This is a genomic window from Mycoplasmopsis caviae, from assembly GCF_024498215.1.
Classification (GTDB): Bacteria; Bacillota_I; Bacilli_A; order Mycoplasmatales; family Metamycoplasmataceae; genus Mycoplasmopsis; species Mycoplasmopsis caviae.
Genome location: NZ_CP101806.1, coordinates 57672 through 115342 on the forward strand (window position 1 = coordinate 57672; position 57671 = coordinate 115342).

Annotated in this window: 55 protein-coding genes, 1 tRNA gene and 1 pseudogene (1 of these 57 only partly in view); 25 read left to right on the plus strand and 32 right to left on the minus strand. The window is 27.8% G+C overall.

Translation table 4 applies throughout. From position 1 onward, the window contains the following. The 5 genes from NPA07_RS00255 to trmB all read right to left on the minus strand — a co-directional run. Window positions 1-72 carry the beginning of a hypothetical protein gene (locus NPA07_RS00255; RefSeq protein WP_256553213.1) on the minus strand. 732 nt of this gene lie to the left of the window's left edge, so the window shows 72 of its 804 coding nt (coding positions 1-72); the start codon lies at window positions 70-72; the stop codon falls past the left edge of the window. 29 nt (window positions 73-101) lie between these two features. After that, entirely contained in the window at window positions 102-1760 is a 1659-nt protein-coding gene (locus NPA07_RS00260) for a DEAD/DEAH box helicase family protein (protein WP_256553214.1), read from the minus strand. Continuing rightward, window positions 1747-3165, minus strand: a complete 1419-nt coding sequence (locus NPA07_RS00265; RefSeq protein WP_318032797.1) for a site-specific DNA-methyltransferase — start codon at window positions 3163-3165, stop codon at window positions 1747-1749. The genes NPA07_RS00260 and NPA07_RS00265 overlap by 14 nt, the downstream gene beginning before the upstream one ends. Then, window positions 3048-3434: a type III restriction endonuclease subunit M gene (locus NPA07_RS00270; protein WP_218017468.1), complete on the minus strand. Its 387-nt coding sequence runs from the start codon at window positions 3432-3434 to the stop codon at window positions 3048-3050. The genes NPA07_RS00265 and NPA07_RS00270 overlap by 118 nt, the downstream gene beginning before the upstream one ends. Window positions 3435-3737: 303 nt before the next feature. Next, window positions 3738-4358, minus strand: a complete 621-nt coding sequence (gene trmB, locus NPA07_RS00275) for a tRNA (guanosine(46)-N7)-methyltransferase TrmB (protein ID WP_126118168.1) — start codon at window positions 4356-4358, stop codon at window positions 3738-3740. Window positions 4359-4589: 231 nt separating this feature from the next. On the opposite strand from trmB, the gene NPA07_RS00280 reads away from it, so the two are divergent. After that, window positions 4590-6743: an ATP-dependent Clp protease ATP-binding subunit gene (locus NPA07_RS00280; RefSeq protein WP_126118167.1), complete on the plus strand. Its 2154-nt coding sequence runs from the start codon at window positions 4590-4592 to the stop codon at window positions 6741-6743. Between the two features lie 109 nt (window positions 6744-6852). Here NPA07_RS00280 and rplS read toward each other — a convergent pair whose 3' ends face one another. From rplS to NPA07_RS00310, 6 genes and pseudogenes are all read right to left on the minus strand, one after another. Next, complete coding sequence (gene rplS / locus NPA07_RS00285; protein WP_126118166.1) at window positions 6853-7209, minus strand: 50S ribosomal protein L19; 357 nt, start codon at window positions 7207-7209, stop codon at window positions 6853-6855. Beyond that, window positions 7199-7900, minus strand: a complete 702-nt coding sequence (gene trmD, locus NPA07_RS00290; protein WP_126118165.1) for a tRNA (guanosine(37)-N1)-methyltransferase TrmD — start codon at window positions 7898-7900, stop codon at window positions 7199-7201. Before trmD ends, rplS begins: the two co-directional genes overlap by 11 nt. Window positions 7901-8087: 187 nt before the next feature. Then, window positions 8088-8375 (minus strand): annotated as a pseudogene (gene rpsP, locus NPA07_RS05680) (30S ribosomal protein S16); the annotation flags it as partial. A gap of 174 nt (window positions 8376-8549) precedes the next feature. Continuing rightward, the gene (locus NPA07_RS00300) at window positions 8550-9407 is read right to left on the minus strand and encodes a DpnII family type II restriction endonuclease (RefSeq protein WP_126118163.1); all 858 of its coding nucleotides are present in this window, start codon (window positions 9405-9407) and stop codon (window positions 8550-8552) included. A 1-nt stretch (window position 9408) separates the two neighbouring features. After that, window positions 9409-10458, minus strand: coding sequence for a Dam family site-specific DNA-(adenine-N6)-methyltransferase (locus NPA07_RS00305; RefSeq protein WP_126118162.1), 1050 nt, complete (start codon window positions 10456-10458; stop codon window positions 9409-9411). A 589-nt stretch (window positions 10459-11047) separates the two neighbouring features. Then, window positions 11048-12637 carry a hypothetical protein gene (locus NPA07_RS00310; RefSeq protein ID WP_126118161.1) on the minus strand — a complete coding sequence of 530 codons (1590 nt, stop codon included), beginning with the start codon at window positions 12635-12637 and terminating at the stop codon, window positions 11048-11050. Window positions 12638-13327: 690 nt separating this feature from the next. Here NPA07_RS00310 and NPA07_RS00315 point away from each other — a divergent pair. The 4 genes from NPA07_RS00315 (at window position 13328) to NPA07_RS00325 (ending at window position 15075) form a co-directional block, all read left to right on the plus strand. Continuing rightward, window positions 13328-13654 carry a hypothetical protein gene (locus tag NPA07_RS00315; RefSeq protein WP_256553215.1) on the plus strand — a complete coding sequence of 109 codons (327 nt, stop codon included), beginning with the start codon at window positions 13328-13330 and terminating at the stop codon, window positions 13652-13654. A 227-nt stretch (window positions 13655-13881) separates the two neighbouring features. After that, a complete protein-coding gene (locus NPA07_RS00320) occupies window positions 13882-14187 on the plus strand; it encodes a hypothetical protein (protein ID WP_256553216.1) in 306 nt (101 codons plus the stop codon). Beyond that, a complete protein-coding gene (locus tag NPA07_RS05705; RefSeq protein WP_408634432.1) occupies window positions 14163-14330 on the plus strand; it encodes a hypothetical protein in 168 nt (55 codons plus the stop codon). Before NPA07_RS00320 ends, NPA07_RS05705 begins: the two co-directional genes overlap by 25 nt. A 331-nt stretch (window positions 14331-14661) precedes the next feature. Then, the gene (locus NPA07_RS00325; RefSeq protein ID WP_256553217.1) at window positions 14662-15075 is read left to right on the plus strand and encodes a transposase; all 414 of its coding nucleotides are present in this window, start codon (window positions 14662-14664) and stop codon (window positions 15073-15075) included. Window positions 15076-15124: 49 nt separating this feature from the next. On the opposite strand, the gene NPA07_RS00330 is transcribed toward NPA07_RS00325, so the two are convergent. The 3 genes from NPA07_RS00330 to NPA07_RS00340 form a co-directional block, all read right to left on the minus strand. Then, complete coding sequence (locus NPA07_RS00330; RefSeq protein ID WP_318032798.1) at window positions 15125-15562, minus strand: DNA adenine methylase; 438 nt, start codon at window positions 15560-15562, stop codon at window positions 15125-15127. After that, window positions 15492-16121, minus strand: coding sequence for a DNA methyltransferase (locus NPA07_RS00335; RefSeq protein WP_218017467.1), 630 nt, complete (start codon window positions 16119-16121; stop codon window positions 15492-15494). The genes NPA07_RS00330 and NPA07_RS00335 overlap by 71 nt, the downstream gene beginning before the upstream one ends. Window positions 16122-16243: 122 nt before the next feature. After that, window positions 16244-16459 carry a hypothetical protein gene (locus tag NPA07_RS00340; RefSeq protein ID WP_218017466.1) on the minus strand — a complete coding sequence of 72 codons (216 nt, stop codon included), beginning with the start codon at window positions 16457-16459 and terminating at the stop codon, window positions 16244-16246. A gap of 133 nt (window positions 16460-16592) precedes the next feature. On the opposite strand from NPA07_RS00340, the gene NPA07_RS00345 reads away from it, so the two are divergent. The 3 genes from NPA07_RS00345 (at window position 16593) to NPA07_RS00355 (ending at window position 19909) form a co-directional block, all read left to right on the plus strand. Beyond that, entirely contained in the window at window positions 16593-18419 is a 1827-nt protein-coding gene (locus NPA07_RS00345; RefSeq protein ID WP_126118157.1) for a M3 family oligoendopeptidase, read from the plus strand. 66 nt (window positions 18420-18485) lie between these two features. Further along, window positions 18486-19493 carry a hypothetical protein gene (locus NPA07_RS00350; RefSeq protein WP_126118156.1) on the plus strand — a complete coding sequence of 336 codons (1008 nt, stop codon included), beginning with the start codon at window positions 18486-18488 and terminating at the stop codon, window positions 19491-19493. Next, window positions 19448-19909: a hypothetical protein gene (locus NPA07_RS00355; protein ID WP_126118155.1), complete on the plus strand. Its 462-nt coding sequence runs from the start codon at window positions 19448-19450 to the stop codon at window positions 19907-19909. Before NPA07_RS00350 ends, NPA07_RS00355 begins: the two co-directional genes overlap by 46 nt. A gap of 109 nt (window positions 19910-20018) precedes the next feature. Here NPA07_RS00355 and NPA07_RS00360 read toward each other — a convergent pair whose 3' ends face one another. The 3 genes from NPA07_RS00360 to mnmG all read right to left on the minus strand — a co-directional run bounded on the left by NPA07_RS00360 (window position 20019) and on the right by mnmG (window position 23810). After that, window positions 20019-21362, minus strand: coding sequence for a hypothetical protein (locus NPA07_RS00360; RefSeq protein ID WP_256553218.1), 1344 nt, complete (start codon window positions 21360-21362; stop codon window positions 20019-20021). A gap of 158 nt (window positions 21363-21520) precedes the next feature. Further along, window positions 21521-21967 (minus strand): 23S rRNA (pseudouridine(1915)-N(3))-methyltransferase RlmH, encoded by a 447-nt coding sequence (locus NPA07_RS00365; RefSeq protein ID WP_126118152.1) that lies wholly within the window; start codon window positions 21965-21967, stop codon window positions 21521-21523. Further along, window positions 21954-23810, minus strand: a complete 1857-nt coding sequence (gene mnmG / locus NPA07_RS00370; RefSeq protein ID WP_126118151.1) for a tRNA uridine-5-carboxymethylaminomethyl(34) synthesis enzyme MnmG — start codon at window positions 23808-23810, stop codon at window positions 21954-21956. The genes NPA07_RS00365 and mnmG overlap by 14 nt, the downstream gene beginning before the upstream one ends. 61 nt (window positions 23811-23871) lie before the next feature. Here mnmG and NPA07_RS00375 point away from each other — a divergent pair. The 3 genes from NPA07_RS00375 (at window position 23872) to NPA07_RS00385 (ending at window position 26094) form a co-directional block, all read left to right on the plus strand. Next, window positions 23872-23947: transfer RNA gene (locus NPA07_RS00375), tRNA-His, on the plus strand. Between the two features lie 183 nt (window positions 23948-24130). Continuing rightward, window positions 24131-25099: a DHH family phosphoesterase gene (locus NPA07_RS00380; protein WP_126118150.1), complete on the plus strand. Its 969-nt coding sequence runs from the start codon at window positions 24131-24133 to the stop codon at window positions 25097-25099. 8 nt (window positions 25100-25107) lie between these two features. Next, window positions 25108-26094 carry a DHH family phosphoesterase gene (locus tag NPA07_RS00385; RefSeq protein WP_126118149.1) on the plus strand — a complete coding sequence of 329 codons (987 nt, stop codon included), beginning with the start codon at window positions 25108-25110 and terminating at the stop codon, window positions 26092-26094. Window positions 26095-26728: 634 nt separating this feature from the next. Here the strand turns inward: NPA07_RS00385 and NPA07_RS00390 are convergent. Genes NPA07_RS00390 through NPA07_RS00400 form a run of 3 tightly spaced genes read right to left on the minus strand, consistent with a single transcriptional unit; the run spans window position 26729 to window position 28322 of the window. Then, on the minus strand, window positions 26729-26947 hold the full coding sequence (locus NPA07_RS00390) for a hypothetical protein (protein ID WP_256553219.1): 219 nt from the start codon (window positions 26945-26947) through the stop codon (window positions 26729-26731). Further along, entirely contained in the window at window positions 26898-27380 is a 483-nt protein-coding gene (locus tag NPA07_RS00395) for a hypothetical protein (RefSeq protein WP_256553220.1), read from the minus strand. The genes NPA07_RS00390 and NPA07_RS00395 overlap by 50 nt, the downstream gene beginning before the upstream one ends. 57 nt (window positions 27381-27437) lie before the next feature. Next, window positions 27438-28322 carry a hypothetical protein gene (locus tag NPA07_RS00400; protein WP_126118005.1) on the minus strand — a complete coding sequence of 295 codons (885 nt, stop codon included), beginning with the start codon at window positions 28320-28322 and terminating at the stop codon, window positions 27438-27440. 278 nt (window positions 28323-28600) lie between these two features. Here NPA07_RS00400 and NPA07_RS00405 point away from each other — a divergent pair, with 278 nt between their 5' ends. Genes NPA07_RS00405 through NPA07_RS00425 form a run of 5 tightly spaced genes read left to right on the plus strand, consistent with a single transcriptional unit; the run spans window position 28601 to window position 33285 of the window. Next, window positions 28601-29035 (plus strand): LSm family protein, encoded by a 435-nt coding sequence (locus NPA07_RS00405; protein ID WP_126118148.1) that lies wholly within the window; start codon window positions 28601-28603, stop codon window positions 29033-29035. A gap of 9 nt (window positions 29036-29044) precedes the next feature. Beyond that, window positions 29045-30661, plus strand: coding sequence for a NusA N-terminal domain-containing protein (locus tag NPA07_RS00410; RefSeq protein WP_126118147.1), 1617 nt, complete (start codon window positions 29045-29047; stop codon window positions 30659-30661). Continuing rightward, complete coding sequence (locus NPA07_RS00415) at window positions 30642-30956, plus strand: YlxR family protein (protein WP_126118146.1); 315 nt, start codon at window positions 30642-30644, stop codon at window positions 30954-30956. Before NPA07_RS00410 ends, NPA07_RS00415 begins: the two co-directional genes overlap by 20 nt. Beyond that, window positions 30935-32740 carry a translation initiation factor IF-2 gene (gene infB, locus NPA07_RS00420; protein ID WP_126118145.1) on the plus strand — a complete coding sequence of 602 codons (1806 nt, stop codon included), beginning with the start codon at window positions 30935-30937 and terminating at the stop codon, window positions 32738-32740. The genes NPA07_RS00415 and infB overlap by 22 nt, the downstream gene beginning before the upstream one ends. A gap of 29 nt (window positions 32741-32769) precedes the next feature. Beyond that, window positions 32770-33285 carry an adenine phosphoribosyltransferase gene (locus NPA07_RS00425; RefSeq protein ID WP_126118144.1) on the plus strand — a complete coding sequence of 172 codons (516 nt, stop codon included), beginning with the start codon at window positions 32770-32772 and terminating at the stop codon, window positions 33283-33285. A gap of 75 nt (window positions 33286-33360) precedes the next feature. Here NPA07_RS00425 and NPA07_RS00430 read toward each other — a convergent pair whose 3' ends face one another. From NPA07_RS00430 to NPA07_RS00455, 6 genes are all read right to left on the minus strand, one after another. Beyond that, window positions 33361-34245, minus strand: coding sequence for an ATP-binding protein (locus NPA07_RS00430; RefSeq protein WP_256553221.1), 885 nt, complete (start codon window positions 34243-34245; stop codon window positions 33361-33363). A 10-nt stretch (window positions 34246-34255) separates the two neighbouring features. Beyond that, on the minus strand, window positions 34256-35224 hold the full coding sequence (locus NPA07_RS00435; RefSeq protein ID WP_126118143.1) for a replication initiation and membrane attachment family protein: 969 nt from the start codon (window positions 35222-35224) through the stop codon (window positions 34256-34258). 48 nt (window positions 35225-35272) lie between these two features. After that, window positions 35273-35845 carry a dephospho-CoA kinase gene (gene coaE, locus NPA07_RS00440; protein WP_126118142.1) on the minus strand — a complete coding sequence of 191 codons (573 nt, stop codon included), beginning with the start codon at window positions 35843-35845 and terminating at the stop codon, window positions 35273-35275. Beyond that, on the minus strand, window positions 35846-36217 hold the full coding sequence (locus NPA07_RS00445; protein WP_126118141.1) for a YigZ family protein: 372 nt from the start codon (window positions 36215-36217) through the stop codon (window positions 35846-35848). A gap of 184 nt (window positions 36218-36401) precedes the next feature. Next, window positions 36402-37268 carry a hypothetical protein gene (locus tag NPA07_RS00450; protein ID WP_126118140.1) on the minus strand — a complete coding sequence of 289 codons (867 nt, stop codon included), beginning with the start codon at window positions 37266-37268 and terminating at the stop codon, window positions 36402-36404. Between the two features lie 474 nt (window positions 37269-37742). Continuing rightward, window positions 37743-38189: an RpiB/LacA/LacB family sugar-phosphate isomerase gene (locus tag NPA07_RS00455; protein ID WP_126118139.1), complete on the minus strand. Its 447-nt coding sequence runs from the start codon at window positions 38187-38189 to the stop codon at window positions 37743-37745. A gap of 130 nt (window positions 38190-38319) precedes the next feature. Here NPA07_RS00455 and NPA07_RS00460 point away from each other — a divergent pair, with 130 nt between their 5' ends. The 8 genes from NPA07_RS00460 (at window position 38320) to NPA07_RS00495 (ending at window position 46138) form a co-directional block, all read left to right on the plus strand. Continuing rightward, window positions 38320-40383 carry an Mbov_0121 family peptidase domain-containing ABC transporter gene (locus NPA07_RS00460; protein ID WP_256553222.1) on the plus strand — a complete coding sequence of 688 codons (2064 nt, stop codon included), beginning with the start codon at window positions 38320-38322 and terminating at the stop codon, window positions 40381-40383. Beyond that, window positions 40358-40744, plus strand: coding sequence for an MAG1140 family protein (locus NPA07_RS00465; protein ID WP_126118138.1), 387 nt, complete (start codon window positions 40358-40360; stop codon window positions 40742-40744). The genes NPA07_RS00460 and NPA07_RS00465 overlap by 26 nt, the downstream gene beginning before the upstream one ends. Window positions 40745-40764: 20 nt before the next feature. Continuing rightward, complete coding sequence (gene ybeY, locus NPA07_RS00470) at window positions 40765-41220, plus strand: rRNA maturation RNase YbeY (RefSeq protein WP_126118137.1); 456 nt, start codon at window positions 40765-40767, stop codon at window positions 41218-41220. A 5-nt stretch (window positions 41221-41225) separates the two neighbouring features. After that, window positions 41226-41618, plus strand: a complete 393-nt coding sequence (gene cdd, locus NPA07_RS00475; RefSeq protein ID WP_126118136.1) for a cytidine deaminase — start codon at window positions 41226-41228, stop codon at window positions 41616-41618. Beyond that, a complete protein-coding gene (gene era / locus NPA07_RS00480; RefSeq protein ID WP_126118135.1) occupies window positions 41618-42487 on the plus strand; it encodes a GTPase Era in 870 nt (289 codons plus the stop codon). Before cdd ends, era begins: the two co-directional genes overlap by 1 nt. A 30-nt stretch (window positions 42488-42517) precedes the next feature. Continuing rightward, window positions 42518-43567, plus strand: a complete 1050-nt coding sequence (locus tag NPA07_RS00485) for an aminopeptidase P family protein (RefSeq protein ID WP_126118134.1) — start codon at window positions 42518-42520, stop codon at window positions 43565-43567. A 71-nt stretch (window positions 43568-43638) separates the two neighbouring features. Beyond that, entirely contained in the window at window positions 43639-44952 is a 1314-nt protein-coding gene (rlmD, locus tag NPA07_RS00490; RefSeq protein WP_126118133.1) for a 23S rRNA (uracil(1939)-C(5))-methyltransferase RlmD, read from the plus strand. Window positions 44953-45046: 94 nt separating this feature from the next. Further along, entirely contained in the window at window positions 45047-46138 is a 1092-nt protein-coding gene (locus tag NPA07_RS00495) for a DUF3137 domain-containing protein (protein ID WP_126118132.1), read from the plus strand. Between the two features lie 184 nt (window positions 46139-46322). On the opposite strand, the gene NPA07_RS00500 is transcribed toward NPA07_RS00495, so the two are convergent. From NPA07_RS00500 to NPA07_RS00525, 6 genes are all read right to left on the minus strand, one after another. Beyond that, complete coding sequence (locus tag NPA07_RS00500) at window positions 46323-50687, minus strand: PolC-type DNA polymerase III (protein WP_126118131.1); 4365 nt, start codon at window positions 50685-50687, stop codon at window positions 46323-46325. Window positions 50688-50816: 129 nt separating this feature from the next. Beyond that, window positions 50817-51194, minus strand: a complete 378-nt coding sequence (locus NPA07_RS00505) for an MG284/MPN403 family protein (protein WP_126118130.1) — start codon at window positions 51192-51194, stop codon at window positions 50817-50819. 37 nt (window positions 51195-51231) lie between these two features. After that, complete coding sequence (gene proS / locus NPA07_RS00510) at window positions 51232-52668, minus strand: proline--tRNA ligase (protein WP_126118129.1); 1437 nt, start codon at window positions 52666-52668, stop codon at window positions 51232-51234. Between the two features lie 270 nt (window positions 52669-52938). After that, window positions 52939-53676, minus strand: a complete 738-nt coding sequence (rnhC, locus tag NPA07_RS00515) for a ribonuclease HIII (protein ID WP_126118128.1) — start codon at window positions 53674-53676, stop codon at window positions 52939-52941. Between the two features lie 2 nt (window positions 53677-53678). Further along, on the minus strand, window positions 53679-54611 hold the full coding sequence (locus NPA07_RS00520) for a Cof-type HAD-IIB family hydrolase (RefSeq protein ID WP_126118127.1): 933 nt from the start codon (window positions 54609-54611) through the stop codon (window positions 53679-53681). A gap of 69 nt (window positions 54612-54680) precedes the next feature. Then, on the minus strand, window positions 54681-55205 hold the full coding sequence (locus tag NPA07_RS00525; RefSeq protein ID WP_235659534.1) for a metallophosphoesterase family protein: 525 nt from the start codon (window positions 55203-55205) through the stop codon (window positions 54681-54683). A 382-nt stretch (window positions 55206-55587) separates the two neighbouring features. Here NPA07_RS00525 and NPA07_RS00530 point away from each other — a divergent pair, with 382 nt between their 5' ends. Next, complete coding sequence (locus NPA07_RS00530) at window positions 55588-57582, plus strand: coiled-coil domain-containing protein (protein WP_126118126.1); 1995 nt, start codon at window positions 55588-55590, stop codon at window positions 57580-57582. Window positions 57583-57671: the final 89 nt, after the last annotated feature.

Below are 57671 nucleotides of genomic sequence, written 5' to 3' on the forward strand. Positions count from 1 at the left end.
GGATATAACAAACCAAACCTGATTAGTTGAAAGCAAATTAATATAATTTGCATATTCATCATTATTTCGCAATTCATTGATTCAATTATTTATTTGATCAATTATATTTTGATTAAAAAAGAATCATTTGAATACTGAAATTTTTTAACATAAAGTTCCAACTCTATACAATTTGTTATCTTTTCAATTATTCTTGGAATATAGTTATTAAGATTATCATTTATTGTTTCTTCTTTTGAAACAATAAATTTTTCTCTATCATTTTTACCTGAAATTGTTCATTTGACTTGAAGTTCTTTCAGATTATTAATTATTTCTTTAGCATCAAGTAACTCCATTATTTTTTCGCTATATTCTTTATCACTAATAGCTAATTGTCACAAGTTTCTATTTATTTTTCCTTGATAAAAACTTGTTTGGTTCATTTTGACAGAATTACTTTTCTTGAAATTATCTTGCAAAACATAATAACTTCATTCTTTTCTTGAATTTTCTGCTCATGATGAATAAATTCAGTAATTATTCGAAATTGATTCAACAGAATTATTTATAAATGTTGGGTTCGGGTTTCTTTTAATTCTTCCAATTGTCTGGATATTTAAATTTTCAGATGAAACACAACGAAGTTGGACAAGCATACAAGCACGTGGAATATTTCAACCCACAGCAGGCCCAACCTTAATTATTACACAATCAACAAGTGAGGTATTTTTTGATATTTCCTTTAAATTTACTTTTTGCTTTATATTTGATGAATTAAAACTTATTTTTTCGTTGCTAAAATACTTAGCTCATGTTAAGTTATTTTCTTCGATAATTTCAATAACTTTTTTTATGTCATCTTCAAAACAAAAATCATTGCTCGTTTCATCTCTAACCTGGATAATCATTGCAGGATTAATGTTGATTAAACCTGGTTCTTTTTCAGGGTTATCATATATTTTTTTAATTTCTTTAAATTTTTTACAGGCCACTTGTAAAAGTCTAAAATCATCTATTGGTTCATTATTAGCCTGTTTAATACCTTCATTTTTTATAAGATTAGTCTTCAAGAGTTTTACATTATCTGAAAGCAAATCATTTTCAGTAATTTCAATTTGTTTTACTTTTACATTATTTGGTGTAGCAGTCATTTTTATAGTAAAATGAGCAATTTTTTGCATTTTTGCCTCAAATCTTGATTCTATCCTTTTAATATTTTCGTCATTAATGTCAAGATTTTTTATTTTGTCTATTGAGTAATCTTTATAAATTGATTTTATTGTTGATGATTCACTCCCATAATGTGCCTCATCTCTAATGTAAACTAATTTGAAGTTTTCATTAGTAATTTGATTTAAAAGTGAATCTAATGTACCCCGTTCAGTAAATAGTCTTCCTTTTCCAAAAGATGATGTCCCCAAAATCATTATTTTATTTTTTCTTGCAATAAGTGTCAAATCTTTATCATTCCTAACTTTTTCATTAACACTTGGTGATTCAACTTTTTCAATTTCAAGATGCTGGCCACCGATAAACTGAAAATATTCATGTAAATTTGACTCCATTTGATTAGGCAATTTCGCAGATGAAAGTGTAGCAATAATGAAAAACAGTTTCTCGTCACTATATATTTTAGAAAGCTCGTTAATTACATTTGCAATCATAAATGTTTTACCACTACCAGTTGGGGCTTTAAAATAAACCTCATTTTTTTCTAATAAATTAAATGAATTCACTAATTCATTAACTGCATTTTGTTGTGTTTTAGTTAATTTCATCTTTTTCCTTTTTTTGTGGCATTAATGAAAGCAAATCATAATAAATATTAGTGTCGTCCTTATCAATATTTTGAATATTTATTCCATTATCAACGAGTGAATTAAAGAAAGATTGTTTGATATTTTGCATATCATTTTCAGAATTAAATAATTCAGTACCAAAATATTCTACATTAAATACCTTCAAATTTTGACTAAAATGTTTATTCTTTTTAATCCAATCAAAATATTCATTATTTGTACCAATGCCATTGTTAATTCTGTATAGTCGCTCATAACAAATTTTTGTTGCTATATCATTTTCATTATTAGTTACAAGTGTAAAAGTTCTATTTCCACCATCTTCTCTATTCAATTCTAAAATTGCATGGCCTGTTGTACCTGAACCGGCAAAAAAATCAAGAACTCTTATATTTTTTTCAGGTATTAAATTAATTAAGAATTTAATTAAATTTGTTGGTTTTGGATGATCAAAAACTTTTGTACCGAAGATATCTTTTTGTTCTTGTGTTCCTATTGAATTGTGCATATTTAAAATTAAATTTGAAAACTTTTTAGTTCTATTAATTTTTTCATTTTTGTTATTTACATATTGATATTGCTTTGAATAAACTTTTCCATTTTTAAAAACTAAAAAATTGTTTTTTATACCTCATTCAACACTTTTTTTGCTTCATCTTCACCGCCAATCTTTTTCAGCATGTTCCCCTTTCATTCTTCTTTCTCATTTAGATTTTGACCCACCTGCATAATATGTTTCACCCTCATAAGTAATAGGATAGTCCAAACTTTGTCCCCATGTAAGAGAAGCCCCATCCAATTGTTTTAATAAAAATTTTCCTCTTTCATTTATGTACTCATCTTCATATTTATAATTACCTAATTCAGTATCAATAAGTTCATCATTAGTACTTAATTCATCAATGTTTTTTGCATACATTAAAACATATTCAACTAAATTTTTAATAAATTTAGAATCTGATGCTGAACCTTCATTTTTCTTTTGTCAAACAAAGTTGCAAACAAAATTTTCTTCCCCAAAAATTTCATCCATTAAAACTCTTAGATATGCATGTTCGTTATCGTCAATTGAAACAAAAATAACCCCATTATCTTTTAATAGGTTTTTTGCTATTTTTAATCTTTCGTTCATTATGTTTAGTCAACCTGTTCGACTAAATTTGTCGCGATAAATGAATTTTTGTTTCTTTGATTCTGTATCATTATTATTAAATGAAACGGAATCTGTCTTTGCTGATTCTGTGTTGTAAGGTGGGTCAATGTAAATTAAATCGTAAAAGCTCGAAGAGCTAAGCGATCTCTCTCTCTCTCTCTCTCATTCTCTATTACTAGTAGATTTTTTAGTGCGTCATAATTTTCACCAATAATTAGTGTATTTTCATATGGAGACTCAGTATTTTCATTATTAACAAAAGACTTTCTGTCATCAAATTTTAGTAACGATATTGTTGTTTTATTTGTGTTTAGAGCCTCATCAAAAGTAAAACCAACTTTTATTCTTCTTAATAAAAGTTGCATAACATTGTGTAGGTCTTCTTTATCAGATTTTTTTAAAATATTTATTATCAAATTTTTTTGGTCATCGTTAATTTCGTTTTTAGACCAATCATTAATAGTCTGTATGAAACTATTTAAAACTTCGTTTTTATTCATTTTTCCACCTTATTATGTAAATTTGTAATCATAGAAAAAGATTTTAAGCAGAAAACTTTGTAAAGAAATCAAAACCAAATGTTGAGAAGCAAAAAGTTATAAAAATTCTTTATGCAAAAGCAAACAAAGTTTAATCAAACTAATTTATCTTTTTTCATAATTATTTTATTACACTTTTAGGCAGAATGTATTCTTTTGAAATAATTGCAATCTTTCTATTTATTAAGTATGTCATGCTTTAAAAAAGCATATATTGGTTTGCCAATATACTTGCCTTTTAGCCTATTTCAATAATTAACACATTTATTTATTTTTAAGCTTTGTAAAAATAAAGTTAATATTCTTACCAGCATTACTTCATTTAACTTCATAACCAGTCATTACATTATCCTTAGCATACTTACTGGCATGTAAATCTTTGCCGTGATCGATAATTTCTCAGTCATTTTCCTTAAAACTCTCTAATGAAAATTCATATAATTTATCATTATCACTTTTAAATTTCAATATTGTGTCTTTGTTCATTATTAACTTATATTTTTCTAAGAAATCTTTATATGTTAATCTTCTTTTAAAATGTCGAACTTTAGGTCAAGGGTCGCTAAAAGTTAATCAAATTGTTCCGCATGTTCCTTTAAAAATATTTTCAATTTCTTTTGCATCTTCAAGAATAATTTTAAAATTTTTAAGTTCATATTCTTTTGCTTTTTTAATACATTTGGCAGCAACTGTTGCAAATTTTTCAAGACCATAATAATTAATATCTTGATTTGCTTGTGCAAGTTGAGTAATCATTTCGCCTTTACCCATCCCAATTTCAACAACATCAGTAGGTTTTAAAATAATTGGATATTGATTTTTTGTAATTAATAAGTTAGAATCTTCAAGTTTATTTGGTGCTTCTTTGTCATTTCTTAATCTCATATTTAAAGTATATATTAAATTAAAATTTAATTTATTAAATAATTTCAATACCCAATTTTACTAATTTGCAATAAATATTCATTTTTTTGAATTTGTCCAAAAGTGCTGTTTTATAGCATTTTTGGACATTTAGAAGAGAAAAACAAAAAAAATTATTTAATTATTTTTGGCACTCTTACCCTTTAAGTGCTAAAATAGTATTATGGAATTTGTGATAAATGGAGGTACAAAATGGATTTTAATTTAGATGATTTATTTGGAGCAAACGAAAACAATAATAACAAATCTAGCGACCCATTAAAAATCTATGGAAGAAATCTCACTGATTTAGCTGCAAGAAATGAACTTGATCCTGTTATTAACAGAGATGATGAAATCAGAAGAATGATTCGAATATTAAGTAGAAAAACAAAAAATAACCCTGTTTTAGTTGGTGAACCTGGTGTTGGTAAAACTGCTATTGTTGAAGGGCTAGCTCGCAAAATTGTCGAGGGTCAAGTGCCAGAAAATTTAAAAGGAAAAGATATTTTCGAACTTGATTTAGCAGCACTAATTGCCGGCGCATCATACCAAGGACAATTTGAAAAAAGGCTTAAAGATGTACTAAAGAGAATTGAAGAATCTAATGGTGACATTATAGTTTTTATTGATGAAATTCATATGCTTATTGGAACTGGCAGAAATGCTGGTGGTGGTATGGATGCTGCAAATATTATTAAACCACTGATGGCAAGAGGAAAAATGCACTTAATTGGTGCAACAACTTTTGATGAATATAGAAAATATATTGAAAAAGATGCTGCACTCGAGCGAAGAATGCAAAGAGTTGACGTTTTAGAGCCATCTATCGATGACACAATAACTATTTTGCGTGGTATAAAAGCACGTTTTGAAAATTATCATAATGTTAAAATTCAAGATGATGCATTAGTTTCAGCTGCCCGACTTTCATCAAGATATATTTCAGATAGATTTCTACCTGACAAGGCAATTGACTTAGTTGATGAAGCAGCTGCAACAATTAAAACAGAAATTAATTTTGAACCCGAAGCACTAGAAAAAGCTAAGCAAAAATTGGCAAAACTTAAAATGGAAAAAATTGCTATTACTAGTGAAGACAAGAAAAAACATACTACAAGAATTAAAGAGATAGATATTGAAATTAAGGATGTAGAAGCAGAAATTAAATTATTAAAAGACAAATGAAATTCTGAAAAGAAAAAACTCGAAGATCTTTCAAAATTGAAGAGCAAACTAGACGATGCAAGACATAGACTTAATATTTATCAAAAAGAAACCGATTATGAAAAAGCATCAAAAATTCTTTATGATGAAATTCCAACCATTAAAAAGATGATTGAAGCTACTGAGAAGGAAATATCTCAATCAGGCAATTCAATTGTAAAGGATAGTGTTACAAGTGAAGAAATAGCAAATATTGTTTCGAAGTGAACTAAAATACCAATTTCAAAACTCTTGGAGAGCGATAAAGAAAAATTATTAAACCTTGAAGCAGATTTAAAGAAAAGAATTAAAGGTCAAAATAATGCGATTAGATTAGTTTCACAGGCTGTATTAAGAGCAAAAGCTAACATTAATGATCCTAATAGGCCGCTTGCTAGTTTTCTTTTCACTGGACCAACAGGTGTTGGTAAAACTGAATTAGCAAGAACACTTGCTTATTCTCTATTTGACAGTGAAAAACAAATGATTAGGCTTGATATGTCTGAGTACATGGAAAAACACAGCGTGTCTAAGATTCTTGGAGCTCCTCCAGGTTATGTTGGATATGATAGTGGTGGTTCATTAGCTGAAAAAATTAGAAAGAACCCATATACAATTTTACTTTTTGATGAAATAGAAAAGGCTGACCGCGACGTTTTAAATATTTTGCTTCAAATGATGGATAACGGGGCAATTACTGATTCAAATGGACGTGTTATCAATTGTCGCAATTTAATTATTATTATGACAAGTAACCTTGGCTCACAGGAAATATTGAAACATCTTGATCAGATGCCAAGTATTAAAGCAGAATTACTTAAATTTTTAACACCAGAATTTGTTAATAGAATTGATGAAATTATTAAATTTGATCCGTTAAGCAATGATGTAATTAATGAAATCGTTGAACTTGAACTCCAAAAACTCTCAGAGAGAATGAGAGATGTAAAAGATGTCAAGATTTCATTTACTAATAAAGCGATTGAATTTGTTGGTAGTTCAGCATATGATGAAAATTTTGGTGCTAGACCAATTAAAAGATTTATACAAAACAAAATTGAAAGTTTACTTGCTTACAAAATTATTGATGGATCAATTAGAAGTGGTAAGAGCTACAAAATAGATATTTTTGCAGGTAATTTTGTTATCAAAGAAGCATAATAATTTAGTTTATTCCTAGTGTAGGAATAAACTTTTATTTTTGACCAAAACACCTATAAAACAATAAAAAAAGTAGCAATTGGCTACTTGATTATTAATAAAAATTAAATTACTTTGTACGTTTAATTTCTTTAAGACGTGCGCTTTTACCACTTCTATTCTTCATGTAGTAAAGTTTTGCACGACGTACTTTGTTTGAACGAACAACTTCAATTGAAGCAATCATTGGTGAGTGTAATGGAAATGTTCTATTAACACCAATACCAAAAGAAATTTTTCTAACTGTAAATGTGTTACGAGTACCTGATTCTTTTTTGCTAATTACTAAACCTTCAAAAATTTGGATACGTTCTTTTTCGCCTTCACGAATACGAACGTGAACCTTAACATTATCTCCAACTCTAAATTCAGGAAAATCAGTACGTAATTGACTTGATTCAACTAATTCGATTAATTTATTTCTCATTTTTAATCCTTTCAATTATATCTGGACGATTCTTCATTGTTTTATTCAATTGAGCATCTCTTTTTCATTTTTCAATTTCTGCATGATTTCCATTAAGTAATACTTCCGGAACAATAAGAGATTTGTTGTTTGATTTACTAACATACACTCTTGGCCTTGTATATTGCGGATAATCCAATAAACCATCATTTTGAAATGAATCGTTTGCAAAACTTTCTTCTCTAATTACGCCAGGAACTAATCTTATGATACTATCAGCCATTACCATTGAAGGTAATTCGCCACCAGTTAAGACATAGTCACCAATTGAAATCTCTTCATCAACTAAATCAACAATTCTTTCATCAAAACCTTCATAACGACCAGAAATAAATGTTATTTCTTTATGTTTTGATAATTCATTTGCTATTTTTTGATCAAATTTCTTACCTTGAGGGGTTACAAGAATTTTATATCCGCCTCTTCCTTTAAGAGAATCAAGTGCAAGGTCAATAGGTTCTATTTGCAAAAGCATTCCATGACCGCCACCAAAGATTTCATCATCAACCTTGTGGTGTTTATCTCTACTGAACAACCTAAAGTCAACAACGTTAATTTCAATTAACTTTTTTTCAATTGCTCTTGAAATAATTGATTCTTCTACAAAAGGTTTGTAGTAATTTGGAAAAAGAGTTAAAAAGTTTATTTTCATAATCTAGATATAACTATTTTTTTGTAGTTTTACGAACTGTTTTAGCTGTTGGTTTAGCGGCTGCTTTTGTTGTTTTAACATTTGCTGCCTTTGTTGCGACTTTTTTATCAGCAACAATTTTTTTAGTAGTTGTTGTCTTTGATGCAGGCTTTACAGTTGATTTAGCAGTTTCTTTTTTAACAGGTTTTTTAGTAACTTCTTCTGTTTTTGTTGCTTCTTTGTTTGTGTTGTTCATAAACTTAGCATTTAACTTGTGTTTTCTAAATAAGTTGAAAACTGTTTGAGTTAATTGAGCACCGTTGTTAATTCATTTTTGTGTTGCTTCTTCATTTAAAACAAACTCTTTTGAGTGTGGATTATATTGGCCTAATGCTTCAATAAATTTTCCATCTCTAGGAGCACGTGAGTCAGCAACCACAATTTTGTAGCAAGCATTAAATTTGCTTCCTAATCTTTTTAATCTAATTTTAACCATTGTGGTTTCTCCTTGTTTTTTTATTAATAATTTAATATTCGCTGTCAAGTAAAAGTGCTTGACACCAAACATATTGCTTTATTATTTTAATATAAAATAAAGATATTCAAAGTAAAAAAATAAGACTTGATTTACTTTACAGTGTCCGCACTCAAGGTTATCTAAATTTCGTCTTTATTTTAAGGACCTTAAAACATCATTATTCAAGTCGTTTATATTAAATATTTTTAGGTTTTGTTCAAATATTTGTCGTAAATTATTCTTACATGTTTTTCAACCATTAATACCATCCGTTATTCACACAAACTCAAAATTCTCAATATCTTTTGTGGAAAAATATAATTTTTCATAACTTCTTATTATTTCGTTTAGTTTTGAACCACCTGACATATAAAAATTAACTTCAATAGCATAAACTTTATTTTCTTTAAGAATTATAAAATCAAATTTTTTATTAAAATTAATTGCAAAAGCATTAGCAATATGTAGACTTGTTAACTCATCGATTTTATTAAATTTAACTTGTTTAAAATATGTTTTACCTTCTATAAATCCAGCTTCCTTTATAAATTTTTCAACAAGTAATTCCATGGCAGAACCTGTTCTGTTTTTTCTAGCATTTGAATTAATGCCTACTTGTACACCATCAAAATATCCCAGCACATAGTCGTTACTTTTATTATTCAATCACTTTTTTAAACCGGATTTCTCAAAAAATTCAGCATAGTCTATAAACTTGTTAGTCATTCTTTCAAAATCTAATTCCTTTATTTTTTGATCTTCATAAATTTGAAGATAACTATTTCTAATTGCAAGTAAACTAGGAAGAATCTTTAATACATTTTTATCATTGTCATATAGTCGTTTAAATTCCAAGGATATATCTTCACATTGTCCAATACTGCAAAATTTTTCTAGTTCCCTTTTATACTTAAGTAAGTCATTATTTATCTTTGCAAAATCTACATAATAGTCATAACCAACAATTGTAGGTGTTAATGTTTTAAATCATTGCTCAAAATCTCTTATCATTTTACCCCCTATAATTTGTAATGATTACTTCCTCAACATCGCCACGACCATCCCCGTTTGAATTAATCATTCTTTTTGCCTTAACAACATTGATGTTAAATTCCTTATAAAGTTCATTAACAAGTTTTGTATTATGATTGCTTAACATAAGTTTTATGCCCTTTTTATCTAATTTTTTAAAAACGTTTGCTAATCGTATTTGCTCATCTTTTCCAAAAATTTCTGCATTGTATGAAATAAATGTATTCTTGTTTTCTATTACATCATATGGCGGGTCAAAATAAATAAAATCATTTTTATTTGCCTTTTCACAAAAAGTTTCAAAATCTTCACAAGAAATTTGATTTTGTGTGTTATTAAAAAAGTTTTTTAATCTATCAAAATTGTTTCTATCAAAACAGTTAACTGATGTTCTTTTTCCAGAAGGAACATTAAAAAAACCTTTTGAATTTACTCTGTAAAGCCCATTGAAACATGTTTTGTTCAAGTAGATTGTTCTTGCTGCCTTTATGTAATTTGGCAGATTATTATAGTTATTGTTTTTGTCCAAATCCCTTATTTTATAGTAATATTCTTCATTATGATTATTCTCATGTTTTACTAATTCGGTCTTTAATTTAATAAATTCATCATCATTTTTTAAGCATCTATACACATTAATTAATTCTCTATTTGAATCATTAATTAAAAAACTTTTTGGCTTGAGATTTAATAATAATGCTCCCCCACCAACAAAAGGTTCAAAATAATTATTATAAGATTTAGGCAAAAATGTTTTGAGTTTATCAATTAATTGTGTCTTTCCACCAGCTCACTTAACAAATGGCAAAAGTCTTTCTTCTTTATTTCCAATGTGAATATTTTCGAGGCCTATAGCCTTATATAATTTAATTATTGTTTCAAAACTAACACCCAAAACTTTTCCGTTCTCAATTCTTGTTAATTGAGTTCTTTCAACGCCACTTAATTTTGCAAGCTCAAGTTGTGTCATATTTTTTAGTTTTCTTTCTTGCTTAATCGTGTTGCCAACATTTTTTAATATTGAGTTCATACCAGTCGCCTCCATTTAAGAACTACATTTCCATATTTTCATTATATCAAATGTATAAAATCATATACATATTTTATTTATTTTATGAGTGTGAATTCCAAAACAAATTGAACACTTTATGGTAATTTTTCATTAAATGATTTTATGAATAAAGACACAAAAAAATAGGCATCAAAAAGATTAATTTTATAATTTAGTGTCTTATTTTTTTATATTTGAAAATATCTGTATGAAAAAATCATTCTAGATTAAACACAGTGATTCATCTGAATATGAACTAACAAATAATATTGAAAGAATTGTTTTTGTAAGCGATAACTATAAATTATTGCTAGATTCAGTTGAAAAAAACAGCCAGAAGTAACTAACTGTTTATAAAAAAATAAGGCAATAGTGGAGAATTTAATTCTCCATTATTATTTTAAAAAATAATAGTTAATTTCAAAACAAAACGAGAACATATTTTGTTTTGAAATTAAACACAAAAAATAACTCAATTTGTTTAAAACCCAAGAATATTCAAAGTAAAAAAACAAGAAAGACTCGATATTGATCTTTCTCGCAAATATTGTAAAAGTTTCAAAATTAATTAATGTTTTTTAAGTATATTGTTATCACTTGCTAGGTTATAAAATGAAAGTAAATTAACAACATGCATTTTATCAAATTCACTATTTTTTGCAATTTTACTTCAGCCCGCCGTTTTTGTTATTTGTGGTTTTAAATGCCCTGATATACATTCACTTAATAGATGTGTTTCTTTATTCTCATTATTCATAAATGAAATAATAAACAATTTGACCTTATCAAGTGAATCTGTGTCATATTGTTCCTCAACGGCTTCGTAATATTCAAAATCGTTAAGATAAGCACTTATATGTCTGTTCACTCTGGTTGTTTCATGATCGTCAATATCTTTCAACGTCTTGTGAATAGTGGTTTCAACAGATCATATTCTATCATTACTGTAATAAATGAAGTCACTTCCTCCTCCTGGAGCTGTATGCTTTGGAAAAAGTTCATAATCCACTTTGGTGTTTGAAAATTTAGTAAAGTCTTGAGGTTTAATATTTAGTATATGGGCAAAAAATAAATTTACAAAATATTCTGCGATTGTATGGTTTTCGACAAAAAATAAGCCATTTTCTGTCTTGATTTTTTCTCAATTACGATCTTGAATTTGTTTTAATATTTTTCTTGTTTTATCTAGATTTCATAAATATTTTGTTGGTTTAATATTTTCATAATTAATCGATGGATAATTATCTATGTCATTAACATAAATTCTGCTTGCGTCAATTACTTTTTCATCTGCATTAATCAGTGTAAAATCACGTAGTCAACGTCTGAATAAGTCAAAATATTCATCAAATAAAAGTGTTTCCAATTTATTTTTTTCAATTAGTTCAATAAATTCAGAAATTGAATTCATTTGCTTAATTCTATTGCAAATTTGTTCCTTCACATTCACAAATTTATTTTTACTTTTAAAATACAAATGGTTATAGTTTTTATCTGTTTTAAAGCCCGTTAAATGTTTTGTTGTTATTTCTTTTTGCTGATTATTTTTTATCATATTGTATATGTTTCTATAAAAAGCAAAATTCTTTGGTGGTTTTCTAAAACCTAAATTTTTTTCATATGATTCAATATTTTTTAAATCTTCATCTTTTTTTAATGAAACTATTTTTCCAATAGAACACTTATTATATAAATCAACAAAAGATTCAGAACCATCAAAACATGCAAAAGCCAAAAAAAGTTTTTTAGTATCAATTTTTCTGTCCTTATTATTTAAAATAAAATTAATTGTTTCTCTAAATGGTTCATAATTTTCAAATATTTTTTTGAATATCAAGTTTTCATTTATTTCAACACCAAGTAAATCATCAGCAAGAAAAAACAAATTTGTTGTTGGGTCCTTTTTAACAAGTTTTCATTTTTCAAGCCTACTACATAACATTTCAAGCCTATTTATTTTTTTATCATCTTTGTATTTGTAAATATTTTCAATTTTTATTCACTTATAAAATAAGTCTTCCTGTTTGTCATGAGAAGACATTTTTTTAAATTCATCCGTATTGTCTTTAATTCAGTAAAGTATTTGACAATAGGAATTAACCTGCTTTTTTGTTCTTAATTCAGTTCCACCTAGTTTATTAAAATCATTAATTTTCATAATTAGTAATTAATACCTCTTCATCTTCATCGTTTGTTTTTGTTCTTTGATAATTGGAATTTTTATAACTCTTATTGAGTTTAAATACATTGTATTTTCTAGACCAATTAAATAATTCTGTATTTTCCTTTCCTTTGGCTTTCAACACATTTGATAGTGCCCACCTAATTTTTTTCTTGTTAATACATCAAGAATCTCAAATAATTTTTTATCATCTTTGTCTGTTCAATCTTTATTATAAGTAGCATCAGTTATTAAATAAGGAGGGTCAAGATATATAAAATCATCTTTGTTTAGTTTCTGATTATCTATTAAATCATTTAGAAAAGTTCAAAACCTGAATTAGAAAAACTGACATTCTTATGTTGAATGTTATTGATAAACTTCTTTAAATTAATTTTTCTCTTAGTGTTAAATTCTTGTTTTCCAACAGGAATATTAAATTTATTATTTGAATTAAATCTTATTTGATTATTGAATCCATAAAAAATAAGTAAAAGCAACTTTATTTGTGCTTGAAATGAATTTTTGTTACTTAGATTGTTTCAATCATCTCTTAATTTAAGAAATGCTTCTTTGTTTTTCCCAAGTTTGACGAATCAAAAATGAAAATGAACACTTCATATACTAAAGTATATGAAATTTTTTCATTTTTTCTTATTTTGCGTTATAATATGTTATAATATAATTATGTATGTAAAAGTTTCAAAAGTAGCAGGCAAAGAATATGTTCAAATTTGCCATTCGGTTAGAATAAAAGGAACAAATAAAACAAAGCAAGTGGTTATTGAAAAACTTGGTCTTTTATCAAAACTGCAAGAAGAAAATCCTAACATTTTAGAGGATTTAAAAAATAAATATCAAGGTTTGAGAAATGAAGCGAGAGATAATGAATTATTGAAGTATAGAGTTCACAAATCTATTGATGCTTTATTTGACACAGAATTCAATGAAAGGAATGAATTCAAAGACAAATTAACATATGAAGAAAAGGCTGAAAAAGTAAAAAATAGTTAGAAAAAATATGGTAATTTACTTTACAAAACGATTTACAAAAAACTAAAACTTGATGAATATTTTGATTTAAAAAGTAAAGAATTTCTTTTCAGATATGATTTAAATAATATTGTTGAGAACCTAACTTTTTAAGAATTTTAAAACCTTCATCAAAACTAAGAACAGTTCAATCTTATGATTCATATTTAATAGAGAATGACGACACGTTGAAATCTCATTACAGAGCATTGGAAATTTTATGCGATGAAAGATTAGATATTATTAAACATTTAAACAATAGATTATCAGAATTAATGGACAGAAATCTAGAAGAGGCTTTCTACGATGTTACAACAGTTTATTTTGAAAGTTTCACAGCAGATGATTTTAGAATCTTTGGTTTTTCAAAGGATTTAAAAGTTAATCAAACACAAGTGGTATTAGGTTTGATGATTGATGCAAATGGAATACCAATAAGTTACAAACTTTTTCCGGAAATACAAGCGATTTTAAGACTTTTATCCTTTTTATACAGGAAGTTAAGGAAAATTTAGGAATCGAAAATGTAACGATAGTTGCTGATAGAGGACTTAATTCTGGGCCTAATTTACAGTCGATAATTGACAATGGTTTTAAATTTATAATGGCAGAAAAATTAGAGCAAAAGGCAAAATTGCCTCTGAAATACTTGACTTAGATTCATATGATAAAATAACTGAAAACTACTTTATTAGAGATCGTAAAGATACAAAATTTGTAAAAAATGAAGATGATGAGAAATATATAATTGATGGTAGACTTGTTCTTTCTTTCAGTGAAAATAGAAGAAAAAAGGATGAGAGCGACCGCAAAGACTTATTGAAAAAGCTTTAAAAGGTGTTCAAAACAATGCTTCAAAAGCTCGCTCAGAATTAAGTAGAGGCGGTAGAAAGTATCTCGATTATAATGTTAAAGAAGTAACGATAAAGACAACAAAAATTGAAGATGATGCAAAATGAGATGGCTTTTATGGAATATTCACAAACGATATGGAAATGAAGACTGATAGAATTATTTCAACATATCGAAAACTTTGAAAGATTGAAGATTCGTTTAGAATGCTAAAAACATCATTTGAGGTTAGACCTGTTTATCTATCAAAAAGGAAGACAATTGAAGGGCATTTTCTTATTTGTTATTTAGCCCTTGTACTCCAAAGATTTCTAGAATTCACTATTGACTCAATAGTTGAAGATGATCACAAATTTACTACTGAAAAAATACTCAACAGTATTAGAGAAGTTGAACTAATAACCTTTAAAGATTATGAGAATGATACAGAGTATTTTATGAGAACTGATGAACCAATTGAATACCTTGAATTAATTGAAAAATTAAATATTGAAAGACTTCCACTGATGGGAAAAGTCGATGAAATTGAGGGTATTATAACACATGGCTAAAATTGTAAAAATGACCAATACACCTATAAATAAGGCGTATTAGTCATTTTTAATACTCCTTTTTAATTGATTCGTCAAACTTGGGAGGGTCAAGATATATAAAATCATCTTTGTTTAGTTTCTGATTATCTATTAAATCATTTAGAAAAAGTTCAAAACCTGAATTAGAAAAACTGACATTCTTATGTTGAATGTTATTGATAAACTTCTTTAAATTAATTTTTCTCTTAGTGTTAAATTCTTGTTTTCCAACAGGAATATTAAATTTATTATTTGAATTAAATCTTATTTGATTATTGAATCCATAAAAAATAAGTAAAAGCAACTTTATTTGTGCTTGAAATGAATTTTTGTTACTTAGATTGTTTCAATCATCTCTTAATTTAAGAAATGCTTCTTTGTTTTTCTTTGATAATTTATAGTCGTCAATAGAGAGAGAGAAGGATTTCGCTCAGCGGATTCGAGTTCATAAATTGCAAGATTTTAACTAGATTTGAATCCTTATCATTATAAAAATAATTTTTTGCTTCAACATTGCTAATCATTGTTCCTCCGCCACCAAAAACATCATAAAAATTGTTAATATTTTTAGGAAATAAAGTTGATAATTCTCGTCACAATTTATATTTGTCCCCTAAATAATATAAAGGACTTCTAGTTACAAAATCATTGCTTGAATTTATGAGATTATAGTATTCATTTCTAATTCTTTCAAATGATTTCTTATAGTAATTTTTATCAATCTCGCACCCTACAAAAAATCTATTATTTCTAACTGCTGCAACTCCTGTTGTGCCACTTCCACAAAAAGGATCAAAAATGCAATCTCCTGGGTTTGTGTGAATTTTAATTATTTCATCTAATAAGTAAAGTGACTTTTGTGTAGGGTGAATTTTATCTTTTGACTTTGGAACAACCGGATATTCAAATGATGGTCTTAAATAAGGCTTACTACATGGTTTGTTAAATGTTCAACCTATTCCTTTTGTTGCTCAGATTGCTATTTCATAATCTGTAACATATCTTCTTGTAGTATTTCTGGGCATTGGGTTATTCTTGATTCATCTTAATAAATCCTTAATTTTAAATCCACACTCTTCTAATGTTTCACAAATTTCCCCTATGTTTTTATAGTCATCAAATATTATTATTGAACCACCGTTTTTAATTAAAGGTGAAACTTCCTTAATTCATTTTTTCTGGTCAAATCCATAATCTCAAACACCAAATTAATACCATTTCTACCTATGGTATTAAAATTATTTTCTCTTGAAATGTTATAAGGTGGATCAGTTATTACTGCATCAAAAATTGGATATGAAAAATTTTGTTTTAATTCTTTGATAAAGTCCAAACAGTCCCTGTTTTTATAAATGAAATTCATATTTTTTGATTATACCATCATTTTTTAATGAGTTATGTTTTTATAGATATGAAAGCACAATACAAAAATGAATAATTGCCTTTTATGTAATGATAAAATTAAAATACTAAACAACCAAGCGAGGATTACAAAAATGAAGCAATATAAAAGTGTTAATGATGTTGATGTTAAGTATACTTTCGATCTTGAAGATATTTTAAAAGGTAAAAAAATAAGGGACCTTTTTGAAGAATATAAAGCACTAGCTAAAATAGCAATTGAAACAAAAGATAGCAAATATGAAAGTATTGAAAAATATATTGAATCAATTGAATTAGGTAAAAATATAGGTATTCTATCAAATAGAATCTACAACTATATTTCAAACCATAATAACCAAAATTTAGTTGATTCAAAATGAACTGAACTAAGCACACAATGAGAAAATCTTATTAATAAAATTGAAGAAGAAATAGGAAGTGAAACAGTTAGATTTTATAAGAATATTGAAAAATTTAAGATATGAAAAGATGATCCAAGACTAGCAAATCAACGTAGAAGTATAATTGATGCAATTGATGCCTATGAACACAAACTCAATGATGAAGTAGAGGAATACATAAATCTTACATCAAGTTCGCAACCCGACTATGAATCAATTTTTAACATCATATCAGATAGTGAACTTGATTACGGCTTTGCCACAGATTCAAAAGGTAAGAAATATAAACTTTCACCAGCAGTAAAAATTAAGTATATGAAAAGCGACGATTTCAAGGTTCGCAAGTCAACCTATGATTCTTTTTTAAAGGCTCATATGAAACATAAAGACTCTATGGCTAATTTACTTTATCAACATTTTAAAGCTATAACCGTTGGTGCAAAAGTGCGAAAATACAAAAATTCAATCGATATGCTGACCTATGGCGACAAAATCGATAAAAACAAACTTCAATTTCTCTTTGATAAAGTTGCTACACTAAAGTATTCAATTAAAAAGAGAAATAAATATTACAAGAAATTTTACGAGGCAAAATTTGGTCAAAAATATCAAGCAAAATATGACTCATATCGTGAATTAGTAAAAGTTAAAAGTACATATACCATAGAACAAATGCAAAACATTGTTTCAGAAGCTCTAAGGCCTTTTGGTTCTGAATATCACACTATGATTAACAAAGCAATAAATGAGAGATGAGTTGACTATATGACAATAGACAACAAACTTTCAGGTGCTTATAGCATCGGCAACACATATGGTGTTGATAAAAAATATATTTTAATGAACTTTGATGGTGAACTTGGTTCTGTTGAAACATTAGCACATGAACTAGGTCACTCAATGCATTCTTATTTTTCAGACAAAAATAATGATATAAACAATGCTTCATATCCAATAATTTTAGCTGAGATAGCTTCAATATTTAATGAACTTATGCTTTATGACTACCTATTAAAAAATAGCAAAAATGACTTATTTAAATTCAAGATTCTTGACAATATGATCGATGGTTTTATAGGCACAGTTTTTAGACAAATTATGTGAGCTAATTATGAATATGATTTATATAGAGCCATTGAAAATGATCAAGCTAGTCCTTCATATGAATCATTAAGTAAAATTTACCATAAAAATTCATTGAAGTATTCAACCAAGCCAAATAAATACAAAAAGGACAAAAATATTATGTCAGTTTATGTGCCACATTATTACTATGGATTTTATGTTTATAAGTATGCTATTGGTCAATTAGTTGCAAACTATTTTTATTCAAGGCTTAAGGCTGAAGGTGATTCATACTTGCAAGTTTATATTAATGATTTTTTAAGTGCAGGAGATAGGGATTATCCTCTCGAAACACTTAAAAAGGTTGGTGCAGATTTAAGTGATCCAAAGTTTTATGAAATAGGTTTTAGTTATTTCAAAGATTTAATTGAAAAATGAATTAAGTTAGGCAAGAAAATTTTTAAAATTAAGTAGTTTTCTAAAAGAACTATAAAACAGGGAAATTAGTAAAACTAATCAATCAATATTAAAGAGGAAAATATGGCGATACCAAAAGAAATATTAAATATTGAAAGACCAAAAGGAACAATTGTAAGGCATAGTTTTGGTGTATATTCAGTTGTTAAAAGAGGTTCCAAATATGTTAATGGAAAAGCTATTCCATACAACATTGCTGTTGTTGGTCGAATTGAAAATGGGCAATATGTGCCATTAAAAGAACCAAAAATTATGAAAAACATTGAGAAGGATTTAACAATAATAAAAGATTATGGAGATGTCGCCATTTTTCATAGTTGTGGCATAAATATATATAAACAATTACAAAAGTACTTTGATGAATTGACAGCCAAAAAGTTGTATTTGATTGCTTTAATTCGCTGTGGTTATCCTAATGCAACTGCCAAAGATTTAGGATTTCATTATAAAACATCTTTTTTATCAGAATTATTTAAGAATGTTAGTTTTAGCGATTCAACACATCATGAATTTTTTGAAAAAGTTGGAAAAAACTATGCAAAAATTGAAAGATTTATGGTTGATAGAATTAGTCAGTTTAATAAATCTATTCAAATTGTAGATGCAACACTAAAATCAAACAATTTTGATGATTCAGCTTTTGTTAATACTATTGGAACAGAAAAGACAAAAGATGACAGCGATTTTACTCTTTTATACACCTATGATTTAGAAACGAAAGAACCTATTTATAGTAGACCATATTTTTGAAATATAATAGATAGCACTATTTTTAGTGATTATCTAGAAAGAATAGCTAATAAAAATGAAATTATTGTAGGTGATAATAACCAGTGAAATTCAGAAATAATAAAAGAAATTGAAAAACAAAAAAAGTCAGGATATTTATTTCCAATTAAACATTCTTCAAAAAATACTTTAGCCAATAATTTAACTGATGATTTAGTTCCTTTAACATTCAAAGATAAAAAAATACTTGGCAAAATAACTATATTGAAAACAAATATTATTACACAATTAAAGATTTGGACATTGAAGCAAAAGAAAGAAAATCACTTTATCAAGCGTTAGTAAAAAGTGGTAATTTTGATTTCGGAAAGTTCAATGAAGAATCAAAAAAATTAGGCATAATTGTCTTCGAATCTAATAGTAGATTGTCATTGGAAAATGTATATACAATTTATTTACAAAGATGAGTAAGTGAAGAAGCATTTAAATTTTACAAAGGTATTTTAGAATTACCAAAAACAGCAAAAAACTATGAATATTGTTTGTATGCAACTGAATTTATAAACTATATTTCATTAATAATTCTAACTCGTGTTAAGAATGAATTTGCAAGATTAGATTTAAGCAAAACTTATTCATTCAATCAAATTATTAACTATCTAAGATCATACAAGAAACAAAGTGATGATGGTTTGAACTGAAGAAATAGTAAATTATTAGACGAAGTTGAAAAAATAGTTGATATTTTGGCTATATAAGTCCATTTATTAATGTAATTCAATTTAACTGCAATTACTGAAAGCAAAATTTAAAAATGTGATGTGCCTTTTGCTGCAATACATCACATTTTTTATTTTCATTTTTAAATTATTTGTTATTCTCAATTTGTGGATATTTATTAAGCAAACATTTTTTAATAGATTCATATAAATTTCATATTTCATCTGTATGTGAATTCGAAAATTTAAAACTGTCTGTTTCAACTCCATCAGTCAAAATAATAATTCTAATAACACCCATAGCAATATCATTCAGTTTAGACTCTGTGAATTTATTTTTGCCTTGTAAACCTAATTCAGAATTAATTATGTAAATTGTATATCTAAGAACCATAAGACTCATAAGACATAGGCAACTATACTTATCAACATGTTCAGCTGAAAGTGAAATCCTTGAAGTAACAAAAAGTTCATTTTTTAAAAAACTTCATGTATTTCTAATTAAGTCTTCTCTTGAATATAATTCGCGTAGTTCACTATCTTTTAAATCCTTTAATTTGGTACTAATTAACCCACTTTGTTTTTTATTTTTAACAACTGCTGTTGTATTATTAATTAATTCTCAACCTATTTGCCTTAAGGCTTCTATATTTTTTTTAGTGCATATTTCATTTTTTGCAACTATTGTAGCCGAATTAATATTGTAAATTTCTTGCAATTCAGTTACAAAAGGTATTAGTGTTGAACTTTTACTTTCTCCAGGTAAAAATAATTTGAAGTTCAATAAAACCCCATTTTTATCGGTCGCAAGTGCAAGAGTAACCTTATCCCTTGTAATTTTTCTTCTTGGTCATTCATCATACTCATCATCTTCATCAAAACAATCGTAAGATTCTAAATAATATGTTGTAGTACTATATCAAATTTCATCAAAATTGAGTTTGTAATTAGTTAACAGGTTGCTATTTGCTTTTTTTAAAAGTTCCATTTTGTTATCAGAAATAAAATCTAATATATTATAAAAATTTTCCAAATTACCATCAACATCGTCTTCATCTACTGGTATTCAATTTTCTCCGTGTTTGTTAAAATCCTTAAATATGAAATTTGTAATAACATCATTTAATTTTATTTTTTCATTAATTTCGATATTTTTAAAAGGATTAAGATATGCAAAAATTTTCTTTAGGAAATCCAAGCCTTCATATTTTTTATAATATTCCTTCTTTGGTTCTTTAATACCTTTAAATTCTCTATCAAGTTTTTTCTTTGCATCTTCAGGTGTCAAAGCAAGACTAAAAGAAGGCAATATTGATTTAATTTTTTCAATAGGATCATCATGATATTTTTTTAAATCTTCCACATAACCATATCCAAACCTGATTGAAAACCCTTTGTTATTATTTTTAGGAATTCCAATTGATATGTATCTTTTACCCTTTGTCATAATGCTTGTGCTAATTCTTCATTGTAAACGTTTATTTTTTTCCATAAAAAAATTATATTTTAAAAATAAAAAAATATTTTTACAAATAATCACACGGCATATTTACACTTTCGGAGTTAAAATGCCATAAAAAATCAAAAACACCTATAAAACAGGTGTTTTAGTAAATTTTAATTATTTGTATTAATAACACTTTTTGGCCCTTACTTATGGTACTTTTTATTGTTAATAATCATAAATGAGCGATAAATTTGTTCTGCAAGCATAACTCTAAACAACTGATGTGGTCAGGTTAATTTTGAAAAATTAATTTTCATATTGCAATTAATTAAGTCTTCATTAACACCATCACTTCCACCAATAATAAAAGTTAAATTTGTATTATTATTAACGATATTACTTAATTCAACAGAATCTAGCGATTTACCATTTAGCGATGCATAAATTACATAAGTATCGTCACTAATGTGCGAGTTGATTAGCTTTGTTTCCTTGTCTTTTTTAACTTCTATGTTTTTTTCTTCGCTGAATTCTTTAATCTCAACAATACTAAGTTGTGCATAATGGCTTATATTTTTTGCATACTGATTAAAAAGGACTTTAAATTCAGGGCTTAATGAACCAACAGCAACAATTTTAATCTTTCTCATTCTTCTTCCTTGTTGTTTCTAAATAAAACATAAGCATTTGAATATCAGCTGGATTAATTCCACTAATTCTACTTGCTTGACCAATTGTTGCTGGCTTAACACTTATTAATTTTTGTTTTGCCTCAGTTGCAATATTATTAATTTTGTTATATTCTAAATCCTCGGGAATTTTATAATTTTCAAGGCGAACTACTTTATTGGCTTCACTTTTTTGTTTCTCGATATAACCATGAAGTCTAACCATTGTTGTTAATTCTTCGAGATATGGGAAATTCGGGATTATGTCATGTGGATCAATGTTAGGGCGAGCCAATGTTTGCAATAGTGATATGCCGGTTGTAATATCATATTTAATTGCAACAGGATCCTTTGAAGAAAGATAAGTAGTATGAAGCCTTTGAATTTCTTGGTCAATTAAATCATATTTTTTAGTAACTTTTTGGTATTGATTTTTGTCTATAAGACCTATTTTATAGCCATATTCGGCCAATCGAATATCAGCATTATCATTTCTTAAAAGTAATCTATATTCAGCCCTTGATGTTAACATTCTATATGGCTCTTTCGTGCCTTTAGTTACTAAATCATCGATTAATACACCAATATATCCATGATTTCTTAGTATAACAATACCGTCTTTTTTTTCTATTCTTAATGCTGCATTAATACCTGCTATTAAACCTTGTGCAGCAGCTTCTTCATAACCGCTTGTGCCGTTAATTTGTCCAGCCGAATAAAGATTTTTAATTTTTTTGGTTTCTAGTGTCGGTTTTAATTGCAAAGGATCAATTGCATCATATTCAATTGCATATGCATATTTTTGAATCTTGCAATTTTTAAGACCTGGAATACTTCTAATCATTAATTCTTGTACTTCAACTGGCATTGAAGTTGATAGTCCATTGACATAAGTTATTGAACCATCAGCAGTTTCTGGTTCAAAGAAAATTTGGTGGCGTTCTTTTGATGGGAACTTAACAATTTTATCTTCAACAGATGGGCAATATCGAGGACCAATTCCTTTAATTATTCCACCATACATTGCACTCTTAGTTAGGTTTTGATCAATTATTCTATGAGTTTCAGGTGTTGTATAAGTTAAATAGCAAGCAATTTGTCGTGGTAATTTAACATTTGATCTCGATGAAAAAGAAAGATTTGTGTCGCTTAATACTTCCTCTTGGACTTGTGAATAATCAATTGAATCTGAATAAATTCTTGGTGGTGTACCTGTTTTAAGTCTTTGAATTTTAAAACCAAGTTCCTTTAGAGAATTGCTCAATTTGTTACTTGTTTTTTCATTATCAGGCCCGCTTATTTTAATAACGTCTCCCCTTAGAATTCTTGAATCCATATAAGTACCTGTTGTAATAACACAGACCTTAGCTTCAATGACATCACCATTTGCAAGTTTGATAGCTTTAAATTCTTTTTTGTTGTTAACTATTATTTCCTCTGCAATATCTTCAATAAGATCTAAATTCGGTTCCTTTAAAACATATTCAAGGGCAATCTTCATATATTTTTCTTTGTCTATTTGAGCTCTTAGTGCACGAACTGCTGGGCCTTTTGACTGATTAAGCATTTTTAATTGAATCATACTTAGGTCAGCTCAAAGACCTTGCATTCCACCAAGTGCATCAATTTCCCTAGTAATAATACCTTTTGCAGGTCCACCGATTGATGGATTACAAGGCATCATACCTAAACGTTGCTTATTTAAAGATACCAAAAGAGTTTTATGATTTTTGTGAGCAAGTGCGAAAGCAGCTTCAAGTCCAGCATGTCCACCACCAATAACAACAGCTTCATATTTATGTACATTTACACTTTTCTTATTCATAGTTCTTATATTTTAGTTTATTTTGTAAAAAATATATTATAATAAATAGGCTAATTATGTGGCGGATGTGGTGAAGCGGTTAACACAGCGGGTTGTGGTCCCGTCATGCGAGGGTTCGAATCCCTTCATCCGCCCCATTTTTTTATTTTGCTTTTTTCATATTTTTTTCCATAATTTAAGTAAGCAACCAAAATTTAGCATTTTAATAATAACACTATAAAACAGTGCTTTTGGTAAATTTAGAATGCCAAAATTTATTTCAAAAATTTAATTTTTTAAAAATTAAATATAATTATTATTCAAATTAAAGGAGAATAAATATGAAAATAGGTACATTCAAAGTTGCATTACAAGCAATTGAAAAATATAAAAACATAATCATTTTTCATCACATTAGACCTGATGGTGACTGTTTAGGTTCACAAGCAGGACTTGCGGAATTAATAAAAACAAACTATCCTGATAAAAAGGTTTTCACAGTTGGTAATAATGTTCACACATTTGATTTTATGAATTATCATTATGACCCAATTGAGACTGTTGACTTTTCTAACTCACTAGGCATTGTTGTTGATGCTTCCAGCAGTGATCGTATTCAAGATGCACACCTTTTAGTAGATAAAAAATTTACTGCTACACTTAGAATTGACCATCATCCAAATGATTCGGATATTAAATATGATTATTTATGAGTTGATGAACATTATGTAGCTGCTGCTGAAATGATTGCAATGTTAGCAAAAGGCTCTAAGTGAAAAATTAGTAAGAAGGCAGCAGAACATGTTTATTTAGGAATTAACACTGATTCAGGACGTTTCCTATATCCAGACACTTCTGCTAGAACATATAAGTTAGTGGCTCACTTAATTGAAAAAGGAGATTTAAATCCACAATGGATTTTAAAAGAACTAAACAAAAGAACCACAAGAGATATTAAATATTCAGGCGAAATTCTTTCAGGTTTTAAACAAAATGGTAGGGTTTTATATTTTGAAGTAACAAGAGAAATTATGGATAAGTATGGAATGAATGATTTAGAGGCTGCAATATTTGTCAATGAATTGGCAAATATTGAAAATAATTCATGTTGAGCTTTCTTTATTCAACTTGAGAATGGCACAATAAGATGTCGTTTACGTTCTAATGGACCTCTAGTTAATAATGTAGCAAGGTTGCATAATGGTGGTGGCCACGATAATGCTGCAGGTTGCACAATAAATTCATGATATGAAGTTAGTACTGTGTTAAAAGAATTAAATGATTGTATCAAGGAATGAGAGGCTAAATAATGTCACATATGAAAATAGGTAGTTTACAAGAAGCAACAAAATTAATTCAAAAATATGACTCAATAGTTATTTTTCATCACATTAGACCTGATGGCGACTGTTTAGGTTCGCAAGCTGGTTTAGCAGAATTAATTAGAGTAAATTTTCCATGCAAAAAAGTTTATACAGTTGGTAATAGTGAAGGTATGTTCGGCTTTCTAAATCTTAAATTTGATAAGTGCCCTAGTGATAGTGTGCTCAAGAAATCACTAGCTATTGTACCTGATGCAAACTTTAAAGATAGAATTCAATGTCGTGAAATTTTGGATAAGAATTTATTTGCAGAAGTCTTAAGAATTGATCACCACCCTAACGATGATGATTTGGATAAGTGTACTAGATGAGTTGAGTCAAATCGTATTGCAGCTGCCGAAATGGTTGCTGACTTAGCATACACAAACAAGTGAAAAGTAACCATTCAAGCAGCAAATTGTATTTTTACAGGAATTGTAACCGATTCAGGTGGCTTTAGATATGGTGATACTAGTTCAAGAACTCACTTTTTGGCTTCATTTTTATATGAATGCGGACTTGAATCTGATAAAGTATTTTTAGGCATGGCTGCTACTCCTTTAGATGATTTAAAAATTAATCAAACATTATTAAATAATTTAAAAACAGTTGGTAAGGTTGCGTATACCACAATTGATTTAGAAACAACTAAAAAGTTGGGCAAAAAACCTAATCAAGTTGTCCGCGTAAATTTAATTGGAAATATAATTGGCTATCCATTTTGAGTTCAATTTAATGAAGAAGAAGACGGCAGAATTAGAGTTGAATTTAGATCAAATGGACCTTGTGTTCGCAATGTTGCAGTTAAATGAGGCGGCGGCGGCCACGAAAGAGCATCAGGTGCTATGATTAAAACCTGAAGTGAGCTCGATGCCGTTATAAAAGATTGCAACAGTGAAGTAGATCGCTGAGAAATTGAGGGTAACGAGAACCAACAAAAATAATGTTAACTTGCTTATAAGCGAGTTTTTTATACCACATATAAATTAAAACATTTTGAGTCATTGCAAAATTTTTTATAATAATAATGGAGAGTAATATTCTCCAGCACTTTATATTTTATTCAAATTTAGTTTTCAAAATTACATAATCTACATACCTTTTTTTAAATTTTTTTGTAAATTGATATAGCATTTTAATTGTCCTTTTCTTATTGCTTGTTAGAATATTTTTAATTCCTTTTTATTGTTCAATAAGTACACTCCTTACTTATACGATTTTTGTTTGCGGAGTCTGTTTCGATATTTTCAAGCTCCTTATTTCTCGCAAGCATATTTCTTGTTTTCTTCATGGGTTGAATTAATTACATCAATTTATGTTATCTATGTCATCATATTCAAAAATAAAAGTGCTTAAAATGATTATAATCAGACAAACTTGCTTATGAGCAAGTTTTTGTTATACCTTGTTGACTTGTGTGTAAGTTTTAAAACAAATTGAGCTCTTTTTTGTGTTTAATTCCAAAACAAAATGAGATCCTATAAGTTCTCCTTTTGTTTTGGAATTAACTATTATTTTTTAAAATAAAAATGGAGAATTAAATTCTCCATTATTGCCTTATTTTTTATAAACAGTTAGTTAGTTGCTGGCTGTTTTTTCAACTGAATCTAGCAATAATTTATAGTTATCGCTTAATGATTTATAAATTAATTCTGCCATATTTAGATTTTCTTTAAGGAGTTCATTTGAGCAATTAGAAGTATTGCTAATGTCATCAATTAACTTTCGTAGGTAAGGTAAAAAATCTTTACTTGCTTTTGTGGCACTGATATAAGCATTCTGATCTTTTGTCATCATAGAACAAATGAAATGTTTTACAAAATTTTTGAAACTCAGTTAACTCATCATCACGTAATATTCTTGCTTTGAATAGTTTATTGTTGATAATGAAGAAATACTCATTATTTGAATTATGAACGAACCTCAATTCCACACCGTTTTGTATAATTTTGTACTTGTTATCATCTGTAACCGGTATATAAAATTTATTTTGAAATTGAATAACACCATTGTTGAATTTTCTATCAATTGATAAATATAACTTTGTATCCATTTCATCTTTTGGTTTTATAAAGAAATTTAATTTATCACCTATTTTTTTATTGAAATGTTCATTATATTTATTAATGATCAAGAGAGCATTTTCATTAATTTGATCAATAGTTTTTATATTATTATCACGTAAAAAAATTATTAACCAAGGTTGTAAAGTTCTGTTTGTTCGCTCCACATCTGGTTTAAATTCGCCGTAACTTGCAGACGATACTTCAGTACCTTTTTTTATGATTTATCGTGCTAATTCAGTATCATTCCCTTTGTAAGAAAAGCACGTTCTTTTATCTGTTCTAACAGACATTGGAATCCCAAAAGCCCTATAAAGAAGTTCAAAAAGTTTCATATAACCTATTGTTGTTTCTTCTTTCTCAGCATATATTGAGACCAACATTTTGGAAGATGTTTCTACAATTGTATATATATGAAAATTGTCTAATTCTTTAATTCACGCTTCATAACAAACATCTGCTTGCACTTGTTCACCAAATTCAAATTTAACTGAATTCATTGTTCTTGGTAACCTTTTAACATTTTCCATATTATCAATTGATTTAATCTTTATATAAGGCTGTTTTTTGTTTATATTTTTATCTTCTGTTTTTGTTAATACAATTAAATAATTTCTAACATTTCTCCTTGTTTTCTTATGTTGTGTAGGTTTAACATAGCCTGTCATATTACATTTATTTATGAATGTTGTGAGGCACATTTTTTCTTTAAGTTTATCTTCGTCTTTATTTTTAAAAAAATGATTAAAAGGTACAGAAAACTTATTTTCATCCCTATCTTTAAAATATTCTTTGTCCTTTAATTTCATATTTGTAATTGCCTTTTCTATTTCATTGTTAAAATCTTTTTCTGCATTTTTGTTGTTTAAATTTCCATGTGAATACATTACAATTGGTGTTGCATTTTCCTTTTCACACACTCTAATTTGTTTAATGTATCTTCTAATAGTTGAATAAGAAATTCCACTCGATCCATCTCCAATCAAAGAATGAATTCTTCTTGCAGTAAAGCCCTTTTTTAAATAGAAAACAATTTTTTCAATATTAATTTTTTTATTTAATTCATATTCAGTTGAATCTTTGTGTTTAGTATTAAATGATTTTTTCATACAGATATTTATAAATATAAAAAAATAAGGCACTAAATTATAAAATTAACTTTTTTGATGCCTTATTTTTTGTGTCTTTATTTATAAAATAATCTAATGAAAAATTACCATAAAGTGTTCAAATTGTTTTAGAATTTAAAGAGCTCAATTTGTTTTGGAATTCACAGCTTATGAGCAAGTTTTTGTTATACCTTGTTGACTTGTGATATAATAAATATATCAAGTGAATATTACAGAGTTGCAACTTGCAACTCTTTGTTATTTTTGACGGAGGTTTTATGAATTGAAAAGATGAATTAGTAAACAAATTTGGAGATGTAATTTTAGATGCAAAAATAATAAATGAAGATGGTTTAAAATTACTTGATGTGAGTGTTAAGTTTAGCGATTTAAACGATGTAGAAAAAATATCAAAAGAAATCAATGAGTACATTGATTTAATGTATTCAAATATTGATGTTGATTCATTATCTGTACATTCCCCAGGTGTCGAATTAGCCTATAAAATAGATGATTTGATAAATCACATCAACGAAATGCTGACTATTTATTTAATTAAAAATGTTGAAAAACAAGATAAATTTAATGCCAAATTATTAGAAGTTCTAGAAGACAAAATTTTAATTCATTGAAACAGTAAAGGCCAATTTAGAAAAATATTTATTGGCAAAAATAACATTAAAAAAGTAGAGAAATACATAAAATTTAACTAAGGAGAATACATGCCAAAAAAAAGTAAAACAAGTGCTCAAGTAACACTTAATGTTAAAAAAGCTTGATATCAAATTCTTAATGGTTATTTTGAAAAAGAAAAACTTCCAATGAATGAGGTTGTTCAAATTTTTTCAGTTGAAACAACAAGAATTATTAATAAGTTAATTGACCCAGATGCAGAAATTGTTTTTGAAATAGATGAAGCAAAACAAGAAGTGTCAATTTACAACAATAATGTTTGTGTTACAAAAGAACCAACAGATCTTGAATCACCAGAAAGTTTAATTAGTTTTGTTGATTATGATGAAGTTCACTCAATTAATTCAAAAATTAAGGAAGGTGATATCATTAAGTGAGAAATCGACTTATCTAATTTAACCAAATCACAAAACTCGGAAGCTAAAAAAGCACTAAAAATTATTAATTCATCAATTGCACAAGCTATCAAAATACTTCAAAAGAAAAAAGTTTTTGAACAATACTCAGGTAAAATTGGCGAAACTGTTAAGGTTGTATTGAACTCAAAAAATTCAAATGGCTCATGAAATGTTCAAATAGTTGATAGTAATGTTAATGCATTCTTACCAGCTGGGCTAATTAGTTCAAAGAGAAAAGCAAACCCTGGTCAATATTTTGATGTTGTTATTGAAAAGGTTTCAGAAGAGTCAAAACTTAGCCAAATTGAAGTTTCATTAGACTCACCAAAAATTGTTTATACCGTCTTAAAAAACAACATACCTGAAATTGCTGAGGGATTGATTGAAATTGTTGGAGTTTATAGACAACCTGGTGAAAGAACAAAGGTTTCAGTTAAACTAGCAGAAGGTGCCAATCCAGATATTGATGCTAGAGGTGCAATAATTGGAGAAAACGGTTCAAGAATAGAAATATTAAGTGAAAAATTAGATGGTGAAAGAATTGATGTTGTTTTATATGATGAAGACATCAGAAAATATATTGCTAATGCTATGAGTCCAATTCCAGTTGTAGATGTTGTACCTAAACCAAAAGAAGAAAACAAATATTATGTTATTGTTGTGCCTGAACATTTAACTCCAGCTATTGGCAAAAAAGGTGTTAATACACTTTTAGCTTCTAATTTAACAAAAGCAAAACTTGACATAATTTCAACAACTGATGCAAAAGCACAAGGAATTGTCTTTGATGAAAGTTTAATTTCTTCTATTACATCAGCAATCAAAAGAGAGGGTACAAAAGTTAAATATCAAAAACCAGCTAACAATAGAAAATCAATTAGGAAACAAGGCCAAAATATTTTTAGCAACTCATTCAATTCGATTGATGTTTCGAATTTTGATCAAGACATAGCAGCTTTTGAATTACATGAACAAGACAAAATGGATTCATTATATGAAGATGATGATAATTTTGAAGAATTAGTAAGAAAAATTGAAAGTGAATTTGCGAGCGAAAAGTCACAGGAAAATGTAAGCGAGGAACAAGTTGTTAAAACACCTAAAAAAGATAATAAAATTTCCACATCAGACTATAAAAAAGCCAAAGAAGTTGCAAAAAATTTTGTTGTTGATGATGATTTGAGTAAGTTTGGACTTGATGATTTTGACTTAGGTGACATTGACTTTGATGAATACGAAGACAAATAATAAAATTAAAAAAAATTCAAATTTCACTCGTAAATGTATCATCACTAATCTAGTGAAGCCAGTTGAAGAATTGGTTAGGTTTGATTTTAATAAAAAAAACAATATAATTACACTAGATATTAACAGGGATAAAAAGGGACGTGGTTGCTATTTTATACCAACTCATGAAAATTGAGAAAAGTTAAAAAAACACAAAGGTCTAAATCGTGCTTTTAGAACTGCTGTTGATAAAGAAGTGTATAACGAAATCGAAAAAGAATTGGAGGAGTCAAAATGCCTAAAAAAAATAGAATAAGCAATGTTGATGAGGTTAAAAGTCAGCTTTCAGAAATTAGAACAGAAGTTAAAAATGGTGTTTTTATTTTTACTAATAAAATGCCATTAGGTGAATTTGCTCAAAAAATCGGTATGAATACCAATGATTTGATAAAGCGTTTTCTAATGAAAGGCAAACTTTATCAAATCAACTACATACTTGATGAAGAAGAAATTGCTGAAGTTTGTATGGAAAGAGGGCTTGACTTTAAGAAAGAACAAAATGTCGATGCTGCAAACTTTCTACATGCAGTTAAATTCGAAGATAATGAAAAACTATTAGTTAAGAGACCTCCAATTATTACAGTTATGGGTCATGTTGACCATGGTAAAACTACATTGATTGATTTTATAAGAAAAACAAAAGTTGCTGAAAGCGAAAGTTCAGGTATTACTCAACACACAGGTGCATATCAAGTAATTCACAATGGAAACAAGATTACATTCATTGATACTCCTGGACATGAAGCATTTACTGAAATGCGTTCACGGGGTGCAAAAATTACTGACATTGTGGTTCTAGTTGTTGCCGCTGATGATGGAGTTATGCCACAAACAAAAGAGGCTATTGATCATGCTAAGGCGGCCAATGTTCCAATTATTGTTTTTGTTAACAAAATGGACAAACCAAACAAAGATCTTGAGAGAATTAAGAGAGAACTTGCAGAGTGCAATGTAATTGTTGAAGAATATGGTGGAGATGTTCAAATGGTAACAGGTTCTGCTATGAAAGGGCAAGGTATTGACAATTTATTTGAAGCAATCAACTTGCTAGCACAATTATTAGATCTTAAAGCAAACCGCTCAAGATATCCAGTTGGTACAGTTATTGAAAGTAAGATCGACAAAGGTGTTGGTGTTGTTTCAACACTAATTGTTGAAAATGGTAGTTTATACAAAGGCGACTTTATTGTTGCTGGTTCAAGTTATGGACGTATTCGTTCACTTCAAGATGCAGTAGGTAAAACATTAGAACATGCTCATCCAGGAACTCCTGTTATTGTTAGTGGTTTAAATACTTCTCCACTTGCTGGCGATAGATTTATTGGTTTTCAAGATGAAAAATTTGCTAAGAAATTAGCAGAAGAAAAAGCACAAATTGATAAAAACAGAGCACTTTATGATAAAAGCCAAACTGCTGAAATTGAAGTAGGTCGCAAAGTATTTAATGTTATTATTAGATCAGATGTTCAAGGTACAGCAGAAGCTATTAAAGGAAAAATTGATGGTATGTGCAATGATGAAGCAATGATTAAGGTTATTGGTGCACAAGCAGGTCAAATTACAAATGCTGACTTATTGTTAGCACAGGCTTCAGATGCTAGAATTATTACCTTCAATGTTAAACCATCGGCAACAATAAAACAAAGTGCAAAGTATTCAGGAATTACAATTGTTAATTATTCAGTTATCTACAAGATTATTGAAGATATGGAAGCTCATCTTAAAGGTCAAAAAGCAGTTATTTATGAAGAAAAGAAAATTGGTTCTGCACACATTATTAAAGTTTTCTTTTATTCAAAACTTGGTTCAATTGCTGGATGTATGATGGACGAGGGTGTGGTAAAAGCTAACTGCAAGGTTAAAGTTTTTAGAGGCAGAAAAATGATTCACGATGGTGTAATTGAAACACTCAAGCGTGAATTAAATGATGCAAAAGAAGTTGAAAAAGGTAAAGATTTTGGTACTCATATCAAGAAGTTTAACGATATCAAAGAAGATGACATTTTAGAATTTTTCGAAGATGTTCCAGTTAATGTATAATACTATAAAAAAGGCAAATAGGTAAAATTATGGATTTAAAAAAATATATAAGAGATGTTGAAAATTTTCCTAAGGCAGGCATTATTTTTAAAGATATTTCTCCTTTATTAGCAAACGGTAGTGCACTAAATTACACAATTAATGAAATGGCAAAATATGCCACTGATGTTGATTTAATTGTAGGACCTGATGCTAGAGGTTTCTTATTTGGGACTCCAACAGCAGCTTTTCTTAAAAAGCCATTTATTATGGTTAGAAAACCAGGTAAGTTACCAGGTGAAGTTGTTTCAAGGAGTTATGATTTAGAATATGGAAACAACGTTTTACAAATTCAAAAAGGTTTCATTAAGAAAGGTCAAACAGTTGCTATTATTGATGATGTATTGGCAACAGGCGGAACAACAAAAGCTATTATTAAACTTCTTGAAGAACAAGGTGCTATAGTTAAGAAAGTTATATTACTCCTTGAACTTGAAGCATTAAATGGAAGAAAAATAATAACCGAAGATAATAATGTTGAAATCATTTCATTAGTTAAATATTAGCAATTAAAATTAGTTTTCTACAAAATACAAAGCAAAAAATCTAGGAATATGTGCTTAGTATTCCTAGATTTTTTGCTAAATTTCATCAATACAATATTCAATTGTGTTATTTAAGATTCTTGAGATAAAGGTTTTAACTTTATATGGTTCTCTCCTAAGTTGATTTTGATAATATGTTTCAAATTCGCTCTTGTTCATACCACTAAAGAAAAAAGTAATTTTATTATTTGCTATTCTGCTTTCAATAATTTCCATTAAAACTTGTAAACGAAACCAGTAATTATTTTTTTCAAGACCAATTTCATCAATAATTAAAGCATTAACTTTTTTAAGTTTATTAATTATGTCATTAATTGAATTTGGACTAGATGAATTACCCATTGCTGTAATTAAATATGAATATAAAGCACTAGTTGTCAAATAAGCTGATGAAATTCCTGCTGAAGCAAAATCGTTAGCTATTGCACTTGCGATATATGACTTGCCAGTATTGTTTGCACCGTAAACATAAACACCTTTAAGTCCTTTTTGTTTTTTTGTTGCAATTGCACTCTTAAGTCTTTTTAAATAGTCGTTAAGTTCTCTTCTTTGTTCAGAAGACAAGCGCACTTTATCAAGTCCAGCGTCAGGGTTAGGCTCACAAATTTTCGTTAATCATAAATTGATATGTCTAGTAACCACGGCATTGTATTCATTTTTTGCAACAGTCTTTTTAAAAACAAGCTTGCCGTTTTTTCTCATGATAGTAAAAATTCAAGGATAAATTTGTGAGTTATCCAATGATTCTTTAATGTTTATAAAAGTAAGCAAGTTGTCCAATATTTCTTCATTTGTAATATTGTTTGCTTGAATTAATGCCTCAAGTTGTGGTTGACTATGCATTATTTCAAGAGCTTTATTTTCAAATTCAGCCTTAGAATTAAAAAATAGCTCTTTTTTAATTTCTTCTTTTGCTGCCATAACTACTCCATTAGTTGTTTTGGTTATCTTCTCTTTGAAGTGATTCTAGATAGGTTGCTTTATATAGATTAATTTTTGAAACAGCAACTTTATTTTTAATTTTTAACATTTCATCTAAGTATCTTTCAATTGCTTCAAATGAAAAAATTGTTTTTTTAATTAGGTCATTAACAATTTTAGTAACATAATTAATATTTATACTACTAACTTCTTTGCTGTTGTACGCGTAAAAGAAAACTAAATTTAAACAAGGATCTCCAAAACCTTTTTCTCTGCTTTCTTTAATTAAATTAAGCACACTCTGTGTAGGTATTTTATGACTAATTTGAGAATAGAAGTATCTTGAGTCTGTTTTTAAGATTGCTTCATAAGGATTTGGATAATCAAATGTATTAAATGACAATTTATCCTTAATTTCTTCTACTATTTCTTGTGTTTTAATCATACTTGAATCCACTTCATGTGAAAACGTAATAGTTAAATCTTCTTCTGATTCTGGAAACACTTCATCAAATGATGCAGAAGCATCCAACAAATGCGAAGCCTTACTTAAATAAATATTTCTTTCACGACCAACTAAACGTTCAAAATTTTTGCTTCCTATAATACTAATCAATTTATTAGCTAAAATTAAATTCTTTTTAAAACCAGTACTGTCCAATGGTTTTTCAATAATAAAAAGCGTCTTACGATTAAATTCATCTAAAAATGTAGAAATTAATGAAACAGATTCAAGTTTAATACGTGCACTATTTAGTGTATCTACATCCATATTTAATAAATAAGTAAGGCTATCATAGTCATAAAAACCTGTCTCATCAGATTGGCTGAATGAAAGATCTCTAAGGTATTCATAGAGCAAGATAGCATCACTACCTAAAATAGGAGCATAAAACTTACGTAAATTTTTTAAATCTTCTCCGCTAACTGACGAAGAATGTTTGATTCTAAAGAATGCATATGGAATATTTCTTAGCATTTTTTACCTCCTATTTTAAAGGCTGTTTTGACCTCTTCTGCTCTTATTTTATGAGATTAAAAATAGAAGTTTTAAAAAATCTAAAATATTTTTGCAATTAGTAAAGTTATTCGCATAGATATCCACAATTGGAATTGACCCAAAAAGTGCATTTTTAATATAAAAAGGGTCATTTTTTGCATCAATTGATTTAATTTTATTTTTATCCACATTACGTTTTTTGAAATTTTTATCTCTATTTTTTCAACTTGTTTCTAAGCATAAAATAGCAGAAAACAAAGAAATAAAATTAATTTTTTTTGGCATTAAATTAGGTATCTCAACTATGGAATAATTACCATCCTTCAACTCATCATAAATTATAGGATAAATTAAATTTTCTAATCTCTCCAAATTATGTGGCTTTTGGTCAATTCAATCCATTATTTTTTGTTTACTAATTCCATCTTTATTGTTCAAAAATGAACCTAATTCATCATTAATTTTGTGGTAAATTTTGCCACCTTTTCGATATTCTTGTGCAATAAAACGGTCACAATTAAAAACCTTTAGACCATTTTTAGCAAAATCGTCAAGAAGAGTACTTTTACCTACAGCAATTTTTCCAATTAATGCAATCATTTAACTACCGTCCTTGATAAATTGCTCTATTGCTAAATTTGCACTTTTAATATAAGTTCTAGCCAACCCACCAGCACCTAATTTTATTCCGCCATAATATCTAACAACAAAGACAACTAGACCATTTATTTTTCGCACAATTAAAAGGTCTCTAATTGGTCGGCCTGCTGTACCATTAGGTTCACCATCGTCACTAAAACCAGCATTAAGAACACCACTATTTAAAAAACTATATCCATAACAAATGTGTGTTGCTTTTTTGTGCTCTATTCTTAAATTTGCTTCTATGTTTTTTATTTCTTCTTTTGAATTAATTTTAAAAACATATGAATAAAATTTAGATTTTTTGATTTCGTATAATTGTGCTTGCATACTATTATTATATAGAAAGCAAAGCAATTAAAGATAAAGTGATTTTATAACAAAAAAATTCGAAAGTTAATCCTTTCGAATTTTGGTGTTTTAGCTTATAGCTTTCAGCAAAACCAATTTGTGTGTTTTCTTGTGAATAAATATCAAATTGTAAATAAGTTTAAATCTTAGTTATATAGTAACATTAGTTAAATTTTACTAGAATAAATTGTCTTTGAGTGCTAACTTTATTTGTAAACTTGTTTTTAATTGATATATAAAATGTATATTGTCATCCATTTTTCTGACCTTTAAAATCAGTTATTTCAAATATTTTTTTATCGTATTTACTAAACACAAAATTTTCTTTAGATATATTATCCTTAGGAATTTTTCCTTTTGCAAAATTTACTGTTATTTTTTTTAATTCTGCTTCAATATCTGGAAATTTTTTTGCATTGATTGTAGTTTCTTTTGTTTCTGATATATTTGTTTCAAAGTTTGAATCAAATACTAAATATGTTACTTTAACCGATTCATGTCCGCTTGTTTCTTCGATTGAAATTATTTTAAAACCAACTTTTGGATCATGTTGAACTTTTTCTAAACCTGCTTCTTTCTTTTCAACAATTTCATAAGCGTAGAGATTACCTTTTGCTTTAATGCTAATTGCATCTCTAAATTTATTAAGTTCTTCTATTTTTAAAGGTTCATGATAATCCTTTTCAACTGTAATTGTGCCAGATTTATTTTCTGGTTTTGTTTTTTGCTTAACATGATAAGAAATAGATATCTTGCCTTCACCAACAAGCGAAACACTCTCAACAACAACCTCAATTAATGGGTCAATATTTTTAATTTCAAGTGCTTCTTTACCTTGTTTAATAATTTGTTCTTTTGTTAATTCTTTTAGTGAAAATTCAACTTTCTTAGCAAGTTCATTAAGTTCTTTCTTGTTTATTTCTTCAACACCAATATTTTTTACTTTTGTACAAGAAGCAGATAAAACAGGCATGCTTGCCAATGAAAGTGCTACTGGTGAAAATAACAGCGATATTTTTTTATTTTTCATAATTGCCTCCTTAGGCTATTAAAAAGTAAATAGATTATATACTAAGCAAACAAATTTCTATGTGAAAAGAGCATAACTTTCTTTTAAGGGATTATTATTGCAAATTTAATACATTATTTTATTTGCAAGCCTAAATAATTTCATCAGTTTGTTTTTTTATTATTTGAAATCTAAACTCCTTTATTTAATTTAAGACACTCATTAAAAATTACACAACGATTGCAAAGAAATACATTACTTTTTAGTTTGACACTTTTTATCTTTGAAATTAACTAATACACTTATAAAACAGCCAAATTAGTAAATTTTTCATTGGTCAATTTTGTGTTACCATATCTCAGGTTTCTTGCTATTTTTATTATTATTTTAAAAACAAGCCTAGCACATAATCGAGTAAATTAGTTATGTAACTGCTTGTTTCTTTGTATAAAAAAACGGAAAAGTGAAGTTTCACTTTCACAGTTTTCAACTTAATTAAATTTCATCAATTTGATCGATTCGAACTTGATGTCTACCACCTTCATATTCAGTTTTAAGATATTCATTAAACATTGCTTTTGCATCAGCAAAAGGTACATATCTTCCGCCCATAACTAAAACATTAGCGTTATTATGTAATTTTGCAAGTCTTGCATCTTCAACACTTACAACTCTGGCAGCTCGAATATGCTTATGTCTATTTAGTGCATAAGAGATGCCTAAACCTGTACCACAAAAACCTAAGCCAATAACATTCTTGTGTTCATTAATATAGTTAGCCAACTTATGTCCTTGTTCAGCATATGAAATGCTTTTTGAGCTATCTGCGGGTCCTAGATCAACAACTTGGTAACCTAAGCTTTCAGCATACTGAGCCATTTGGTTCTTTAATTCACAACCACCATGGTCGCTAGCAAGTGCAACAATTTTATTCTTATTCATAAGATCTCCTTAGTGTCTATTTTTAAATGATAATGCAAAAAATTGGAAAAGTTTAAGAAAAATGACCAATTTTTCCCAAACTTTTCCAATTTTTGACCTTTTCTTAAATAAAAGTCAAGTTTATTGTGCTATGAGAATAAAGAAACAAGAAGATGTAAAAGACTGCGGATTATATGTTTTGCAATATTTTGTTGCAAAACATAATGATGAGTCAATAGATATTAACTATTTTAAAAATAAAGCAACTTATGCAACAAATGGTGTCAATATTACAACGCTCAAAAATTTAGCTAATGAACATAACATTGAACTTAATAGTTATTCAGGTGACTTTGAGTCACTTGAATCTATTGATAATTCTAATTTACCCATTGCATTGTTGCTAAACAAAAAAGGATACACACACTATGTTGTCTTAGAAAAGATGACACCAAAATACTATGTAATTCAAGATCCAGCATATGGAAAAAGAATCAAGGTTTCTAAGAGCGAGTTAGCTGGAGAATTTGCTAATGTTATCTTGTTTTTTGATCCAAAAGAAGATAAACAAAAAACAAAAGGCAAAAAATATACATTGGATAATAAAATAGGAACACTTTTCTCATATAAGAGATATATTTATCCATTGTTTGTTTCAGCACTGTTGAGTTTGCTTTTATCATTTGGCTCAACATTTTTTATCAAAATAGTTTTTGATTTTATTTTGCCAAATTACTTAAAAAGTAACTTGATCATAGTATTTGTATTTTTCTTGTGAATAAATATTTTAATGTTTATCAACCGGCTTTTTAAGAGCCATGTCATAAGGAAAATAAAAAATGATTTAGAGTTTACATTGACAAAGGCCTTTTTTGACAAAATCAAAAAAGTACCTATGAATCATTTGTCAAAATTAACAAATAGTGACTATTTAAAAAGACTTGGATATATTAAGGAAATATGTGAGTTTCAATCAAACTTCACATTTACTTTTTTAAGCGAAATATTTTCACTTGTTGGCTCTATGATATTGCTAATTTGAATAAATTATATTTTATTTTTAGTAATGTTTGGGGTTACAATTGTGGTCCTTTTAGGCAATATTATTTATCATTTTTGAATTGAGAAAAACTATTCAGAATTTTTGGAAAAAGGACTTGAAAATATGAAAGGCGACATAGATTTCATATATTCATGAAAAGAAATGGGCAACGTTGATTTTTGTTCTTATATTGAGAAAAATCAAAACAAAAGAATGTATGAATTCAAAAAGAAAGAATATTCATTTAACTCAAGAGGTGATCTTAAAAATTTTTGGAATGATTTATTTATAGGAAACTTTTCAACCATTATTGTATTTATTTCCAGTTTCTTTATATTAAAAAATCAATTATCTGTTGGTTCACTTATGATGTTTTTAAATGGAATAAATTTCTTTATAAATCCAATGTTAAATTTAAGTTCACTAATGTTAAATTATTCAATGATTAAAAGAAATACCAATCTTGTAAATTTTGTCCTAAACCTTGAAGAAAAAAACAACCTTAATGATGGCTTATTGCTTGATAAAATAAAAAAAATTGAGCTTGAAAACATTAATTTCTTTTATGAAAACGGAAAACCAATATTAAATATTCCAACATTTGTGATTGACAAAAATATACAAATAAATGGTAAAAACGGAAGTGGAAAAACGACATTTCTAAATTTCATAAACAACTGTTTTAAAGGTTATTTAGGAAAAATTAAGGTTAATGATTTTGATATTGATACAATTAATTTAAAAAACTATCAAAGCAAAAATATACTAATAAATTCTTCAAGTTATTTTCCTGACGTTTCTATCATTGAATATATAACATCAGGAAATAATGAATATAAAAATGAGTTGAATGTAAATATACAAAAATACAATCTTCAGAACATTTTTAGCGAAATGAATTTCAATATTAATGGACAAATAATAAGCAACGGAAGTAATTTATCAAGTGGTCAAAAACAACTTATGCTATTACTTAAATTGTTCACAAGAAAATATGATCTAGTGATGCTCGATGAGGCTTTTGAAAACATTAATCTAAATATATCCTCACTTTTAAAGAAAGCAATAAAAAAATATCAAAATGATTCAATTTTTATAGAAATAAGCCATAACAAAAATTATGTTTATAACAACAAGGAGGTATATTTTGAAAAGATTAACAACTGTTTCTAAATGAGTATGAATTTCATTAATTTTATTGACAATTACAACAATTGCACTCATTACCTTTATTTGTTTGTATCATATTGATAAAACGCTCAAGGTTAAACTCCTAGTTAACAATCAAAAAGATTTAACTCTTTTAGCTAGTGACAAAACTGCTTATTTTTTAAAAAGGAATCAGAAAATAGTAATTAACATCAATGACCAAATTTTCGATTTAAAAATCAGTAATTTAAAGATTGAAAATCAAACAATAAAAATAACTTTCTACCATATACCGAACACACTAAGATTATTACCAAATACAACGCTTGATGGAACAGTTTTTGTTGACAGAACTTCACTACTCAATTTAATATTAAAATCTTAATTCATATTATAATATTTAGTATGGTTGAATTAAATATTATAAACAAGACAGAAGTTAAATTTTTATATGAAAAAGAGTATAAACAAATACTAGAAAATTTAACTAAAAATTTTGACATAAAACAAACGGTTTCAGTTGATGTTTTAATTACAAATAATGCAGAAATTCAAGAATTGAATAAAAAATACAGGGGCAAGGATTATCCTACAGATATCCTTTCTTTTGGTCTTGAAGATTGAGAATTATTTAAAAATATGCCTATTTTTCCACTTGGCGAATTAATTATTAGCCATGAAAAAGTTGAATCGCAAGCGATTGAGTTTGGACACTCACTTCGTAGAGAATATTGCTACCTATTTGCTCATGGTTTAATTCACTTAATGGGCTATGACCATGAACACGAGGAAGAGAGAATTGAAATGAACAAACTTGTTGATTTAATATTTAAGCCATTGAACATAAGTAGAGAGGAATAATCTATATGGATATTAAAAAAATAAAAGGATTATTAAAATACTCATACTGTCCATGATCTAATTTTCATGTTGCAGCAATAGCAATCGACTCAGAGGGGAGAGAGTGACCTGGGGTCAATGTAGAAAATGCTGCATTCCCTTCAGGTTTATGTGCTGAAAGAAGTGCTCTCTTCGGCTCAGTTGCATATGGTGCTAAGGTTGGCAGTTTTAAAGAAATTCATATAATATCATCAGGGGAAGATTTTATTTCACCTTGTGCCGGTTGTCGTCAAGTTATAACTGAATTTATGCCTGATGATGCATTGGTTTATCAGTATAATAAAAGTGGCGAAAAATTCAGGGTCAATAAAGTTTCTGAATTAATTCCTTTTCCTATTAGATCTGAGCAAATTAAATAATGAAAGTATGTTTAGCAAGTATTATTGGTCGACCAAATGTTGGAAAATCATCTCTAATTAATAAAATAGTTAAATATGATGTTGCTATTGTAACTAATGTACCACAAACAACAAGAGACCAAATTGTAGGTGTGTATAATGAAGATGATTTTCAACTTGTTTTTGTTGACACTCCCGGAATTCATAAACCACTAAATTTATTAGGTGAATCACTAAACAAAAGTACCTATGAATCTACAAAAGAGGTAGACTGCTTATTATTTTTATCTCCGGTTAATGAAAAAATTGGACAAGGTGATATTTTGATATTGAATAAAATTAAAGATCAAGAAAATAAAATAGCAGTAATTTCAAAGATTGATTTAGCAAAGAACCCTGATGAAATTAAGGAAAAAATTGAAGAGTTAAAAAGATACAATTTTGACACCATTTTATCAGTTTCAGCAAATGATGATAAATCTGTTGAGAGCCTTATAAAGGTCATAAAAAAATATGCATATGATGGTGAACCATTTTATGATCAGGATTATATAACTGATAAATCATTAAGATTTATTGCAAAAGAAATAATTAGAGAAAGTGCTATTAACCTTTTAAGAGAAGAATTACCTCACTCTATTGCAGTTGAAGTTTTAGAGTTTATTGAGGATGAAGACATAAAAATCGATGCAATTATTTATGTAAAGAAAGCATCTCAAAAAGGTATGGTAATAGGTAAGCAAGGTCAAATGATCAAGCAAATAGGTACGAACGCGAGAAAAAAAATGATGAGCCAATTTGATGCAAAAGTGCAACTTAATTTAAAGGTAAAAATTGCAAATAAATGAATTAATGACATTAAAATTCTTAAAAAATTTGGTTATGAGTAATTTGGTATAAAATTTTAAAAAGAGGTATTTATGAACAGAAAATATTTAGATAAATTATTCAAAGAAAAAAAGATTGATGCTTTAGTTTCTGAGGCACCACAAACAAGATTATGATATTCAAAAGTTCAAACAACAGATGGATATATAGTAATTGAAAAAAATAAAGCATATTTATTTGTGGATGGAAGATATATTGAGTACGCCAGAAATAATGTAAAAAATGTTGAAGTCATCTTACTTAAAACAGGAACATTAAAAGAGTTTTTTGACAAAAAAGCCTATAAAACAGTTGCATTTGAAAAAGATTATTTAAATTATCAAGTTTATGAAAGTTTAAATGCATTAATTAAACCAAAGAAAATTGAATGGGTTTTAGGCCAAGAATTAAGAATTTTAAAATCTGATGAAGAAAATGAAATCATGCAAAAGTCAATTGATATTTCATTAGCTGCTTACAAAGAATTAATGTCATGAGTTAAACCTGGGATGACTGAAAAAGAAGTTGCAGCTTACTTGAATTATTTAATGAAAAAGCATGGTGCAGATAAAGAAAGTTTTGATGAAATAGTTGCTACAGGACCTTCATCTGCTGAACCACACCACCATCCAACAGATAGAAAACTTAAAGAGGGAGATCTTCTTAAAGTTGATTTTGGGGCACTTTACAAAGGATATAGTGCAGACATAACCAGAACCTGTATTTTAGGTGGAGAAAGTAAAGCAAATGATCCAAAACAGTTAGAAATTTTAAAAATTGTTATGGAAGCAGCAAAAGCTGGTCGTGATGCAGTTAGACCCGGAATAAAAGCTAGCGAAATTGATAAAATTTGCAGAGACTATATTACTAAAAAAGGCTACGGAGAATATTTTGTCCATTCAACAGGCCACGGTTTAGGTATCGATGTTCATGAATTACCAAACGTTAGAGCAACAAGTGATTATATTTTAGAACCAGGGATGATAATTACTGTCGAACCAGGAATTTATATAGAAGGCTTAGGTGGCGCAAGAAACGAGGATGATGTTCTTGTAACTGAAAAAGGCCGTTATGTATTTAGTAGACCAGAAGAAAAATCATAAAAATTTTTCGAATAACTTCAGCAATTGCTAAAGTTATTTTTTTATTGCTGAAATAATATAAAATTAACAATATGAAATACAAAAGTGGTCAAATTATAGAAAATGTTGAAGCGATTAACTTAACATATGAAGCAATGGGTTTAGTAAAAATAAATGATTATTCAATATTTGTTGAAAATTTACTCCCCCAAGAAAAAGCAGACATTAAAATTAAGAAATCAAACAATAATTTTGCATTTGCAACAGTTGTTAAAAGATATAACAATAACCCCAAAAGAATTGAACCAAAAAATGCCAAATTAATGCTTAGTGGTTCAACCCCATTAGCGATTTTAAATTACAGAGATCAATTAGAATTTAAAGAAAATTTTGTTAATTATTTGTTCCAAAGAAACATTCATTTTAATGAAATAAAAAATATTTTTCCTTGCGAAGAACAATGAAATTATAGAAATAAAATAACTGTTTTTGCAGAATATAAAGATGGCAAAATAGTGCTTGGTTTATATGAAAAAAACACCCATAATTTAGTTGAACAAGACTCCTATGATTTGGCTAATTTACCTATAAAACAGGTCCTAAAGTTTATTTCTAATAATATAAATAACTTTAAATGTTTTAGGGAAAACGGTAAATTTTTAAAACAAATTGTTATAAGAAATTCAAGTGCCTTCGACGAAGTGATGATTGCTTTTATAATTTCAAAACCTTTTGAACTATCGAGTGATTTAATTAATAATTTAACCAGAGAGTTTAGCAATATTAAGGTTATTCTAACTGATATACAAGAGAAGAAAAATGCCGTTAAGCACTATCTTAAATCAACAAATATTAATGATAAAATTGGCGACTTAATATTTAAAATTGACTACAATAGTTTCTTTCAGGTTAATTCGTATCAAACAAATAATTTATATAACTTATTAATTGATAACTTAGAACTTACAAAAGATTATGTTGTTATTGATGCCTATTCAGGTATCGGGGCAATAAGTTTGAAAATAGCTAGTAAAGTTAAGAAAGTTTATGGACTCGAAATTGTTAAAGATGCCATACTGAATGCAAACGATAACGCTAAATTAAACAACATTAAAAATGTAGAATTCTTTGTTGGAGATGTATTAAAGACAATTGACAATATCAAGGAAAAAATAGACTTATTAATTCTCGATCCACCTAGAGCGGGCATGTCTAAGGATTTTTTAAAAAAAGTTCTTGAAATTAAACCAAAACAAATAGGATATATAAGTTGTAATCCACACACACTTTGTCGAGATGTTGATCTATTAACAAAGCAAAACTATAAATTAACTTATTTGAAACCTTGTGATATGTTTTGCCAAACACATCACATTGAAACTGTAGCAATACTTGAATTATCATAACAATTAGTTAAGTCATAATTTGGCAATGACAGCTGTGGTCTTAATCAGTAAATTGCTATATGATATAATTTATTTATTTAGTAGGAGAGTTAAAATGGCAATAACCCAAAAACCTAAAACTTATCTTGAATTTGTTAATGAAAATTCAAATATGATTAATGATACAGTTGTTAAAAGTGTAGAGTCAATTTTAAAACAAGACAATAATGCATTCAATAGATTAAAAATTTTGTTAATTGTGTCAACTTGTCTGTTAGTCATTGGTTTAGTTATTACAATGTTAGGAATTTATTTTGTTATAGGCGAAATATTTACAAATACATATTTCATTTTTTATTTTACTGGCATTACTTTAATATCAAGTCTTACAATGTTTTTTATATATTATAAAGATCGAAGAAAACTTCTAAAGTCATTTAAAGAAAAACTTGAAAATGATGGAATATTTCAAAAAGTGCTTAATAGTTTATCTTATAAAGTTATAAATCCATCAGATCCTGAACATTTTAAACTATTTAGCCAATTTCAACGAAAGTTTAACATTGATTCAAATAGTTTAGACTGAATTAAATTTGTACCTGAGGTTTATTGAATACCAAGTGATGCAGGAGTATACAATATTGGTCAAATGTTTTTTGTTGTTGATAAATATAATAATCTTTGGGCTTTCCAAACAGTTAAGTACCATTGAACAAGAGCTACAACAGATGCAAAAGGAAATACAGTTATTGTTGATTATTATGAAAATGCAACTGTTTTTGAAGGTTTCTTCAATTCAACAGAAAAATCAAGTAAATTTACTCTTGCACTTGGCACACGTTGTGGATTGAACAGAGGAATGCAATCAAATATAGAATTTGAAAATAAAACATTTAATAAATTATTTAAACCATATACAACTGATAAACTTAAAGCATTCAATGTTTATCAACCATACCCAATGGATGTATCGATTGAACATTATAAGCAGTATCCAGACTATACCAAATCATTTGGTTTGTTGCTAAAAGACCAAAATGTAAAATGCTGACTAAGGCCAAAAGGAACTATATTAGAAATTGATATACCAAAACTTACAATAGATAAAAATAAAATAACTAAAGCAATATGCAAAGATGTTTTAAATGATGCTTACTTAATTTATTGACTATTTTCATTCCTAACTATTCCTGCTTACTTTAATTAATTTATATCAAGGTGAATGTAATATCACCTTGATTTTTTAAAAAGTTTTGTTAGTATAAATTTAATTTTAAATCTTAAACTTTAATTTGATTTTATCTAAATAACCTATGAAACAGAGCAATATAAAAAATCGCTCTATAGTGTTTTTAAAAACAAAAAATAGAACTTTATTCCAAAAGTTCTATTTAAAATAGTTTTAATTGGTCTGTTTCATCGAGGCCTTTAAAAATGTTCAACTTTTCCATTTTTTCGACAAGAGATTTATTAACCGAACTTCGTCTAATAACATCTTCTTTTGAACTAAAAGGTTTAAAATTTCTTGCTTCAACCAGTGACAGTGCAACAGCATCACCTAAACCATCAATTGATTTAAATGGAGGAATTAAACATTTATTTTCATTGTCAATTACTCACTCATGAGCTTCAGACTTTTTAAGACTAATATTAGAAATATAAAAACCTCTTGCATATAATTCTTGTGCGATTTCAAAAACAGGAATTAAGTCATCGTCCTTAACTTTTCTCTCATTCTTTGGAATATTATTTAGTTGATTCAATCTATCAGTTACTTTATGTCCACCTTTAATATCAATCATATTTTCAATTTCAACTGCCCTAGCATGAGTTGCAAAATAACTAGCATAGTGAGCAAGTGGATAATAAAGTTTAAATCAAGCAATTCATCAAGCCATTAAAACATATGCAGTTGCATGAGCTTTAGGAAACATATACTTAATTTTCTTCATGCTCTCAATCATTCAATCTGCAACTTTGTATTCTTTTAATTTCTTTTCTTCATCTTCAGTCAAACCCTTGCCTTTACGAACTTTTTCCATAATGTTAAAAGCAAACAAAGGTTCAACTTTCTTTCTAAGAAGAAACTCCATAATGTCATCACGACAACTAATAACATCTGTAATATCAAATTTTCTCTTGTTTATTAAATCTTGTGCATTGTTTAATCATACATTTTCACCATGTGAAAGACCAGAGAGTGAAATTAAATTAGCAAATGTTTTGGGTTTAGCTTCTTTAAGCATTTGGCGAACGAAATTTGTTCCAAATTCTGGTAAGCCAAGAGCACCTGTTGATTCATTGTTAATTTGTTCAGGTTTTATATTCATGGCCTTTGGGCTAGTAAATAAACTTAAGACATTTGGATCGTTTTTTGGAATGTCTTCAATGTTGATACCAGTATATTTTTTAAGTAACCTGATAATTGTTGGATTATCATGGCCTAACAAGTCAAGTTTTAGAATATTATCATGAATTGAGTGAAAATCAAAGTGACTAGTTAATCAAGTTGAATCAGATTCATTGGCAGGATAATTAATTGGTGTAAAATCATAAACATCAAATTCTTTTGGAATAATTAGAATTCCACCTGGGTGTTGACCAGTTGTCCGTTTTAATTTCTCTATTTTATGGGCTAAAAAGTCAATAAATGGCTCTGAATAATTCCGCATTGCTTCTTCTGTAAATGCTTTAACATGACCATAAGAAGTCTTAAGAGCAACAGTTGATATTGTCCCGGCTTTTAAAGTGTGTGTGTTACCAAAAATACGCTTAACTTCATTGTGAATATCGCCTTGAATATCCCCTGAAAAGTTAAGGTCAATATCAGGAACTTTATCAGCTTTAAAACCTAAAAATGTTTCAAATGGTATACTTTGACCATCAGCTTCAAGCTTAGTTGAACATTTAGGACATTTTTTATTAGGCAAATCATATCCACTAGTGATTTTATCATCTTGAACTATTTCAAAATATTTACACTTGTTACATAAGTAATGAGGCACAAGTGGATTAACTTCACTTATTCCGGCTAAATTGGCCACAAATGAACTTCCAACTGATCCACGGCTTCCAACTACAAAACCGTTTTCTATTGATTTTTTAATTAAAATATGACTAATTCAATAAATAACACTAAAACCGTATTTAATAATTGGATTTAATTCAGCTTCTATTCGTTTTTGGATTATTTCAGGTAAAATCTTACCATATTTTTTATGTGCTGTTTCATAAACTAAATCATGTAATTTTTGACCACTATTTTCAAAATCAGGCGTATAAAGTTTATCTTTAATAATTTGAATGCGGTCACACATATCAGCGATCTTGTTAGTGTTATTTATAACTATGTTCTCAATGAGTTCTTTGTCATTTAAAAAAGCAAATTGCTCTAACATTTCTTCAGTTGTTAAAAAATCTTGATTTGGAATCGGTATTTTTCCACTTCTGGCTTGTTCATAATTAAATAAATAATGTCTTGCATTCTTGATTCCTTTTGCATAAACCAAAACTTCATAAGCAACTTTATCATATAAATTTAAGTATTTGACATCAGCAACAGCAACAACAATTTTATTCATTCTAAGAGCTTCACTAATAATTTCCTTTAGTGAAATCTCAAGTTGTTCTTGAGTTATGAGTTGATTAGAAATTCAATGACTAAAAACTTGCGGTGCTGGAATTTCAACATAGTCATAAAGTGCAAGTTCCTTTAAAAATTCTTCATGTGAAGAATAAAAATATGTATCAAGCAGTCTACTTTTTAGTGTTCCTGAGCCCAAAAGTAAATTTGAACTTCGATTAGCTAAATCTTCAATGAATGTTTTAGGTCCATTATATAAGTTTTTAGTTAGAGCAGTTGTTAAAAACGCATATTGTTCTTTTAAACCATCATAATTTTTAGCAATTGTTGAAACTTCATATGAAAATGTTTTATTATATAAGTCGCTGCTTATACAGGAATTAAGTTGTTCAAAAGTTGTGATACCGTTTTTACTTAACTCATCCATTAAAGCAATCCAGACTTCAGCCAACACTTTTGCATCATAGTCACCACGGTGGGCAACTGTTGGATCATATTCAACACCAACTCGAGTTGCAACATCTTCAAGTTTGTGCCTTTTGTTTTGTGGAAAAACAATTCTTGAAACGATCAATGTGTCAATAACTGTTACATTAGGAAATTTCATATTTTCTTGCCTAAATTTTTCTTTTAAAAAATTAAGGTCAAATCTAGCATTGTGAGCCAGTGCAATTTTTCCATCAAGATCTTCAAAAATTCTCCTTAGTGCCTCTCTTAATTCGATTCCGCTACTTTGAACCATTGAATTAGTAATACCAGTTAGATTTTCAGTAAAAGGTTTAATTGCCTCTTTACATTTAATAAAAAATTGTTTTTTTTCTTGGTAATTATTAGAGATTATTGACATTGAACCATATTCAATAATTTCATAGTATCTTGGAATAAGTCCGGTTGTTTCAATGTCAAAAGAAACATAGTTTCTGCCTTTAATTTCTCCTGTTGGAACATTTCCTAAGATAGCTCTATTTTTTTTATTAATAACAGAGAATGCTGTTCCATATAATGGTTTAACTTTTGATTTTTTACTTGCATTATAAAATTCAGGATAACCTTGGGCGCCATCAACATCCATAATTGCAACAGCAGGGTGATTCATTTTTTCGGCGAAAGCAAAAATGTCCTTAGGGAAAATTAAACCATCCATTGTATTCATTTTTGAACTAACATGAAGTTCAACTCTCTTTTTGTTTAGTTTACTATTTTCTGCTTTCTCAACTAATAAACTGCCAGATTTTTCAAAAAAATCTAAAAAGACAAATTTACTCCTTGCACCAAATGTATTTTCCGCAATTGTTCCATAAATTGTAACTCACTTATTATTTGCTAGTTCGCTGATTTGTTCAGGTTCAAATAGTTCAGTGCGAATGGTTTTTACTTCGACTGCGTCCTTGTAATTAGTTAGAAAAAAAGTATAAATGTGCTTACCGTTTTTGCTTAATGAATACTCTTGAGAATAAATCATTCCCGTAAATGAAACAGCACTTTTATCATCCATTGAAGAAAGGCTTTCAAGTTCAACCTTTTCATAACTTCTCTTTCTTCAGCGACTATTAAAACCCGAAGACTTTGAAGTTTCATTTGCTTTATTGATTTTTTCTTGATTTTGAATTTCTCTACGCATAAATTCAAGAGTTTTTTTCTTTTCCTCTTCAAGTGCTTTTTTATCTAATGAAACCATTGTCTTAAGTTCAAAATTAATTTTTAAGTCTTTTCAACCATATTTTATTAAGGTTCGTTCAAGTTCTTTAAAAAGTGATTTATACTCATCATATTCTTTTTGAGACATCACAGAAATTGTCGCAACAAACTGATCGCTGAATTTCATTTTCTTTAAAATTGATAAATCTCTTAATTTGATGAATTTGGCTTTTTCATAGGTTAATTCGTTAATAAAATCAATTAAGTTTTCTTTTTTATATTGTGAAATATCAAGGGTGATTTTGCCTTTAATATTGTAGACATTATTATTTTTTAAACAAGAAAGAAAAGAGAAAAAATCCTTAGCTTTGATTGAATTAGTAAATCTAAAAGACACATTTAATTGGTCTTTTAATTCATCATAATGATAAGTTTCTAACTCAACTTTTTCTAATTCAGGAGTAACTTTTACATTAATATCCTTGCAGAGAATTTTAAAGTTTTCATTCTCAATTTTTCTTATTTCCTTAGACATATATAACTATTATACATATATTTTTTATTTAAAATATAATTAAAAAAATTAATTTTTTTGCTTATTTTTTAGCAAAAAAAGAAGCAAGGAACCGTTTAAAAAAGTGTCGCTTCCTTGCTTAAATTATCATTATAATCTATTGTTCGAGTATTCTAAATAGTATATTAAAAACTCATCAATAGCGATTTTTCTATTCTTATAATATGTTGATTTTGAGAAATAATCCTCATATCATAATTTATTTTCATTTCTTTTCATAAATTCATTTTTTATTATCAATTGACTAACATTACTTAGACAATTAAAAACTTTTTTAAATTTATCAGTAAAGAAATTTTTTGACCTAAAAGAAGCCTCATTATTAGTTGAATATTTATCAGAAAAAGCTTCTTGTTTGTTTTTTATAAAGATAGCTTTTTCCATATTTATTATCGTTTCAACACTTCTATATTTTTGCAAATTAGACATCTGATATTTTGAAGCGAAAAATGATAAAATGTTATTCATAATGCCTTTCTTTTGACAAGGCAAATAAAAGAGATTGCTAGTAGGCTCTTGCAAACACCACATATCTATTAGTTTCTTTTCGACAATCCTCAAAAATACATTTATGTTTTTCAAGTGGTTTATCAAATTTCTTTGGCAAACAACGAGTCGTAGCACCTGTTTCATTTTTTATTTTTTCTTCAGCTGAATCTAAGCAACAAAAAGGAGCAACAACAAATTTATGATTTTTAATTTGGGCTTTAAACTCATCATAATTGTCAACAAAAACTGTGTTTTCATTTAATCTTTTTTCGGCTTGAGCATATAAATTATCATGAATTTCATTTAGAATAATTTCGACTTGTTCTTTTATGTTTTCATTATTGATTTTGATTTTTTCTAGGGTATCTCTTCTAACAACAGTTACACTTTTATTCTCAATATCCCTTGGTCCAACTTCTATTCTAATTGGAACCCCTTGGATTTCCGAATTAGATGCCTTGAAACCCGGACCCTTGTCGCTTGAATCAAGTCTAACTCTAAATTTTCTGCTTAATTCCTTGTAAAGATTTTCACAATAAACATGTACTTCTTTGTTTTTATTTGCAAAAAGCTCTAAAACGTCTATTTGAATTGGTGCAACTCTTGGTGGCATAATGATTCCACGATTGTCACCATGAGTCATTATTATTGCTCCAAGCAGACGAGTAGAAACACCCCAAGATGTTTGGTAAACATAATCCAAATTATTATTTTCATTTTTGAATTGTATGTCAAATTGTTTTGAAAAATTTTGAGCTAAATAATGACTAGTACCTGATTGAAGTGCTCTTCCATCTTTCATCATTGCCTCAACAGTATATGTTGAACAAGCACCCGCAAATTTTTCTTTTGGTGTTTTTTTACCAATAATAGTTGGAATTGCTAAGTAATTTTTTAAAAATTTAGCATATGTTGAAATCATTCCCTTAGTAAATTTTCTCGCTTCAATTGCACTGCTGTGGCATGTATGCCCCTCTTGTCATAAGAATTCTCTACTTCTTAAAAATGGATTTGTAGTTTTTTCTCATCTAACAACATTAGCTCACTGATTGTAAATAATTGGCAGGTCTTTATATGACTCAATCGAATTTTTAAATAAGTCAGCAAATAAAACCTCAGATGTAGGTCTAATAAAAACTTTTTCATCTAATTCTTTGTCTCCAACTTTGGTAATTGTTGCTAATTCAGGGTTAAAACCAGCGATGTGATCTTTTTCTTTGTTAAATAATTTTTCAGGTATTAAAAGTGGCAAGTAAACATTTTGTATACCTTTTTCTGCAAAATATTCATTAAGGTTTTTTTGAATTTGCTCTCAAATTCCATATGAGTTTGGCTTAAAAACAATTGTTCCCTTTACAGGTCCATAAGCAATTAAGTTTCCTTGCTTGACAACATCAGTATATCATTTAGCAAAATCTTGTTCCATTGGGGTTATTTTCTCTAATTCTTTCATAGTTTGAATTATATTAAAAAGTCGGTTTTTATGAAGAAAATTAAGCAAAAATGACATTTTTATAAAAAAAGTAACTAACTCCAAATGATGTAGAAAAAAATTAGGTTCATATTGTAGCAACTAAATTTGAAGTCTATTAATTGCATAATGTTAAATGATAATTAAAATTAAAAAATGCAAACCTTTACATTAAAGTTATTAATCTAACCTAAGAGATTTGCACCATTATTATTTCATTTTATAAATAAGCTTGTTCAATAATTTTTTGGTCTACTTATCAACGTCAAACAAGTTTATCAAAGTAGTACTCTCATCTTCTAAATCCATCTTAAAACTTTTTTTACAAACGTTATTTTTTGTTTCTTTGTCTGTATACTTGTTAAAGAATTCTCTTGCGAAATTTTTTACTTTTGAACCAGCGCCAAAAGGAAAAATGCATTCATATTCTTCATTCATTTTAGACATATAATATAGAAAATAGTCGCGTGCAATTATTGATGCACAAGCAACTTCAAGACTAATATTTTCTGCTTTGTGTGCAAGCAAAATATCTGCTTGAACAGGCTCAAATTTTGCTCAATTATCTAATTGAACTAAATTATTGTAGTATTTTTCGATACTTGCTTTATTCGAATATTGGTCAATAAAAACATAGTCAACTGAACCAATATTTTTTAAAAGGCTGCCGATAGCACTTAAATGGGAAAACATTTTTAGCGAATTACCATTATAGAATTTATTTAATGAATTGTAACCTTTTGGACTTAAGTGATGTATTGCATACTTAACTATTTTTTTAAGTTTATAAGCAATTGACTTAATTTTATTGTCACTTATTTTTTTGCTATCTTTAACACCTAAATCAATAACTTCTTGAATTTTTTCTTTTGGTATATAAACTGCAGCAGAACAAAGTGGGCCAAAGTAGTCTCCAACGCCAACTTCATCAACACCTATTATTTTTTTGTCTTCTAAATCAAAGGAAAAGTTATATTCAAGAAATTTCATAATTAGTCTTCCAATTCCACTTCTTCGTTACGACGCTTGATTAATTTAGCCATAACTTTATTACTTTTTTCAATTTCCTTTTCAGGATTATCAAGGAATTTGTTAATGTATTCACCAACAGCCCCTTGACGATTTGTTTTCTTTAATTTGATAGTTGCATATTTTTTAACTGCATCAGGTGCGTTACCAACAGCAACTGAAATGTTAGCAACTTTAAACATAGGTACATCGTTAAAACCATCACCAAATGCAACAGTATTTTCTAATTCTATTCCATAGTATCGCGATAATAATGAAAGTGCTCTACCTTTGTTAACAGCAACGTTAGTAATATCAAACACAGGAGTTAAACCTTCTCCTTTTGATCAATATGAGAACTCGCCTAAGTCACCATATTTTGCTCTAAGGTACTTTCTTAATCCTTCAACATCTGTTGTTTCCTTAACATCAAAAATAATACCTGTTGGCTTAAGTGGAATTTTTTCAAAATTAAGTCCAACAACAAATTTAGCACTTGTTGAAAAACCAAAAACTCTTTCTAAATCAGGGTTTCTGTGTTGAAGTTGAACTCAACCTGGTCCTTCAATTGCTATATTACTAATTTCATTTTTAACTTTTGGATCGCCTAAAATATAAAGCATCTCATTTAAATCTAAATATTTAATATAAGGTATAAAGTTTTCATCTTCTGGGTGGTGGATTTGAGCACCATTGTAGTTTGCTACAACAGTATCAAGACCAAGCGCTTTATAAATTGGTTTTGTACTTCTTCATGGTCTACCTGTTAGTGCACAAACGATATGACCTTCTCTTTTAGCTCTTGCTATTGCTTCTGCAGTTGTATTATGAACTTCGCCTGTTGTACTTGAAGCAAGCAATGTTCCATCAAGGTCGATAGCAAATAAATATTGAGCCTTTTTTGTTTCTTTATTCATCTGTTTCCTTTCGAGAAATAATTTTTAATACGTTAATATGTTAATGTTTATATAATTTTACCAAAAAGCCTATTTTATGGTAACTTCTTTTGGAATTATGCTAACATTTCCATATTCTTTGTTATTTTTTAACTCAATTATTACATATGATGGTTTAGAACCTCAACGCGGTAAGGTTGTTGAACCAGGGTTAATTAAATATCTTTTAGTTGCTTTGTCATAATAGTTGATTGGAAAGTGTGAGTGTCCATATAAGAAAAAATCAAAGTCTAGCGCTTTAACTTGTTCAAATAATTCTTTAGGTGATTTTAATAAGTTATAATCACCTTGCATATGTCCATGTTCTATATGAAATTTATAGCCTTCTATCTCGAAATCTAATGATGGTGATTTAAGGTAACTTTCATCATAATAAATATCATTATTTCCATCTACACAGAAGTCAAAATTACTATTCATATATTCTTTAGGTAGTAAATGGTCGCCACAACTTATTGCATATTCATAGCTCTCGTTTTTTAGTATATAGTTAACTATATCAATGTTGCCATGAATATCACTAAGCACCAATATTTTAGTTACCCTATTCATCATTAGTTTCTCCTTTGCTTGCTTACTGTTAATTAGAAAGAATTAAAGATAATTTGATATATGTGTTGTATAAAACAATTATAAAATATTATTTTTATCTAGTTTAATTCTGTCCTTAGTATTTTTGATTTAGCAAAATTTTTTAAAATGGACTTTTAAATTCTTTGAAGGTATAGCAAACTCGAAAAACGCTTAATTCTTTTGACAGTTCAAAAATTGAAATTTACCAAAACAACTGTTTTATAGTTACTTTGGTCTTTGGCAACTTAAAGAAATGTGTTATAATGAACCAATTTTGTCCCTTATTTACTTTGATTAATATTTCTATTAGATGCCTTTATTTTGAAAATAATATATACTTTTACAAAATAAGGAGAATGATAAAATGCCTAAAAAAATTACAAAATGAAATAAATTTATTGTTTCAGTTGCTCTTACAACAACAATCCCTTTTGTATCAAGCAAATGTAATAGTGATACCAAAAATATCCTCTTACAACCCAACCAAATAGAAGAACAAAAAATAGAAAATGCAAAAGCTGAATTAAAAAAGTCTACTTTAACATTAGAACAAAATAAAACTAAATATAGCAGCATAATTTATGATGCTTTACTAAGTAAGGCTAATCAAGCCCTTGCAGATGTTAATGCATTGTTGTATAATCCACAAGCAACATATGAGCAACTTTTTGATAAAAAAGAAGTCGTTGATAAATTAATTAATGAACTTGAAAAACAATTTAACGCATTGAAAACTGAAAAAGAAAGTGCTGTTAAAATGTACAATGATTTTAAGAATGAAATTAATATTTTCATTGATTTAATAAAAAATAAAGATATTAATAAGGCTTTTAATTTTGATGATGAAATAAACAAAATAAAGGAATTAGTGCAGAAGTGCGATCATTTATTAAAAGAAAATAATGTATTAACAAGCGTAATAAAAAATATAAGTAGTGAAATTAGTGCAATCATTGAAAAAATAAGTTTAAAACTTCAAGACAAGTATTCAAAACTAAAAATAGAAGTAGAGGGCAAGTTTGATTCGCTTACTGGTAATGTTTATTCAAATCTCAAAAAAGAGATAAATGACATTTTTAAAAGTGAATCACAGAATAATTCTATTTCATCTTTTTATGAAAAAGTTTATTATTCCCTAAATAAAAAATATGAAGAATTGCTTGATTTAGAAAAGAGAGAAAACAATAAAACTTATGAAATTCATAAGCAGGAGTTATCTTCGTTAGTTGCTTCTGCAAAACAATTAAAGAAGTCAATTAGCACAAATTATTCATCTATTACAATCGCTGACCTTGAAAAATATATAACTGAAGCAGAATCAAAAATAAATAATAATTCCACAAAGGAAGAACTTATTGAGATTAAAAATAAATTGCAAGCAGAAGTCACTACAATTGAATTAGAAGTAATTAAAATTAAATTCAGTAGAGAAATTGAAAATGCTGAAAGAATTATTAATGAAATTGAAAGTGAAAAGTTTTACATCTCCTTAAGAAACAATTTACAAAAACAAATTGATACTTCAAAGGAACTTTCTAATAAAACGAATAAAAATAAAAAAGAGTATGAAGACAAATTAGATAAATTTATAAGTTTCGTTGAGGATGTACTTAAAAATAAAAAGAATATTAGTGATGCAGTTGAATTAGTTAAAACTGACATTAAAAAAGTTGAAGACACAATTAACAATAACAAGGATAAAAAACTTTTTAGTGAAAAAATTCAACCAAGAGTTAATGTACTAAATACTAAGAAACATGAATACGAGAAAGAGCCCTTTGATAAAATGGAAGTAAGTGTTGTTTTAGAAAAGTTAAACGATTACCACGATGAATTTGAAAACCTTAATTTATACATTGAAGCAGATATTAATCAAATAAAAAATGAATTTGATGAATATCTTGATGAATGAAAAAACCTTTATGAAAAAGTAGAAAAATTTGAAAAACAAATTTCAAACAATGCAAATAAAAACAAATATTTAAATACTTTTACAAAATCTGAAGAATATACAAAATTCAAAGATAAGACAAATATTGAAGGCTATAACATTCTAAAAGATGAATTAATTAACATAACATCGAAAGTTAGAAACAGTTTTTACACAACAAAGAAAGAATTTTCAAAAGATGAAATTAAGAGACTGTTAGAGGAATTTGTTGAAGTTGGCAAGAAGTACAATAATGATGAGACATATAGACAAATTTCATTTAGGGTTCAAGGACAAGGTAATAAATCGTATGAAGAACTCAAGGCATTAATGAACACTTACGATGATGATTTGCAATATGTTGAAGCATTATTAACTGAAGTTGAGAACAAATTAGATGGCTATAAGAAAAAATTGCAAACTACCTAATTTGCCAAAACACCTGTTTTACCCGACTTTCGGAGTTAAAAATTAAAAAATGAACAATTTGCCTATAAAATAGGCATATTGGTAAAATT